This window comes from Thermostichus sp. OS-CIW-29 (genome assembly GCF_054058195.1).
Genome location: NZ_JBSSAB010000002.1, coordinates 1 through 57,671, shown reverse-complemented (window position 1 = coordinate 57,671; position 57,671 = coordinate 1). Strand labels below are relative to the sequence as shown.

Genomic DNA, 57,671 nt, shown 5'->3' with positions numbered 1-57,671 from the left:
GCATCCCCTTGGGAATGGTGGAAAGGCGCTGAGCAACAGCTCCAATGCTTTCCAGGCGAATCATCTCCTCCCAGGAGCAGATCTCCTCCTCATCTTCTGTCTCGTAGCGAACTAGGATGGTGTCCCCTTCGATATCGAGGATCTTGGCCCGTTCCAGCCAGCGTCCCTGATCCCGCAGATAGATCCACACATCCTTGCCTTCGCGGCTGAGTTGATAGATCCTACGATGAAGCACGGTCCCCTCCTGAAGTGAAAGATCCGAGTGAGTTGTGGGGGCTACCCAGCTCATCCCTCCATCTTAGCGGCTGGACACCGAGGCTGTATGCCTTTCCCGAGGCCAGACAGAGTCTCTTTAGGTTGGGTCGGTTTCGGCCAGAGAGACCCCTTCCATCGCCAAGGCTGTCTCCGCTTCTTCTGCCTGCACATCCCGCAGAAAGGATTCCAGAGAGGCATGGGCTTCCGCCTCCAGTTCTGCTCCGCCAAGGGTTATGCTCTCTTCCGGCAGCCAGCCCAAAAACGGCAGGGGCAAGAGGGTGGAAAGGTTGGTCAGGATCAGCAGCAGCCCCAGCCGGCTGAAATCGGTCTCCGTTACCCCCAGCCCATGCATCAGCAGGGATCCCAGCTCTTGGGAGAGAAACCCCGCCAAATTAAAGGCCGACATCAGCAGAGCAAAGAGGGTGGCCTCGATCCCAGGGGGGCAGAGGCGGGCGGCCAAGACCAGCACTGGCATAAAGGCAATTTGTCCTGCCACCGTCAGCACCAGGCTGTCCCCCAAGCTAAACCAATGATCGTCGATGCCCCAATCCCGGTTGAGGTGATAGACCAAGATAAGGCTGGTCAGGCCCAACCCTGCCGAGATCACGGTCATCCAGCCGAACAGGGGCCGCAGTGGGATCCGCCGCAGGTACACTTGGAAGATCCCTACCCCCAGCAAACTGGCGATGCTGGTAACCAAGCGCACCTGACCCAAAAATTCCGGCCCAAAGCCGAGATCGTTGGTGACAAAGTAAAAAAGAGCCGCATCGGCGCTGGGAGTGGCCTGCCAAACGAACACAAACAGCACCGGCAGCAAAATGCTGGGTTGCCGCAGCGCCCGCCACACCTGCCCCACCTGTTGTTGCAAGGGATCCCAGCCCTGGGACAACGCCACCGGTTGATCGGCAATAACCCAAGCTGCCAAAGCGATGAACAACGGCAACAAGGCTGTCAGGCCAAACACCACCTGCGGCGGATAATGGGCTAAGAGCGCTCCTCCCAAATAGGCGGTGAGCAGGGATCCCAAGGCCGTTGCTCCCCAAGTTAAAGATTGCAGCGTGCCCGTCCCCGCCCAGTCACTGCCGTGTACCCGCTCCACCACCAGCGAATCTACGATTACATCCCCTACCGCCACCGCCAGGGATCCCAAAACCATCCACAGGGTGGCCAGACCAGCCGTCGGTGCCCACAGGGCCATCCCCAGCCAAGCCCCACACCCCAGAAGCCCTGACAACAAGAGGTAGGGACGACGCCGATAGCCTGCCACCGGTACGGTATCCGACAGCAGGCCGTAGAGGGGCTTGAGGATCCAGGGGCTCATGGCAACGCCCATCAACGCCGCCACCTGAGACGGGCTGAGGCCCAAGCTATCCTTCAGGTAAAAGCTGGTGGCCAGCCGTGCCAGCCCCACCGCCCCCTGTACAAAGTACACCAAGAGGATTCCGAACAATTCCGGCGTCCAGTGGATATCCCGCAGCGGGGTCAGGGTGGATTGGTGCAGCCGTTGCAGCAGAGGATGAATCATGAGCGGTCGCAGTGTAGCGAGATGTTAGTTGGTGCGGTGTTGCCTTGGCAACAGCAAAACCATAAGAATCTTAACAGTCTCTTCACCTTAACCTGTCCAACTGGCTTCCGGCTCCGACCTCCTTGGACGGGTTGCGCTTCCCAGCGCTCTTTCTGCTCAACCCAGCCGAGCTACAAAATCTACAAAATGAGGTCGAAATGAGGTCGAAAGGTAAACTACCCGGCTCCGACCGCTAAGCGGTACGGAGCGGGCTTTCAGTAGCCCTGAGCCTGCTCTGCTCTACCAGAGAACAAAACAAGCCCGGACCTCTAGGCCGGTTTACGACAGCCCCCAAGAGCGCAATCACATTCGCACCATTCAAATCCGCATCCCCTTCCCATCCACAGTGCCCACACTTGAACGACTTGCCACTGCGATAGGATTGCGCAGGGTCGGGATGGATGTGCAAACACCGGTGGCAGGTCTGCGACGTGTAGGCAGGCGGCACAAGAATCAGAGAAACCCCTGCAACCCTCGCCTTGTATTCCAGAAATTGACGTAGTTGGTAGAACGCCCAACTGTTGGTCCTACGCCGCTCGGCCTTGTTGCGCGGCTGTTGATTGACCCTTTCCCGGATCCCTGTCAGGTCTTCCAGAGCGATAGCACTGTTTGTGGCTTTTGCCCTGGAGACAATAGCTTTGGAGATGCGATGATTGACCCACACTTGAAAGCGTCTCTCCTTGCCAGACAGCCGTTGCAACAGTTCTCTGCATCTGCGCCGCGAACTGCGTGTGCCCTTACTGGCTTTGCGTTGGAGTACCGCCCTCAACCGGGAGTAGTGGTCTCGGACTCTGTTCAACTGCTGTCCATTCCAGTTATCTCCTTCCGATGTATGGGCAATATCTGTCCTTCCCAAGTCCACCCCGATCACCTTGTCGGTATCTTGTTGCTTGGGTGGTTTTTTCTCTACGCAAATCTGGATGTAGTAGGAGCCATCTTTCCGCTGGACTAGGGTGGCCGATTTGGGGTTAGAGCCAGCCAGCATCCCACGCTGGTAGTTGCCAATGGCCAGTTCAAAGCGTTCTCTCCCTTCCACCGTGGTCAGCGACACTGTCCAGTCTTTCTCGCGGAACGAGAAGATACGAGCGTCGTAGGTAGCGAACCTACGCTTGAACTCTTTAACTGGACGGTTGCGCTGTCTCGCCACTTTGCGAGCGCCTGCCACCCGTCTGCAGACCTGCTGGGCCAAGTTACTGGACAAGCCGAATCGGGCTCGAATCTCGTAGTAGCAAAGGGATTGCAGTTTGACCGCGTTGACGATCTTCTCCGGCGTGTTCTGGTTGACCCAGTTCAGTGCCTGCACAAAGGCATCCATCGTCGCGTCCAATTTAGCGGCTTGCGACTGGGACACCTTGAGCTTGCAGAAGATGGTTAGGATTTGGCTCATAAGTTCATTGTACTTCATCAAAGCGCATTCCTCCCGGCAGCGACCCTACGGGCACAGTGCGGGGCTCCTGCGATTTCTAGCTGATCCCCGGGTGCTATGCCATCCAGCCAAGGGCGGGGATCCCAAGAAGTCCAGCATGCTTTTGTCCCATGTTGACCGGCCCAACCCCACCTCGGCGGCACCTGAACCCGCAACTGCAGCAGCAGGCAGGGCAGTAGAGACGGGAGACAAAGGCATTCCGAAGCTATGATGAACAGGGATGGCTCTGAGTTTCTACCTACATCTTTAACTGGGTCTGTTTTCAGGCTGTGCTGACTGCTTCTTCTGCCGGTTCTGCGGTTGATGCCATTGCTCCTTTTGCTCCCCAAGTCTGGAGCTGGCGCGGACATGCCATTCGCTATGTGGTGCAGGGATCCGGATCCCCCCTGGTTTTGGTGCATGGATTCGGGGCTTCCATCGGCCATTGGCGGCACAACATCCCCGTGCTGGCTGCGGCAGGATACCGGGTCTATGCCCTGGATTTGCTCGGGTTTGGCGGCTCGGCCAAGCCTGCCCTCCCCTACACCCTGGATCTCTGGGCGGAGTTGCTGGTGGATTTTTGGCAGCAGCACATTCAGCAGCCTGCTGTGTTTATCGGCAATTCCATTGGTGCCTTGCTCAGCTTGATGATGGCTGCCCGGCATCCCCAGTTAACAGCAGGGGCGGTGCTGCTCAACTGCGCCGGGGGACTGAACCATCGCTCCCATGAGCTCAGCCCGATTTTCCGCCTTTTCATGGGTGTTTTCACCGCTCTGGTGGCCTCTCCGGTGACGGGGCCATTTTTGTTTGATCGGGTGCGGCAGCGGCAGCGTATTCGCGCAACTCTGGAGCAGGTGTACCGCAACCCCGCCGCCATTACGGATGAGCTGGTGGAGATTCTCTATGCCCCTTCCTGTGATGTGGGCGCTCAGCAGGTGTTTGCCTCGATTCTCACCGCTCCCCCTGGCCCAACTCCTGAAGCCCTATTGCCTCAGGTGCGCTGCCCGCTGTTGGTGCTCTGGGGAGAAGGGGATCCCTGGACGCCCATTCAACGGGGTCGCGGCTTTCAAAACCACGTGAAAGGGATCGACTACCAGTTTCTCCCCATCCCCGATACAGGCCATTGCCCCCACGACGAGCGCCCAGAGGTGGTCAACCCTCTGATTTTGAGCTGGCTGCCCAGAGCCTTTGCGGCGGTCTAGCCTTTTTTAGAGGTTCCTTTGCTGGAGAGGCCCAACCAACCTCGGATTTTGGCCATCCAGACTTGAAGGGGTGAAGGCTGGGGACGGATCGCCACCTGGATCGGCTCGTCTTGGAAGTCCTTGTCCTTGAGGCGAAACCCAAACTCCAGGTCATCTTTCACCTTGCCGAGACGGGGAAACAGCCTGACGGCTGCTTTTTTGAGTTCTTCCTCGTTTTGGAAAATGGCCTGGTGAATGGCGCTGGAACGCCCCACTGCTAGGGATCCCACCGGCAGCCAAGGGTTGGGCTGGCCAGGCGCGGGCTGGCGACGGCGGGCAAAGATGTTGAACTCCGGCATCCCCTTGGCTTTCAGCTCGTCGTACCGTTTGGCGGCTTCCTTGCGCTTGGCAGTGTTGGAGCTGGCCGGTTTTTTCTCAGGCTTGGATTTGCGGAAACCCTTAGACTGACTCATACTTGGGCTGACGAGAGGGGGGATTTTTGCAGCTTAGCGCAGATCGGATCCCCTTCTCTGCCGGGGATCCCTTGTCCTCATTGTCCGTAGCCGGCGTGCTATACTTGTTGAGCTTCGGCGGGCGGTTAAAGGGGCCTGTCAGTCGGGATGTAGCGCAGCTTGGTAGCGCACTTCGTTCGGGACGAAGGGGTCGCAGGTTCGAATCCTGTCATCCCGATGGCTTTAAAGTTCACTGAGCTCTCAACTTAATCTTGGGGGTTTAATTTTGGGGGTGTAGGTGACGCAGCCAGGCATTGACGTTGACCCGAATTCGCTGCCCAACCTGTAAGAGGCGGTGCAGGTTTTCGGCAGAAATGTCTCGGCAGTCTTCTTGGGGCCAAGCTGGGCAACGCGGGCCAATTTGACGCTCCAGCGCTGTCAGATAGAGCTCTTGCAGGCGATCCAAGTTGATGGGCAGGCGCAGGTCTGCAGCCAATTGCAGCCATTCTTCCAGGTTGTAGAGCTGTTCGCCGAAGGTCTCCGGCTCAAAAGCGTGGGCAAGGTGCCACATCCCCCGCTGTAGGAGCCGATCCAGAACCCGGGCTGCCTCTTCCCGCCGCAACTGACACCCCAACTGCTCGGCCTCGCGCACAATTGCCCGCAATTCCAGCAGGTGATCCCGCTTGCCCTCTTCCATTTCCATCGCCCGCAAACTGGTCAACAGGCGTTGGTTGAGGGTGATCTGAGCGGCAGCCAACAACTCTTCCGGGATCGGCAGGCCGTCGGCCCGAAAGGCCATCAAGACCCCGTAATTGTCCAGGTAGGTTTGGCGGTAGAGCTGGGCCAGGCGGTCTAGGGTATCTTGAGTGAGCCAGCGCATCATCTGCTGCCGATCTTCGTCGTCGAGGGCGTTCAAGTCGAAGGTTTCCGGCCCAAATAGGTCTTGCAGGGTCAGGATCATCTGGATCCGACTGTGGGATCCGGCCAGCAGCCGCGCTTTTATCTGCTCGTAGATGCGCCGCCCGGCAAACGGCTTGACGCCACATTGAAAGTCCCAGCCGCCGAGATGGAGCATGGCGTAGATTAGATCGTGCTCTTCGCGGGTGGTGGGAAAAGTGAGCTTCACCCGCCCGATGGCCAGTGTCGACCCGCCTATCGTCAGGCGCTCTTGATCCACTTGATCCAGCACATATCCTTGGGAACGGGGGATCCCGTTAAACAGGGAAAACATGGCGTGCCGGGCCACCAGCCGTTGCGGGCTGATCAAGCTGGGGCGCACCAAGGCGCAATAGACCCCCTTGCCGTCTCCGTAGAGGTCGAGGTTGCTGGGGGCCTTGCTCAGGCGCTGCAAAAACTCCTCTTCTAGGTTGACATCCGCCACTGCTGCTGCCAACTGGATAGCCCGTGCCGCGTAACGCAGGATCTGCACCCCTTCAGGACGGGATAGCTCCTCGAAAAACCAGCCACAACTGGTGAACATCAACTGGCTGTAGCGCTGCATCTCCAACAGGCGCAGCACTTGCACCCGATCTTCGGCGGTGAGGCGGTGGCTTTGGTGCTCCTGCAAAAAGGCATCACAGCGCTCCCGATCCAAAATCACCTCGATGTAACGATCCCGCGCCAGCCAGGGATCCCGCAGGTAGGCTCTGGCCTCCGTCTCGTAGATCTCGGCCAGCTGATCCCGCAGCCAGTTGAGGGCCTCCCGCAGCGGTTGCCGCCAGCGTTGGTGCCATCCCCCCACCGCTCCGCAGCCACAGTCTCGCGACCACCGTCCTACCCCGTGGGCGCAGCTCCAGGCGGTGACCGGTTTCAGTTGCACCTCCCAAGTGGGGGGATGTTGGCTGAGAAAATGGCTGTAGTTGCCCACCTGCCAGCCCCGGCGGGGAAATTCCTCGCAAAAGGCATAGGCCAGCGTGCGTTCTACACCCCGCTTGTGGTGGCCAAAAGTCTCGCCATCGGTGGCACAGTTGATCAGATAGGCTTCCCCCTCTTTGTCCGGGCGCAGAGCGGAACGGATCCGCTCCGCCAGCGAATAAGTACTGTAAACGATATCCCCAAAGCCCAAGTCACGGGAAATGGGGCCATCGAAAAAGAAAATATCCAAGTACCCCTCCCGGTCGGGGGTAAAGCAGCGGTAGGGCCGGCGGGGATCGATCTGGCCTTGGCTAACGTCGATCCACTCCGTTTGTCCCAAGGGGCGAATGCGCTGCGCTTGGCTGGGGGCCAAAATGACGAAGCGGATCCCACATTCGACCAAGGCCGTGACCGTTGCTGCATCAATGGCGGTTTCGGCCAGCCACATGCCCTGGGGATGGCGCCCGAAGCGGTGTTGGAAATCGGCAATTCCCCAGCGGATCTGGGTGTACTTGTCTCGCTCGTTGGCCAGGGGCAGGATGACGTGGTTGTAGACTTGGGCAATGGCATTGCCATGACCCTCCAGCCGCTCAGCGCTGAGACGGTCGCCGGCCAAAATGCGTTGGTAAACTTCAATGTCATGCTCCTCTAGCCAAGAGAGGAGAGTAGGGCCGAAGTTAAAGCTCAAGAATTCATAGTTGTTGACAATGCGCACCACCCGTCCTTGGTCGTCCAGAACGCGGGCAAAGGCGTTGGGGCGGTAACATTCCGCCCAAATGCGCTCGTTCCAGTCGTGAAAGGGGCTGGCGCTCGGCTGTCGCTGAATGCGGTTGAGGCAGGGATCCTCTCGGGGCGGCTGATAGAAATGGCCGTGTAACACCACGTACGGCCGCGCAGAGGAAAGCTCAGCAGCACCTGCCGGAGAAGGAGCCGCTTGCATCGGCGGGTCGGAGACCAAATCGCTGTGCCCTGACTGTGCCGCTGGCCTATCGGAATTTTTGGAGCCACTCGGCATCATGAGATTACACTCCTTTTAGAGGCCTCCAACTGGGTTACAGGGGAAGGCAATGTTAACTTAAGTTCATATCCATACGTTACAGCGATCCCCGATCTGCAACGGTGAATGTAAAAGATTCAGTTGGAAATTTGACAGGGAACAAACATCGGTCAGTAATCTTTGCGTTTTCCTCACAACAGAAGGGATCCCGGGACTTAGCGGGTGGGAGCCGATCTGCCGGTGGCCATTTCCCACGCCGAACAACCCGTTTGAGGTCAGGCCCCCATTGGAATCCCGGTGGATCCCCAGCTCGAACTCACATTCCGGTCCAGTGCCACCAGGCCCAGCCCAGCCCCACCAGCAGCGCCGTTATCCCATAGAGGGATCCCACCACCTGCACCTCCGACCAGCCCCCCAGCTCCAGATGGTGGTGCAAGGGCGACATGCGCAACAGCCGTCTGCCTGTGCCGGTTTTGCGTTTGGTGTATTGGAAGTAGCCCACCTGCAGCATCACCGACAGCGCCTCTGCCACCAGCACTCCCCCCATCAGGGCCAAGGCCCAGAGCTGATCCCCCAGCAGCGCCAACCCGGCCAGAGCGCCCCCCAACCCCAGGGATCCGGTATCGCCCATGAACAGCCGCGCCCGGTGGTGGTTGTGAACCAGGAACCCCAAGCAGGCACCGCTCAGGGTGAAAGCCAACACCGATAGCTCTGGATCCCTGTGAAGGAGCCCCAGCCCAATCAGCAGGATGGCCACCACCCCTGCCGCCAAGCCGTCCATACCATCGGTGAGGTTTACGGCATTATTGGTGCCCACCAACACAAACAGGGCCAAGGGCCAGAACAGCCAGCCCAGAGAGAGGGTGCCTATCCCCGGCAAGGTCAGACTGGTCGGGATCCCCTGCCAGGCCAGGTAGCCGCAAAAGACCAGACCGATCCCCACCTGGAGCAACAGCTTGTGCTTGGGAGACAACCCCTTGTTGGATTGCTGCCGGATCACCAGCCAATCGTCCAGCCAGCCGACAAGGCTGTAGGCCAGCGTGAGCAGCGCGACGGCCAGCCAATGGGGATCCCAGCCGTTCGCGTAAGCGGGCCGTAGGCCTTTCCAGATCCCGGCCACCAGTAGCCCCACGGGCAAAAAGCTGATCCCGCCCATGGTGGGTGTGCCTGCTTTTTTCTGGTGGGATTGGGGCCCCTCCTGGCGGATCACTTGCCCCGCCTTCCAGCGCCGCAACCCGGGGATGAGCAGGGATCCCAGCAGGGCCGAACCCAACGCGCTCAATCCAAAAGGAACGACCACCTGGGGGCGGATCCCAATCACAAGGGCCGAGAGGGCTAAACCCAGCCCCAGCGAGAGCGCCATCCCGCCCCACTCTGTTTCTTCCAGCTCCAGATCAGGAAGTGTATCCGCATCCACCCTTTCCACCCTTTCTGAACCCCTCACACCCTCAACCTCCAAACCCTCAAAAACTCTATCCTGCCAGAGCTCAGAGGCGAAAGTTAGTTGAGTGGGGATCCCTTCAATAGGGCCACTTCCAGTTGCGCACCTCCGGCAGATCTTCCCCGTGTTTGCAGATGTACTGCTTGTGCTCCACCAGCTTGTCCCGGATAAGCTGCTGGACGTGATCCCGCCGGTACTTGAAGCGATCCACCCGCTCCAAGACGTCGTTGGCCAAGTTAAAGCGATCCACCTGGTTGAGAACGCACATGTCGAAGGGGGTGGTGGTGGTGCCTTCCTCCTTGTAGCCGCGCACGTGCAGGTTGTGGTGGTTGGGACGGCGGTAGGTGAGGCGGTGGATGAGCCAAGGATAGCCGTGGAAGGCAAACACGATGGGCTTGTCGGGGGTGAAGATACTGACAAACTCCTTGTCGCTAATGCCGTGGGGGTGTTCGCTGGGCGGCTGCAGCTTCATTAGGTTCACCACGTTCACCACCCGGATCTTGATCTCCGGCAGGTGCTGCCGCAAAAAGTCCACCGCCGCCAGGGTTTCCATCGTCGGCACATCGCCGCAGCAGGCCATGACCACATCCGGCTCTGAACCCTGATCGTTGCTGGCCCATTCCCAGATGCCCAAGCCCTGGGTGCAGTGCTTGATGGCCGCATCCATGTCCAGGTACTGCAGGGCCGGCTGTTTGCCCGCCACGATCACGTTCACGTAGTGGCGGCTGCGCAGGCAGTGGTCGGCCACCGAGAGCAGAGTATTGGTATCCGGGGGCAGGTAGACGCGGATGATTTCGGCCTTTTTGTTGACCACGTGATCCAAAAAGCCGGGATCCTGATGGCTAAAGCCGTTGTGATCCTGCCGCCACACGTGGGAAGTCAGCAGGTAGTTGAGGGAAGGGATGGGCCGCCGCCAAGGAATGTGACGGGTGGTTTTCAGCCACTTGGCGTGTTGGTTGAACATGGAGTCCACCAGGTGGATGAAGGCTTCGTAACAGGAAAAGAACCCGTGTCGCCCGGTCAACAGGTAGCCTTCCAGCCAGCCCTGACAGACGTGCTCGCTGAGGATCTCCATCACCCGTCCATCTGGGGAGAGGTGCTCGTCGCAATCGTAGATGGGAGCTACCCAGGTGCGGTCGCTGGCCTCAAACACAGCATCCAAGCGGTTGGAAGCCGTCTCGTCGGGGCCAAAGAGGCGGAAGTTGTGGGGGTTGAGCTTCATCACATCCCGCAGAAATTGCCCCAGCACTCGCGTGGCCTCGGCTTCGGTGGTGCCGGGGCGGGGAACAGGGACAGCGTAGCGGCGGAAATCCGGCATTTTCAGCTCCCGCGTCAGCAGGCCGCCGTTGGCGTGGGGCAAAGCGCCCATGCGTTTTTCCCCTTTGGGAGCCAGCTCTTGCAGCTCCGGCAGCAGACGGCCATTTTCATCGAAAAGTTCTTCCGGCTTGTAGCTGCGCATCCAGTCCTCCAGAGCCTTGAGGTGCTCCGGTTTTTTGGCCAGATCCGCCAGGGGCACTTGGTGGGAGCGCCAGAAATCTTCCACCTTTTTGCCGTCCACCTCTTTGGGGCCGGTCCAGCCTTTGGGGGTGCGCAGGATGATCATCGGCCATTGGGGACGAGTGGGATCCCCTTTGCTGCGGGCATGCTGCTGGATTTCTTGGATCTCGTGGATCACCGTGTCCAAAGTGGCGGCCATCAACTGGTGCATCTCTGCCGGCTCGCAGCCTTCTACGAAGTAGGGTTTGTAGCCGTAGCCCACAAACAGATTTTGCAGCTCGTCACGGCTGAGGCGGGCCAAAACGGTGGGATTGGCGATCTTGTAGCCGTTCAGGTGCAGAATCGGCAGCACCGCTCCGTCGTGGATGGGGTTGAGGAACTTGTTGGAATGCCAGGAAGCGGCCAAGGGGCCGGTTTCCGCTTCTCCATCCCCCACCACACAGGCCACCAGCAGATCGGGGTTGTCGAAGGCCGCCCCAAAGGCATGGGCTAGGGCATAGCCCAGTTCTCCCCCCTCGTGGATGGAGCCGGGGGTTTCCGGAGCCACGTGGCTGGGCACGCCGCCGGGGAAGGAGAATTGCTTGAAGAGCTTGCGCATGCCTTCGGCGTCTTGGCCGATGTTGGGATACACCTCGCTGTAGGTGCCTTCCAAGTAGGTATTGGCCACCAGAGCAGGGCCACCGTGGCCGGGGCCGGTGATGTAGAGGATGTTGAGGTTTTCCCGTTTGATGATGCGGTTGAGATGCACGTAGATGAAGTTCAACCCGGGTGTGGTGCCCCAGTGCCCCAGCAGGCGTGGCTTCACATGTTCCAGTTTTAGGGGTTCTCGCAGCAGCGGGTTGTCCATCAAATAGATTTGCCCGACCGACAGATAGTTGGCGGCCCGCCAGTAGGCATCCATTTTGCGAAGCTCGTCGGCGGTGAGCGGTTTTGTCGAGAGCTGTTCTGCCAGAACCATAGCTGTACCCCATAGGTATCTCTACTCCTATGGTGATCCGGGTTTGCCCAATTGCCGGGGGATCTTGGGATTCCTTTGGATTTGGCTCATTGGGTGAGCGGTAGGCACCTGTTACCACCACCAGGGCTTGATCGGGGTGCCGTCGGGAAAGATCAGGCCGGCAATCCGGGATCCGCTGTGCTTTAACCCTTCGATCTGAGCTCCTTCCAGGTTGGCTTGGGTTAGGTTGGCCCCGCTGACATCGGCCCGCCGCAGGTTAGCCCCCTGAAACTGGGCCTGACGCAGCTCGGCGCCGCTGAGATTGGCCCCTTCCAGGTCGGCATTGGACAGCTTGGCCCCCCGCAAGTCCGCCCGCTGTAGGTTGGCTCCCCCCAAATCTGCTCCCTCTAGGTTGGATCCGCGCAGATCCGCCCGGTTCAGATCCGCTCCCCTCAGCCGGATCTGACAGAGCACCAGTTCCCGCAGATCGGCTTTGCTCAGGTCTTGGCCGGAGAAATCCTGTCCCTGTCCCCCCCAATTCTGCAACTGCCAGATGTGGCGCACCCGTTCTTCTAGGTGGGTCTCTTCCGAAAGCTGGGATCCCCGCAGGCTGGTGCCGCTAACTTTTACCCCCCTCAGGTCGGATCCCCGCAGGTCGGCTCCTTCGAGGACGGCGCCGCTTAGCTTGGCCTCTTGCAAATTGGCCTGGCGCAGATCCGCCCGGCGCAGGTGGGCGCCGTTGAAGTTGCAAAGGCGCAGGTTGGCCTTTCTCAAATTGGCTTCGTAGAGGTTAACGCCCCCTAGCCGCGCCTCTTGCAGATCCACTCCCTCCAGGTCGGCGTAGGCAAAGTTCCGCTCCCCACGCCGATAGGCTACGATCACCCCTTGCGCTCCCCCCACCGGGCGAAAAGGGCTGTAGGTGCGACAGGCCCGTTCTGCCTCCGGCTGGCCAAGCTGAGACAACAGCCGCCAAGCTGCCAAGCGGACTGCCCAAGAGCTATTGCCGGCGAGGGCTGCAATGAGTTCGGCCAGGCCCGCCGACCCGTACTGCAGCAACTGGGATAGCGTGGCTAAGCGCACGGCTTCATCGCTATGGGCGAGTCGTCGCCGCGCCCCCTCGAGACCTCCCAGCACTAAGGCATGGGCCGGGGCGCTCCCGGTTGCCATTTGCCCCCCCAACACCAGATCCCAAGGTTGGGGCCGGGATCCCTGGCCAGTTCTGACAGCCGGCTGAGGCTTACCTACCATGGGCAGATCCCGATGAACCTGGCTTATAGCCAACGCCCCACCACCACGCGGATGGTGCCATCCTCCAGCACTTCTTCGGCCTCGATGGTATAGCCCTGCTCACGGGCTGAGCGCAGCAAACTTTTGTGGGCGTAGCGCTGCAAAATCGGCTCCAGAAAGGTCTTGGGATCGATGCCCGCCCCCCACAGATCGGCCACCAGCTCGTAGTGATCCCCGTTGCGACGAAACCCGATGTCGAAGCCATTCTTTTGCCGGATCACCAGATCGGCGCGGGTGCGGTTCCAGAGATAGCCCCGCAGGCTGGCATTCCGCTGCACAGCGTAGCCCAATTCCTTCAGAGTCTCTTCCAGGAGATCGGCGTCTTTGATTTGCACTTGCAGGGTGGTGAAGTGAGACATGGCCCTTCCAATCCTTTGACCGATGGAGACCGGATCCTCACTATAAAGCGCCCTTGGGGTGGTGGAAGAAATGTAAACCATCCTGCGGTGGGTCGAGCGAGCGGAACGCAGCTCCCCCTTTCTCCCGCAGGAGTGCAACACACCTGGGCCTGGAGGGTCGCTGGGCTGGCCTGACCTGCCTTCTTATGTAGGCGCGCGCTGCGGCATTCGCGATAGCGGTACGGAGCACCAAGGCTGAGGCATCCGCGCCTAGCGTGTTCGGTGATACAGAAATCTTAGATCTGCATCTAGTGTCCAAAGTCGAGTATTGGCGATAACTTCCACTAGGTTTAGAGGCAGAAGCAAAAACCCGTCCCACAGGGATCCGTCCTCATCTGTTTCCGGCTGAGGTTGTCGGCGATGACGTGCCAAATTCACCTCAAGGCATTCCAAAAACCTGCTGATGAACCTTTCTATTCCCTGCCGAGCAAGCCCTTCCGATAGTTCTGCAAACAGAAATATCCATTTCTAGTTCTAACAAAATGAGTGAAAAAATTTGCTTTCTTAGCTTATGAGCAATCTGATTTGGCATCAAAAACTTGTTGATTGTTTAGAACAATCTTTCGTAACTTTCCTAAGCCTTAAATCCAGGCTTATGAAATGGTTAATTTCTCGGCCACCCTTTTAGTAGAGTTTTTAATCAACAAAATGGGCAGCTAGACGCTCCTAATAGAGTCTAGTGAGCCAGACTCAATAAATTTAGTGAGTCAAGCACTCGATTCTGGCTCAAGTTTTTAGAGTTAAAGCCTTTACGAAAGGGCTTTTGTGCTGGTATGAATAAGGTGCTGTTTGCAGAAAGGTCAGCTTCACACAGGAAGACGGCTTGATGCAACAACAGGAGAAGTGGCGATTCTGACAGGACATGAATTTATGGTGTGGGGTTTGATATGTCGGAAAGTCTTGACTTGCAAGATGCGGTGGGGCGTTTCTTGAAGACGATTGGGCGCTACTCGTTGCTCACCGCTGAAGAAGAACTCCGTTTGGCTCACCAGGTGCAGCGGATGGTGGCGCTCCTAGAACAGCGGCAGCCCCACGAGTCGGTGGAAGATTGGAGCCGGCGGTTGGGGATCCCCTTGGCAGAGCTGCAGCAGATCCTGCGGCAGGGGGAAGCAGCCAAGAAACGAATGGTGGAGTGTAACCTTCGCTTGGTGGTGTCGATTGCTAAGCGCTATCGCAATCGCGGCTTGCCGTTTCTGGATTTGATTCAGGAAGGCACGATCGGCCTCACCCGCGCCGTGGAAAAGTTCGATCCCACCCGTGGTTACAAGTTCTCCACCTATGCCACTTGGTGGATCCGGCAAAGTGTGAACCGGGGCATCCAGAACAAGGGGCGGATGATCCGTCTGCCGGCCCACATGTACGAAAAGGTCTCCCAGGTGAAGCGGCGCTACCGCGAGTTATCTGCCGAAAGGGGATCCCGTCCCCAAGCGGAAGAAGTTTTTGATTCTCTGGATATTGGCGATAACTACCGGGAGCTGATCACCCGCCACATGGCAGAGATGCGTTCCTTGAATGTGGGGGTAGGGGATGAAGACGGCACCGAGCTGCAGCACTTCATCCCAGATGAAGACAACGACCCTGTTGAACACCTAACCCAGCTTGCCCGTCGAGAGGAAGTCCGCGCGCTGGTGGGCCAACTGAGTGAACGAGAACGACAGGTGATCGTGGCTCGCTATGGGCTGGATGGATCGAGGGGCCTAACGCTGCGGGAAATTGGGGAGCACATCGGCCTTTCGCGAGAGCGAGTCCGACAAATTGAGCGGCGGGCCTTGCGGAAATTGCGGCGGCTGCAACAGGAATACTCCACGCCCAAAGCTGCCAAACCCTGGGTTAACGGGAACCTGTAACCGTTTGCGTCAGCGGTGCGCAGCACTGTAGAAAGGTTTTTTCACCACTTCGGCAGGCTGGCGCTGCCCCCGAATTTCAATTTCCAGCCGGGATCCCACCTTGGCCCAAGCCGGAGCGACATAGCCCAAGCCGATGCCGTAGCCCAAACTGGGAGAATGGGTGCCGCTGCTTACCCGTCCGATCGGCTCGGGGGAGTTGGGAGCGTAGATGGCATAGCCGCTGCGGGGAATGGCCCGTCCGCGATAGGGGTGCGGAACACTTTCCAACATGCGAAACCCCACCAGGTGGCGAGGGATCCCTTGCTGCCGTTGGCTTTCGATGGCGGGCTTGCCGATGTAGTCCCCTGGGTTGTTCACCAACCAGCCCAAGCCGGCTTCTAAGGGAGTGGTGCTCTCGTCCATGTCCTGCCCGTAAAGATGGAAGGCAGCCTCCAGGCGCAGGGTATCGCGGCAGCCCAGCCCACAGGGTTGCACGCCGGCCTGGATCAGTTGCTCCCAAAGGCGGATGCCGTCTTCGGGGCTGAGCATAACTTCAAAGCCATCTTCTCCGGTGTAGCCGGTGCGGGCCACAAAGATAGTCTCTCCCGAGGTTCCCGCTGCTGTGGCAAACCGACCGTGCTGAAACCGGCGCAAAGCCTTCAGGGATCCCTCTAAAAAGGGCTGGAGAACCTCCTCGGCTGCCGGCCCCTGCACCGCCAACAAGACCCGAGTGTCGGAGTGATCCTGAAGGTTGACTCCGGGGATCCCTTGGAAGTGGTGGTTGAGCCAATCCCAATCCTTCTGCCGGGTAGCTGCATTGACGATCACGCTCCAGTGCTCCAGCTCACCCTCCGGTGGATGCCGGTAGAAGATGACATCATCCAAAATGCCCCCCAGCGGATTGAGCAGGACGGTGTAGCGACCGGATCCCACAGGAACAGCGCTCAGATCGCTGGGAACCAGACGGCTGAGGTGGGATCCCAGCTCCGGCCCCCAGAGGGTGAACTTGCCCATGTGGGAAATGTCGAATGTCCCCACCCTCTCCCGCACTGCCCGATGTTCTGCTATCACTCCCCGATACTGCAGCGGCATTTCCCAGCCGGCAAAAGAGACAAATCGCGCCCCCAAAGCTTGATGAAGGGGGAACAAGGGGGTGCGCTGCAGCGGGGTTGAACTCATCAGGGATCCCTTTGGCGTCCAGCGTAACGACCAGAATAAACTCACCGTCGCGCATTTTGGGGATCCTGTCCATCGACGACGGTGGGAGCTGGTACCCTGGGTCTTCTCCACACCCTGAGCTGCGTTGGCAACCTGTAGGGATCCCTGCGGTTTTACCGAAAAAACGCCGTAAAGCCCTGCCCTTGAGGGCAGGGATGTAAGGCGCAGACCGTTTTATCCCTTCAGGAACGCTGTTCGCGGTAGCGGTGCGTAGCACTTTAAAATAGCAATATGTTGGTCAGAGAAGCCAAGCTGCTCAACGGCACAGCAGAGCAGTACCAAGCTCTGGATGAAGCCATTCGCACTGCGCAGTTTGTGCAAAACAAGTGTCTGCGGTACTGGATGGATAACCGGGGCGCGACCAAAGCGGTTCTGTATTCCCTCTGCAAGGACTTGGCCAAAGAGTTCCCCTTCGCCCGCCAGCTCAATTCTGCCGCCCGTCAAGCTAGTGCCGAAAGAGCTTGGTCTGCCCTCTCCAACTTCTACCGCCGTTGCAAGAACAAAGAGCCAAGGAAAGGCTATCCGCAGTTCAAGAAGAACTGTCGGTCGGTCGAGTACAAGCTGTCCGGCTGGAAGCTGTCTCCTGACGGCATGTCCATCACGTTCACCGACGGCTTCAACGCAGGAACATTTGCCTTGTACTGCAATGGTGAGGCAAGACACCATATCCTAAACTCCAAAATCAATCGGGTGCGGGTGATACGCAGGGCAGATGGGTACTATGCCCAGTTCTGCTTGGATGTGGAGCGCAAGGAGCAGGGAGAATACACAGGCAATGTTATTGGCATTGACTTGGGCTGGAAGGCTTTCTACACCGACCAGAACGGCAACTCTGTAGAGTGTCCAAAGTTTCTCAGACGCAGCGAAAGGAGGTTAAAGCAGCACCAGCGCAGATTAAGTCAGTATCGGGAGGAATACACAACTTCACTTGCCTTGTGATATAACTTGTGATATAATAATACTGCGGACACCAGGAACGGTTGTTTAAGGCACTGGTAACGGTCGATTGGGGGTGTCGTAAACCATCCCAGAGGTCCGTGGTTAGTTTACTAACTGCAGGGCTACTAAAAGCCTACTCTGTACCGCGAAGCAGTCAGGGTCGGGTAGTTTACTTGGCGGATCCCCCTACAGTCAACTGGCCCAGCACGTTGATATCAAAGGTGAAATTAATTGTCACCGAGTTGCCCTCATAAGCCTCAGGCAGGGGCAGGAAGGGGGCTGCCCTCTGGATAGCCGTCAGCGCCGCATCGTCTGTTTGTTGGCTGCCGGACGTGCGCCCCAGGCGAATGCTCTGCAGATCGCCAGCTCGACCCACTGTAAAGATCACCACTGTGCGGCGCGAGGTACCGGTCTGCCCAGGGATCCAATTTTGCTCCACTTTCCGCTGCAAAGCGGCCAGCCAGGGGCCCCAATCCACATCGGCCCGCGCTGCCACACTGGGGGGATTGGGAGCGGATTGGGTGGGGTTGGCCAATCCACTGGCTCCACTGCCCTGGATCCCGGCTCCATTGCTGGGAGCAGAAGCACTGACCGGAGGTCCCAACTGGGAAGAATCAGAGGGCCGCTGGGCGGGAAGAACCTCTGTCACCGGTTGCGGAGCGGGCGGAACGGGAGCCAATTGGCTGGGATCCGAAACCCGCTCGCTTGGCTGTATGGGCAAGGGCTCCGCAGTTGGCGGGGGAGTGGGCCTTGGGGAGGGAGCAGCCGCCACAGGCGGTGGAGTTTGGGTCGGAGTAGGTCTGGGGACAGGCGTGGGAGGGGGCGGTGCCGCAGTCGGGGTCGCGGTGGGCTGAGGGGGAGCGGGGGTTGGGGTAGGCGTGGGCTTGGGTGGAGGGGTTGGAGTTGGGGTTGCCAGGGCAACTGCAGCCGGGGCAGGTGGTGGTGGAACAGGGGCAGGCGGTGGCGGTGGTTGGGGTCTTGGCGGCGGCGGCGGAGGGGCCTCCTGGGGAGGGGCGGCCTGAGATTGAGGTGGACTGCCTTGAGACGGAGGGGCTTCTACCCGCTCACCCCCATCGCGGGAATCAACTTCTGAAACCAGATCTGCTTCCTCTGGGGGCTGCAGATCTTCTGGATCCAGAAGGATAAACTCAATGGCTTCTTGTTCTGGCTCGCGAGTGAGCCAAAGCCGCCCCAAGTGGAGCAATCCCAGCAGCACCAGCACGTGCAGCAGCAGCGACAGCGCCACCATCCAAAAAAAGTTGCGAGATTCATCCTCGCGGCGGCGCTGCTCAATCCAGATGCTGGTCATAGCCAAGATTGCCCTTTCCTTTCTTCAACGCTCTCAACACACCGAGTTGTCTGTTGCAGACTGGGCCACGGGGGTAACACCCCAGCTAGTGTTATAGCATCCGAGCAGTTGGCACTCCTGCGCAAAGGCGTATAGTCTATCTCGGGCTCGGGAAGGGATCCCACCTTGCAGCAGCTCTAAGATCGCCTACCTTGAAAAGAGCGGGGATCCCATTAGCCGGGGAAAAGCCCCACAGCTCGGGGTGCTGGCTCTGATGTTGGCTGGTGGGGCACTTTTGGTGGCTTTTTAGGAGCGACGTTATGGAACCCATCCGCTTTCATCTGGCCTTTCCAGTTGCCGATATTGCCTTGGCCAAGGCCTACTACGGCGATGGCTTGGGCTGTGAGATCGGTCGAGAAACCTCTGCTGCCGTTATTTTTAACCTGTACGGCCATCAACTGGTGGCACACCTCACCCACGAAGAGCTGACGCCCCAGCGGGGCATCTACCCTCGTCATTTTGGCCTGATCTTCCCTACCCAAGGGGATTGGCAGGCGCTGGCCGACCGTGCCTTGGCGCGGGCCTTGCCCTTTTATCAAGAGCCGCGCTGGCGCTTTGTTGGCACCCCCTTGGAGCATGGCACCTTCTTTTTGCAGGATCCCTTCTACAACCTGCTGGAGTTTAAGTACTACCGCCACGCTTCCGCCATTTTTGGGGAGCGGGAGTTGGCCTTGGTCGGGGACAGTGCTTCCCACCGCTCGCGCGAACGATCCCCGGCCCGCTCAAGTGGCATGTAGTGCAAACAGGAGGAACCTTTGGCCACTCAACCCCTGCGTTCTGGCCCTGCGCGCGGCCCTATCTGGCAGATGGATTTCAACGCCGTCCCCCTGCGGGATGAGCAGAACCGAAGGGTTTGGGAGCTGTTGGTATGCGATCCCACCGGCCGGTTTCGCCAAGCGCAGTATTGCAGTAACCAAGAGGTGAATAGCACCTGGGTGGCACGACAGTTGCGGAGCTACCTCGAAGCGGCTCCCCAGCCTCCCTCGGCCATTCGTGTGTTTCGAGCCCGCATGAGTTCCATCCTGCAACGGGCCTGCGATGCGGTTGGGATCCCGATGCTGCCCAGTCGTCGCGTTTACACCCTCAAAGCTTGGATGCGAGAACGGGCAGAGCAGGTTTACCCTCAAGAGACTCAGTTTACCTACAGCCCCGAACCTCCTGTGGATCCGGATCCGCCGGATCCCATCCGTCTGCCGGACAAGTTGCAGGGAGAACGCTGGGCCTTCGTGACCTTGCGAGCTGAGGATCTGCGGGAAGCCGACGCCTGGCCGATAGAATTTGGCGAGCTTTTTCCGGTTGCCTGGGACACTTTGACGCCCGACACATTGGCACCAGTGGTGCGGAGCACCCTCATTCCCGGCTTGGTGATTACCTCGCAGCGGGCTTTGCCGATGGCAGCCTGGATGAGCGGTATGGAACCCGCCTACTTGAGTGTGGCAGACGGACGGCTACTGCTCGAGGCGGGCCTCAACGATTGTTATCTGTTTGCACAATTGAGAGATGAAACACTGCGAACAGAGGCAGAAGTCTTTGCCCAGCGCCAGCAGCAGGCCCAGGGGCTCCACTTTCTTGCCATTCAAACCGATCTCAGGGCCCAGTCTTTCGCCGGCTTCTGGCTGATGCAACATCCGCTGTAAGTAGCAGCCGTTACAGCCTGTTTGTAAATTACAGTCATTTCAAACTAGATTGAGACACTCCCCAAACGCTCCGCGCCGCTGCCGCGACCACCCCCAGCTCCTCTCCCAGAGGGAGAGGGGAGTTAGAGACCAATGCGACAGAAATGTTTCATTACCTGTTTAAAAAATGACTACACTACTTGAAATGACTGCGTTTTCGATTCAAACTAGGGCCCTGCATCCGCACCCAAAACCTTGAATGCGCAGGGCCAGAAGGCTTTTCAAGGACTCCGTCCCGCTGGCGCGATCAGTGGCCCAGGCGTCTCACCCTAACCTGAAACGACGCTATTCGCCAAAGAGAGAAGGGATCCTCACTAGGAAAACACAGCCTCCAGCGCCTGCAAGGTCTTTTTCACCTTGGCCTGGGCTGCCTCCACCTCGGGTTGGTCATAGGCTTTGGCGGCAAAGTCTAGTTGTTCTAAGCTGCGGCCCATCTCCTTAGCCAGGCGCAGCACTTCCCGCTTTTGTTTATCTGGCAGGGTAGCCGCCAGGCCGGTCAAGGTCTTACGAGTGAGTCCCATCGGCCCGTGGATGTAGGAGCGGATCTCCAACCAGTCCTCCGCCTCCACCAGGCTTTGCAGCCGCTCTACCTGTTGCTCCAGTTGTTGCAGCTCTCGGGGCAGGCCAGCAGCCGCTTGCACAGAAAGGGATCCCAGCCACAGCCCCAATGTCAGGATGGCAACCAGCAACACACTCCGCCAGCGACAGATCATCACATACCTCCCACATGCCTGCAACAGGCTTGACTTCTTGGCCATGATTGCCATCAGCTTTTTGGCAATCATTTGGTAATCAAATGAATAGTTTACCCGCTGGCTGCACCTCAGCCCCTTGGCTGCCTCTCGAAGAGCACAGCAAATCGGTTAGGCTAGGGATGTAAAAGAATGTAAATGGCACTCTCATGCAACGCATCATCCTCATGACCGGCAAGGGTGGAGTCGGCAAAACCTCGATGGCGGCGGCGACCGGCTGGCGTTGTGCCGAGATTGGCCTGAAAACTTTGGTGCTGAGCACAGATCCGGCCCACTCTTTGGCCGATAGCTTCGATCAGCCCTTGGGCCATGAGCCGGTCGAGGTCAAACCTAACCTTTGGGGAGCGGAGTTGGACGCCCTCAACGAACTGGAGCTGAATTGGGGATCCGTCAAAACCTACATTACCCAGGTGTTGCAGGCGCGAGGGCTAGATGGGGTGCAGGCACAGGAGCTGGCGATTTTGCCAGGGATGGATGAGATCTTTGCCCTAGTGCGGGTGAATCGCCATTACGACGAAGGCAAGTTCGATGTGTTGATCATCGACTCGGCCCCTACAGGCACGGCCCTGCGCCTCTTGAGCCTGCCGGATGTTTCTGGCTGGTACATGCGCAGGTTCTACAAACCCCTGCAGGGGCTGGCGCAAATGCTGCGTCCTATTGCCGAGCCGATTGTGAAGGGGCTGACCGGGATCCCGCTGCCCAATGACCAGGTGCTGGATGCCCCCTATGAGTTCTATCAGAAGATTGAGCGGCTGGAGCGCATCCTCACCGATAACCGCATCACCTCCGTGCGGCTGGTCACCAACCCGGAAAAGATGGTGATCAAAGAATCGCTGCGGGCCCACGCCTACCTCAGCCTCTACGGGGTGGCCACCGATTTGGTGATCGCCAACCGCATTTTGCCGGATGGAGTGGTGGATCCCTACTTTGCCGCCTGGAAGGCAGCCCAACAGAAATATCGCCAGGAAATCCACGAAAACTTTGCCCCCCTGCCGGTCTTCGAGATCCCGCTGTACTCCGAGGAGTTGGTGGGATGGGACGCCCTAGCCCGCCTGAAAAAAGACCTCTGGGGGGATCGCAACCCGGCGGACGTGCTCTATGCCGAGCAAACCCTGAATGTGGTAACCGACAACGGCCAGTACCGGCTGGATCTTTACTTGCCCGGGATCCCGAAAGAGCAGGTGGAATTGACCAAAACCGGGGATGAGCTGAACATCCGCATCGGCAACCACCGCCGCAACTTGGTTCTGCCCCAGACTTTAGCGGCCATGACCCCGGCCCGCGCCAAGATGGAAGAAGACTACCTGCGCATTCATTTTGCTGCTTGAGGCTGTAGCTGCTCTTGGTTGCGTCAGTGTTGAACGGCAACGGGGCAGCGTCAGCGCCAGATGGCACAATGAGGGTGTTCCCTACTTCTAAAGATGGATCGCCGAGGATCCCTTCTCAGAAGAGGATGAGATCATGCTGTTGCTTCGTATCTTCCTGGTGGCTCTGCTCATCGCTTTGACAGGTTGGTTTTCCCCTCCCGCCAGCGCCCTGCTCAACGACGACCGTTACGATGGCAACATCTTTGCCCTCTACGGGGCCAATGGCGGCATGATCCCCCCCCGCGTTTCCTTGAAGCAGGCGAAAGAGCAAGGGATCCCGGCCCTCCTCGTGTATTACATCGATGACAGTAGCGATTGCAAAAAATACGCCGCCACCATTGCCAACCTGCAGGTTCGCTACGGGCTGGGGGTCTATTTCATCCCCTATTCCGTCGATTCCCTCCTGCCCGGCGACGAGCGCGGCCAATACTACACCGGACAAGTGCCTCAAACCCTCCTCTTCGACCCAGAGGGAAATATCGTCTATCAATCCGTCGGCAACCGCCCCATCACCGAGGTGGAAAACGCTATTCGCGCCCTCTTCAAGTTGGATCCCGTTCCCCCAGGGCTGATCAAAGCCAAACCCTTCAACGAGATCCAAACCGGATTTGCCGGATCCCGTTCTCCCCAAGCCTACCCCCCCACAAAAGCCCAGCCGTGACGGCCAATCCCGATCCCTTTGATCCTCTCGAGGCTCTGCAGGAAAAACTCCAGAGTCTCCAGGCTCGTCTTGCCGACCTCAGAGAATTGGAGCGCATAGCCCAGCTTTCCCCTGAACAATGGGCCGAAATCCAAGCTGAAGCCAGTCAACTGGAGCAACGCCTGCAGGCTTATGTGCTAGAGGTGTTTAATCCTGTCCCCGCTACCTTTTGGCAGGTGGTACGCTTCGGCGGCCTTGGCCTGCTGCTGGGCATTGCCCTGCAGCGCTGGGTGCTGAGCTAGCCAGCACACCCCTTAAGATAAAAAAGCTCTTGGATCCCGGAGCCCTTGCCCATGCGCATGCGACGCCCTAGACCATTTAGTCTTGACCGCAAGACTTCGCGCTTTCTGCCTCTGCTGGGCCTGCTTTTGGCGCTGCTGACCCTCCTGCCCCGTTGTCTGCTGGTTGTCCAACCCGGCTACGAAGCCGTCATCTTCAACCGCCTCACGGGAGTGGAAATGACTCCCCGCCGCGAGGGGATCCATCTGCTGATTCCGGTGCTGCAGTTCCCCACCCTTTACGATGTGCGCACCCAAACCTACAACATGACCAGCCGAAGTGAAGAGCGCAGCGTCAAAGCCGACGATACCCTCACCGCTCTCACTGCCGATGGGCAACGGGTGGATCTGGATGTTTCGGTGCGCTATCGCCTGGATCCGGATCGGGTTCCCGAAATCCATCGCAATGTAGGCCCCGATTACCTGAACAAAATTATTCGCCCCGCCTCCCAAGCCGTGGTGCGCAATGTTATCGCCCGCTATTCGGCCATTGGCGTTTATTCTGAGCAACGAGCTGAAATCCAAGAACAAATTGCCGCTGAGCTCTCTCGCCTAATGCAGCCAGAAGGGCTGGTGCTGCAGAGCTTGCTCTTGCGCAATGTGGAATTTTCCAAAGAGTTTCAGTCGGCCATCGAAGCCAAACAAATTGCCGAGCAAGAGAAGCAAAGAGAAGTGTTTCGCGTAGAGCAGGCTCAACTCATCAAACAACGAATGATTGTCAAAGCCAGCGGTGAGGCCCAAGCCATCGCCCTCAAAGGGGAAGCGCTGCGCAGCAACCCGAACGTCATCCAGCTCGAGTATGTCCGCAACTTGCCCGACGACATCCAAGCCATCGTCAGCGAGCAAAACACCATCCTCAATCTGGGGGACTTTCTCAACAAGTAATCGATTCGAGAGTCCCAAGTTAGGATTGGATCCATCCAGTTCAGGTGCATCCACTCCAAGCCCGTTCTCAACAGACCATCAGCCCCAGCCCCTCTCCCAGAGAAGTGTTGCTGCTGTGCCCCTTAATTTCTTGATGGGCCGTAATTCTCGGCCTTTGCATTCATTTTGCATTCATAGAGAACCCAGCACTCTCCGGTACTCCGGGGGCCAAATACCGGGCCCGACACTCAACTGGCAAGCTGACGTAGGAGCCTGGGGAGTTGACTGGGGCATCCACTCTCCGGAGCATCTGTATCAGACTAAACAGAAGGAGGCTGCCAGGATATCTAGGCTTTGTACAATTGCTCACAAAGCCCTGGGTTGATGGGAGCATGACTCTAGTCAATAATAAGCTCAACTATACTGAAAATAATGTATAATATGTTCAGTACGGATTACTACCAGTTGATCTTTCTGTTTACTTTCGAGTCTGCCAACATGGTAGCCAAAGCAAAGCAGAAAATTGGTAGTAAGACGACACGGAAACTGCGCTTTGGGTATTCTACTCAAAGCTTTGCGGGATACCGCCATTCTGGTTGGAAACAAACAGAATGCTATCGCTGCATAGTTGAACAGTGATGTTCAGCAGTGTTCAGCGTAAATGTATCAGAAAACCCTTCCCTTTCCCGGAGCAGCTCAGTGTAAAGCCTGATGCTCTTTTTTCTCTGATGGGATTACCGTAGAGGTGTTGCTACTGGGATCCTGCAGTGACCAGCTTTTCCTGTGCCCAACTCGCCAAACTCGAGATGCCCAAGATGCCCGTGACAGTTGGGATCCCTGTCACACCTTCTGCGGATGAGGCGGATGAGACAGAGATCGGTCATCTTTTGATCGTCGATGATCAGCCCAACAGCCGCCTGCTGCTGGGGGATCTGCTGCAGAGCATTGGCTATCGGGTCAGCGAGGCCGAAAGCGGCAATCAAGCCCTGCAAATGTTGAAAACCTTCCAGCCGGATCTGATCTTGCTGGATGTCATGATGCCGGGGTTAGATGGGTTCGAGGTCTGTCGACGCATCAAAGCGAATGACGAGACACGCTTGATCCCGGTGGTATTGGTTACAGCGGCCAGCGATCACAAAAATCGCGTGCGCGGTATTGAAGCTGGGGCAGATGATTTCTTGAGCAAGCCCTTTGACGAGTCGGAATTGTTGGCGCGGGTGCGTTCCCTCGTTCGCCAAAAGCACCTCAATGAAGACTTGGATCATGCTGCTCAGGTTCTGTTCGCCATTGCCCGCAGTGTGGAAAGCCGGGATCCCACCACCGGGGATCACTGTGAGCGCCTGGCACAAATGGCCAAGAGCTTCGGCGAGTTTTTGCATCTGCCCCGTCCCCTGATCAAGGTGCTGATGTGGGGAGGTTACCTGCACGACATCGGCAAAGTGGGCATACCCGATGCCATTTTGGGTAAAACAGGCAAGCATACGCCGGAAGAGTGGGAGGTGATGAAATCCCATGTCTTGATCGGGGAGCAAATCTGCCGCCCACTACGCACCATGAAAGAGGTGTTGCCCCTCATCCGTCACCACCACGAGCGTTGGGATGGCAGCGGTTATCCCGACGGCCTCAAGGGGGAAGAGATCCCTCTGGTGGCCCGTATCTTCCAGATCATCGACATCTACGACGCCCTCACCTCGGAGCGACCTTACAAGCGAGCGTTCACCGTTCAAGAGGCCATAAGCATCTTGCGGGAAGAAACAGACAGGGGTTGGCGGGATCCCCAGTTGGTGGAGTATTTCTTTGAGTTTCTGCGATCGCGGGCGCTGGATTTGGAGTAGGCTAGATAGGGCTTACTTGTAGTGTACCAGCAGGATAGAGTCTCTTGCCGGGTGCCGATCCGCTGCGTCGTTGTGTAGGGTGTCGCCAGTTGTTTCCTCGCTCACAACTGTGGCGGCTGGTCAGACAATTTGATTCCCACCAAGTGCTTTTGGGCGGGGGTATGGGGCGCTCTGCCTATGTCTGTCGGCGGCTGGAATGTCTGCAAGCAGCCCGGCGCAAGCAACAGATAAACCGAGCCCTCAAGGCACCTGTGCCTGACTCGTTGTTCCAACGGCTGCTGGATTCTCTTGAGCAAGATTCCCAGGGACATCTCCTCCAAAAGCCTGAGCCTTAGAGGTATTCCCAATGTAGGTAAGATATTCAAAGCGCCTCTTCAGGTTCGCTAAGTTGCGAACCACACGGCAGCCCCTCTCAACTGTCAGAATGGGAGTTGGCTGGAAAACTGAGGCCAAGTGGGATGAACTGCAGAGAGGTTATTCTGGAGGCGCTGTTGACATTTGCTCGTTCTTCCTCGGTTGCTTTACTGGATGTCCCCTGTGGATGTTGCCAGAGCAGCTTCAGACCTGGGTTCCCTTCAGGCCGGATCCCCGGAGGATTGCCGAGCTGTTCTCGATGCGCCGGAGGAAGCCCCCGCAAGCCCGAAAGGTTCGGCTCAACCCAATAACTTGGTTCCCATTGAGTTTGGATAGTAAAACTGACGAGAAGTAAAGGAGCAGAGGCTAGCAGACGAATGACCGATAAAGTTCGAATTTATGATATTGCCCGTGAGATGGGGCGTGACAGTCGGGATGTGCTGGAGGTTTGTGAGCAACTGGGGATCCCTTTCAAAACCCACAGCAGCACCATTTCTCCGGAGCAAGCTGAGTTGGTGCGCAGCAAGCTGGGCGCCCCCCACATTGTGAAACCTCCTCGACCCCGGCCCAAACCCCCATCTGAAAGCCTGCCGCCGGAGCCTCCTGCTGAAGCCAAAGTCGGTGAGCGCCCTCAGCAGAAAGTTCCCGGCACCGCCAGCGCGATCGTCGGCATTCGTCGGCCCGCGCCTGCTCAGCAGCCAGCTCCAGTTGGCGAAGCCAAGACTGCTGAAACTCTGCCGGCTGCCAAGCCCTCGCTGTCTCGACCTGAGCGAGTCTCCCCCGAAAAGGGATCTGCTGGTGGTGCTCAGCTCATAGGCCCACCGCGGCGGCAGGTTACCCCTCTTGTCCGCTCGTCTGAGGCCACCCAAAAGCCGGAGACTGTTTCTCAACCGGCAACCCCTCCCACTCCCTCTGAGTCTGCCGCGGCCAAAGCCAGCGGCTCGGAGCCCAGTCCTGTGGCCAAGCGCCCAATCGTACTCTCGCCCCCTCAACGAGCTACCTCCGGGACAAAACCGCCGGCAGAGCGGCCTGAACCGCCGCAAAAAGCTCCCGAGCCCAGTCGCCCCAGCCCCTCAGAAGCACCATCCCCCAGCCACGCCCGCGTTCCTCAGCCTGCGGAAGAAAAAGCTCCTTCTCCTCCACCTGCGCAGCGCCCCCGTCCACAACTGGTGAGCGCACCCGTTCGCCCTGGCACGCGCTCCCCGGCAACCAAAGAAGACAGTGTCAGCAGCGGCAAAGCCGGTGAAGCCCCTCGTCCGCAGCGGCGGATGGAATTGGTGGGGCCCCCTACCCGTCCTGTGGCCAAGCCGGCTCCCCCTGAGCCAGATGCCGCCTCTCCCTTGCCAGAAAGAATCCCTGGGGAACGTCCCAGCCCGGTGTTGGTAGAGGCTCCTGTAAGACCTACCCCACCCAAGGTCAAGCGCAAAACGGAAGAAGAAGAGGACGACGAGCTACAAGCTCTCAGTCGGCGGGCTGCCCGCGTCCAAGCCAAACGCAAACGCAGTCGGAGACGGGGGGAAGGAGATGGAGATGGTTTGGATTTGGATCCCATGACCATCATTTCAGCGGTCAAGCAGGCTGAGCTGAACGCCCTCAAGCCCTTGGCTCGCCCCACCGCCAAGCCTCCTTCCTATCGCCCACCCGCGGCAACGGCTGCTCCCCCTGCCCGCCCCCGCCCTGCTGCCCGTTTGCAGCAGCAACCTACCTCCGCTGAGGCTGGTGCTGCCGATCGCGCTAGCGGGACAGAGCCCTTGCCCGAAGAGAAGGTGTTGCTCTTGGATGGCAGCCTCACCGTTCAGGAATTGGCCCATCGCCTGCGCGTGGCCGAAACTGAGATCATCAAAACCCTCTTTTTCAAGGGGGTGATGGTGACCATCAACCAGGTCTTGGATGAGTCGCTGGCCGAGTCGGTGGCCAAAGAGTTGGGCTACGAGATTCGCCGGCCCAAGGCAGAACCCGAGGCTAAAAAAACCGAAATGCTGGACGTGGAGGACATCGACCATCTGGTCTCGCGTCCGCCGGTGGTAACCATCATGGGCCACGTGGACCACGGCAAAACCACTCTCCTCGATGCCATCCGCGACACCAAAGTGGCGCAGGGAGAGGCTGGCGGGATCACCCAGCGCATCGGTGCCTACCATGTGGATGTGAACTTTGAAGGCCAGAAGCGGCGCATCGTTTTCCTGGATACTCCTGGCCACCAGGCTTTTACCGCCATGCGCGCCCGGGGAGCCCGCGTCACCGACATTGCGGTTTTGGTGGTGGCCGCCGACGATGGGGTACAACCGCAAACTCTGGAAGCGATCAGCCATGCGCGGGCGGCTCAGGTGCCGATCATCGTGGCCATTAACAAGATCGACAAGCCCGGCAGCCAGCCAGAGCGCATCAAGCAGCAGTTGGCGGAGCACGGCCTATTGCCAGAGGAGTGGGGTGGCGACACGCCCATGGTGGAGGTGAGCGCTCTCACCCGCCGTAACCTGGATGCTCTGCTGGAGATGATCCTATTGGTGGCCGATGTGGCGGAGCTGCAGGCCAACCCCAATCGTCCCGCTCGCGGCACGGTGATCGAGGCCCACTTGGACAAAGCCCGCGGGCCAGTGGCCACTTTGTTGGTGCAAAACGGCACCCTGCGGGTGGGGGATACCCTGGTGGCCGGCGCAGTGCTGGGCCGGGTCAAAGCGATGATGGACGACCGCGGCCAGCGGTTGCAGGAAGCCGGGCCCTCTTCGGCGGTACAACTGCTGGGCTTGGATGAAGTCCCGGCAGCCGGGGATGAGTTTCAGGTTTACACCGACGAAAAAGAGGCCCGTCGCATTGCCCAAGAGCGGGCGGAGGTGCTGCGGCAAACCCGTCTGCAACAGGCGCTGCTGTCTCGTCGCGTGAGCTTGGGTAGCGTTTCCGCCAAAGCCCAAGAAGGCCAGCTCAAGGAGTTGAACTTGATCATCAAGACGGATGTCCAGGGATCCGCCGAGGCCATTCAGACAGCGCTGCGGGATTTGCCCCAAGAGGAAGTCCAGTTGCGGGTTCTGCTGGCGGCCCCTGGCGAGATCACGGAAACCGATGTGGATTTGGCTGCGGCCAGCGACGCCATCATCCTCGGTTTCAACACCACCCTGGCCCCCGGCGCCCGCCAGGCTGCCGATGACAAGGGCGTGGATGTGCGGGAGTACGACATCATCTACAACCTGCTGGACGATCTGCGGGCGGCCATGGAGGGCCTGCTGGAGCCGGAAGAAGTGGAGGAGCCGCTGGGCCAAGCGGAAGTGCGCCTGGTGATCCCCATCGGGCGCGGTGCGGTTGCCGGCAGCTATGTGCTCTCGGGCAAGGTGCAGCGCAATGCTCTGGTGCGAGTTCGTCGCAAAGGGGAGGTGGTTTACGAAGGTCGTCTCGACTCTCTGAAGCGCTTCAAGGACGACGTGCGGGAGGTGGCTGCCGGCTTCGAGTGTGGGATCGGCATCGACAAGTTCCAATCCTGGCAGGAAGGCGACATCATCGAGGTGTACCAGATGGTCACCAAGCGGCGGACGCTGGCCTCTGTCTAGCTTCATCAAGGCACTTCAGGTTGGCCTGCCGGTCAGGCCTGTGTTCTCGGGCAGAGGATCCCAAACAGGGAGGGAAAATTTGAGCTGATCGCGTAAGCGGGACGGAGTCCTCAGAGGGGGGAATGGATGCAACAGAGCCAGAGACTGAGCCAGATGCTGTTTGTAACGCTGCGGGAGGATCCCGTTGAGGCCGAGCTGCCCAGCCACAAATTGCTGCTGCGGGGCTGCTTTATCCGGCGGCTCTCCCCAGGGATCTACACCTATCTGCCGCTCCTCTGGCGGGTGCTGCAAAAGATCTCGGAGATTGTCCGGGAGGAGATGAACGCCATCGGCGCTCAGGAGTGTCTTTTGCCCCAGCTGCAGCCGGCAGAGATCTGGCGGGAGTCGGGCCGCTGGGAGGTGTACACCCAGGCGGAAGGGATCATGTTTGCCCTTAAGGATCGCCAGGGACGTGAGCAGGCCCTAGGCCCCACCCATGAGGAGGTGATCACCTTGCTGGCCCGGGATCTCATCCGCTCCTATCGCCAGTTGCCGCAGACGCTCTACCAGATCCAGACCAAGTTCCGGGATGAGATTCGGCCCCGCTTTGGCCTAATGCGAGGGCGGGAATTCATCATGAAAGACGCCTATTCCTTCCACGCCAACGAGGAAAGCCTGCGCCAGACCTACCAAGATATGTACCGAGCCTATAGCCGCATCCTCAGGCGCTGTGGGCTGGAGTTTCGCGTGGTGGATGCTGATGCCGGGGCGATCGGGGGGCCATCGGCGGCCTCGCAGGAGTTTATGGTGCTGGCCTCTGCCGGAGAAGATGAGATTCTCTACACGCCCGATGGCTCCTATGCTGCCAATGTGGAGAAGGCCGTCTCCATCCCGCCGCCAGCGGCAGAGTCTCCCTACACCGCCTTCCAGGTTCTGGATACGCCGGGAACCGAAACCATCGAGAAGCTGGCCGCTTTCCTAAAAATCTCCTCTACCCTGATCGTTAAAAACGTCCTCTACCAAGCCCTTTACGACAACGGCCTGCGGGTGGCAGTGCTGCTCAGCATCCGCGGGGATCAAGAAGTCAATGAGGTCAAACTGGCCAACCACCTCAGCCGCCTGGCAGAGCGCTACCAAGCCAGCAAATTGCTCAAGCTCGCCTTGGCCGATGCCGAGATCCAAAACAGTTGGCAGGGGGATCCCATCCCGGTGGGCTACATTGCCCCCGACTTGCCGGATAGCTGTCTGGGCCGGCAAAAAAACCTTGCCCCCCAGATCCTGCGCTTGGCCGACCAGACGGCAGCCCTGCTGCAGAACTTCGTAACCGGCGGCAACCAGGTGGGGCAGCACGTGGTGGGGGCCAACTGGGGCGAGCAATATCCCCTGCCGGAAGTGGTGGATGTGCGCAAGGCACAGGCGGGGGATCGTTCTGTACTCAACCCCGACCAGATCCTGGAAACGGCCCGTGGCATCGAGATCGGCCATATCTTTCAGCTAGGCCTCAAGTTCTCGCTGCCAATGCGGGCCACCTTTACCGACGAACAGGGATCCGAGCAGCCCCTCTGGATGGGCTGTTATGGCATTGGGGTATCCCGCTTGGCCCAGGCGGCGGTGGAACAGTCCCACGATGCCAATGGCATCATCTGGCCCGTGGCCATTGCCCCCTATCACGTAGTGGTGGTGGTGCCCAACATCTCCGACGCCGAGCAGATGAGCGTGGCGGAAAAACTGGTGCAAGATCTCGCTGCTGCCGGCATCGAGACCCTCTGGGATGACCGGGACGAGCGGGCCGGCGTCAAGTTCAAGGATGCAGATCTCATCGGGATCCCCTATCGCCTCACCACGGGGCGCAGCCTCAAACAAGGCAAGGTGGAACTCACCGAGCGGGCCAGCGGCCAAGCCACGGAAATTCCCATTGAAGAAGTGGTGACCACCCTGAAAGAGCGGATTGAAGCAGCCCTAGCTGTGCCAGACTGAGCGTGGTTTCTCCTGAACTCCATGCTGAACATCTCCATTCTTAAAGAAGACGAATCCTATACTTTTCGCTCTTATTTTGAGATGCCCTACGAGCCGGATGAAATCTTGGCTCAGTTTGGCTATCGACTGGAAATTGGGGAGTGGACATGGCCTGTTGCCCCTGCGCCGCCGCAAACCCCAGTTTTGAAAGATCGGATCCGACAATTGTTACCTTTGGTTAGCCTCACCAGCGAAACAGCGCGGCGGGAATTGCTGGTGGCTCCTGTGCTGACCGAAGTGGCTCTCCATTGTCGAGTTCCTTTGCGGCTGGAGTATCCCCTGATGGTCAACAATTGGTTGAAGGGCAGCCTCGATTATCTGTTGCGAGGGAAGAACATCCTGCTGGTGGTTGAAGCCAAAAAGGACGATCTAACGCGGGCCTTTGTGCAAATGGCTGTAGAAATGATTGCCCTGGCGCAGGTGGAGCAGCAGGCTCAGATCTACGGTGCAGTGACGATGGGGTCTATCTGGCAGTTCGGACAAATTCTTGCCCATCAGCAGGTGATCAAACAAGACTTAACGCTGTATCGGGTACCTGAGGAGCTAGAAACCATTGCCGGCATTCTCACTGCCATGGTCAGCAACCCCAGCCCATCGTGAATTAAAAGCGTGAATTAAAAGTAAGTCATGGATCGAAAAACAGTCTGGTTTGCCCTAAAATTGATGCTGGCTGCTGCCGGGATCAGCACAGCCATCAAGTATGGTGGCCCTTACTTGGCCTTGCCGGAGCAAATGCCAGTGGTGGTCGGGATGATCGTTTTGCCCACCTTGATCATGGCCGGGATCCTGTGGCGCTGGCAAATGCAGTCTCCTCTATCCAAAACTCCCCTACAAGCCGGCAAGGGATCCCTGGGAATTGAAGATGATAGAGCCTTCACCCCCAGCCCTTCTCCCAGGGGAGAGAGGGAAGTCTGAACTGCTGGACATGGAAGGCTGCCCAGATCCCTTGATGGGTGGGGGGAAGTCTATCGGGATGGGCTGGGATCCCTTGAACCCCTACTGCTGGGTAAGGCGCAGGGTTACCGTTGGGCTGGTTTGGTTGCCGGAAGTGGCCGTGAGATTCACCTGATACACCGTGCCAGAGGCCGGAATGGGAGGCCGAACGGTGATGGTGAAACGGCCCTGGGCATCTGCCTGCACCGTTTGGTTGGTCACGGTCTGTTGGGCGCTGATGATGCCCCCCAGAGAGGTCGAAGCCGTTACATTCACCCGCACCGAAGCATTGGGAGCTGTAGTGCCCTGCAGCGTAAACGAAGAACCGGAAACCCGATCCCCATCCTGCAGGTTGGTGATTTGAGGCAAGAGGGGGCTGGGGGCGCTGACTGTAGCGGAAACCTCTTGGGTGGTCAGCCGCTGGATGCCCCCGGTGGCCCCTTCGATCAGGCGGGCCGGTTGTTCGGCGGTCATGAAGCGCACTTGGCCGCCATTTTCCAGGCGGGCGACGACGATCCCTTCCCGGGTGGTATCTTTCGCCTCGATTAGGGCGTTCACTACATAGGTGCCGCTGGAAACTTCCTGAGCCGGCAAGGTTTGCACTTGCCGTCCATCCTGGATGAGGTAAACCGTTACCCGGCTGGAAGGGGTACCTTTGACGGTGACCAACAGGATTTCTCCCGCTGCCAAAGGGCGACTGCCGGCATTGTGATCCACTAAGTCGATGGAAGCGCGGACAGGGCTACCCACGGTGAAGCTCCAAGTCACGCGGCGGGTCACCCCCTGGGTATTGGTGAACTCCAGCAAGACTTCCCGACGCCCCGGCGGCAGAGGTTGGGCAGGGCGATAGGTGAAGAAATCGCGGGTAATCACCGACTGGGAAGTGACGTCTTGGCCATCCAGGAAAACCCTCACCGTTTCCGGACGCACGCTGACTCCATCTTGGCTGCGAAAAGAAGCCGAGATTGGGGAGGTAGGTTCAACATTGGTGGCCGCTTGAGCTGGGCTGGGATCCGTAATTTGCTGAGCCCTTGCAGGCAAGCTCGACAACCCCACAACCGCAGCGCCAATCACCAAGGCCCGGGGAAACCAGGAATACAAGTTATCGCTCATGAGACCATCCAAGAAAAAGATAGACTACAGACAGACTACACAGGCAACAAGCCCAGAGAAAGGCTAAACAGAGTCCGGCAGAACATCGGCCTCGATATCCTGTTCGAATCCTGTCACAGGGGATGGCCCCTGTCGATACGCCTAAACCTCTGATCGGCTCTCCAATAGACTCAATCCCAGCGTCAAAACCGGGCAAAGTCAACTGCCATCTACCGTGTGGGATCCCATGTCCATCCTGGCAAAATCCAGAAGATGACTGTAGGTGAGGATGTAAGGGATCCCTTTGATCAACTAACTTGTGTCGTGACCGCCGATCGCCGATCGATTTATGTCAGTTTATTGATATCAATTCACAAAAATAGCCCCTGTCTCTTGCAGATCGAGGCAATGATCGCCGGAGACATCGTTGACCAGCCGCACCTCTACGGTGATCACATTCAAGGGATCCACGCTCACCTGGTAGCCCACAGGAGCCAACATCGGCGTGTTGATGGCCATGCAATTGGGGATCAACAGGTTGCTCAGGCGCAACGTTTCGCCGGCAGGCAGTTCCGAGACTTTCTGGCGGGGATCGGTAAAGCCGTATTCCAAAGGCAGACCGGTGCGATTGCGGATCACCAGCTCTGCCGGCAGGTCGGGGTTGAAGCGGGCCACTGGGCGATCAAAAACCAATTGATCGACACCCACCGGTAAGCGCGGCAACGGCACTGTCTGAAAGGTAGGCTGAGCGGCAACCCAGAGGGATCCCTGCAACAACCCTCCGCCAACCCAGCCGCCCAGCAGAGTCGCCAACGTCAAAACCATTCTTTTGCTCCGTTCTGCATAGCTCATGGCTTTCGCCTCAGGATGTGCTTCCAGACTGGTGGGAGTTGGATCCCTTGCCTGCTTGTATTGTTCCCAAAAACGGCTGGCCGGGCCAGATGGCTGCTGTTTTTTCCAGGGTATGCCCCAACCAGCTAAGATCCCGTGGGGGGGAAGTTAAGTTAGAGTTGGCAATGCAAAGGGAGGCATGGCCATGCCAGCAGAACCGAAAAAGTCGGAGAAAAACTTCTCGTGGAAGGGCAGTGCCGACGCGGGCCGGGCGCTGACGATTTTGGCTGCCGTGGGAGCCGCGGTGATTTTACTGGCGGGGTTCCTACAGTAGGCAAACAGTAGGCAAAGCTGTTTGTGTCTGCAGCCGGCACAAGCACCTCAGCACGGCGGCGGAAGCCAAAGTTTCTTCTTCAAGGCGATTTCAAGGCGATGGTGGCAGCCTGCTCGACTTCCAACTTGCCTTCAAGGATCATCCCCGCCATGGTTGAAGATGTCCTCAAGGCAAAGGTGTTGTCTGCGGGGCAGGAAGCCGCCCTCGACTGCGTTCTCCGCCATGGCTGCCCTACAGAAAGAAGCAGATCCGGATGCTTTGGAAGTCCTGCTGATTGGTTGATGCGAGGTTCGCTACGCCTGTCCGGGTCACGCCGCTGGGCAGCAGGCTCAACAGGGAAAAAAGCCCAGCAGAGAAGGGATCCCTGCTGAGCCCCTTGAAAGCGCCGAGGAAGGGGTAAAGTGCCCTCAGCCCAGCAGCCGGCGGGCAGTGTTGAGCACGTTCTCCACCGTGAAGCCGAACTTCTCCATGCACACCGGGCCGGGGGCGGAAGCGCCAAAGCGATCGATGCCAATGGCCACCCCCTCAAACCCCAGGTACTTGTGCCAGCCGAAGGTGCAGCCTGCCTCGACGGAGACGCGCTTGGTGACGTTGGGGGGCAGAACGGAATCGCGGTAGCTCTGGGGCTGGGCCTCAAACAGCTCCATACAGGGCATAGAGACCACCCGCACGGCCCGGCCTTCCTGCTTCAGTTGGGCGGCAGCTTTCACCGCCAGCTCCAGTTCAGAGCCGGTGGCGATCAAGATCAGCTCTGGGTTGGGGGCATCCACCACCACATAGGCCCCTTTGGCTACGCCTTCAACAGAGGTGCCCTCCACCGGGTTGACCGCCTGCCGGGTGAACACCAGCACAGAAGGGGTGGTCTTGGCTTCTAGGGCCACCTGGTAGGATCCCACCGTTTCGCGGGCATCTGCCGGGCGCAGCACATAGAGATTGGGAATGGCCCGCAGGGAGGCCAAAGTTTCCACCGGCTGGTGGGTGGGGCCATCTTCTCCCAAGGCGACGGAGTCGTGGGTCATGACGTGCAGCACCCGCACTTGCGAGAGGGCCGATAGGCGGATGGCAGGCCGCATGTAGTCTGTGAAGATCAAAAAGGTGGCGTCGTAAGGGATGAGACCTCCATGAAGCGCCATGCCGTTGGCAATGGCTCCCATGCCGTGTTCCCGCACCCCAAAGCGGAAGTTACGCCCCTCGTAAGAGCCGGCCTGAAACTCTGGGATCCCCTTTAGATAAGTCATGTTGGAGTGGGCGAGATCTGCGGATCCCCCCAGCAGTTCCGGCACCGCTTTGGCCAAGGCATTCAGACAAAACTTGGAGAGGTTGCGGGTGGATTCTCTGCCGGTTTCGGCAATGGGGGCCAGCGCTTCTTTCCAGCCCACCGGCAGCTCCCCGGCCATGATGCGCTTGAACTCGGCGGCCTCTTCGGGGTAAGCCTTCTCGTAGGCGGCGAAGCGCTCGTTCCACTCGGCCTCGGCCTTGGCCCCTTTTTCGATGGCCTGGCGGAAGTGGGCCAGCACCTCGTCGGGAATGTAAAACTCCGGCTCCAGAGGCCAACCCAGGTTTTGTTTGGTGAGCTTCACCTCTTCCGGCCCCAGGGGTGCCCCATGGACGCTCTCGCTGCCGGCCTTGTTGGGGGATCCGTAGCCGATGGTGGTCTCGACAATGATCAAAGAAGGCTTGTTGGTGACTTCCTTGGCTTTTTGGATGGCCTCGGCGATCCCCTTCAGGTCGTGGTTGCCGTCGTCTACCTTTTGCACGTGCCAGCCGTAGGCTTCATAGCGTTTGCCCACATCTTCCGTAAAGGCGATTTCTGTGCTGCCGTCGATGGAGATGTGGTTGCTGTCGTAGAGCATGATCAGCTTGCCCAGTTGCAGGTGGCCGGCCAAAGAAGCTGCTTCGGAAGCCACCCCCTCCATGTTGCAGCCATCCCCCAAGATCACGTAGGTGTAGTGATCCACAATGGTGTGGCCGGGCTTGTTGAAGCGGGCGGCCAGATGGGCCTCGGCAATCGCCAGCCCAACCGCGTTACCCACCCCTTGCCCCAGCGGGCCGGTGGTGACCTCTACCCCCGGAGTTTCAAAGTTTTCCGGGTGGCCGGGGGTTTTGGATCCCCACTGGCGGAACTGCTTAATGTCCTCCAGGCTTACATCGAAGCCGGTTAGGTGCAGCAGCGCGTACTGCAGCATGCAGCCATGCCCCGCCGAGAGCACAAAGCGATCCCGATCCACCCACTTGGGGTTGCGGGGGTTGAACTTCATGAACTGCTGCCACAACACATAGGCCATGGGTGCTGCTCCCATCGGTAGGCCGGGGTGGCCGGAGTTGGCCTTCTGAACAGCATCCACCGCCAAAAAGCGAATCGTGTTGATGGCAAGTTGTTCCAGAGAGGGAGGAGCAGCAACAACCATGTGGGATCCCTATCGCTCGACATTTGCTTTCCAGTATGCCGCGTTTTGGGTCGTGCTTCCGAGGCGGCAGGGATCAATTGGGCCGGGAAATTGGCTTTGTCCAAATTCCAACGGGGCCAAATGGCAGGCTAAGCTGAGTGATACCGTCGCTGCTGTTTTGTGCTGGAGCACTTCTTTGACCGTTGTTTCTTCTTCTCCTGGCGGCAAACCCTCCTGGCTGCGGGCCAAGGCCCCTCAACGGGTGGGATCCGTCCAGCAACTGCTGCGGGACTTGGGCCTGAACACGGTTTGCGAAGAAGCTTCCTGTCCAAACCTGGGGGAGTGTTTTGCCAACGGCACCGCCACCTTTTTGATCATGGGCCCGGCCTGTACCCGCGCCTGCCCCTACTGCGATATCGACTTCACCAAACGCCCCCTGCCCCTGGATGCCACCGAACCCCGGCGGGTGGCGGAAGCAGTGGAGCGCTTGGGGTTGCGCCATGCGGTAATTACATCAGTGAATCGGGACGACCTGCCCGATGGGGGAGCCAGCCAGTTTGTGGCCTGCATTGCGGAAATCCGCCGCCGCATGCCCCAGACCACCATCGAGGTCTTGATCCCAGACCTATGTGGTAACTGGCAGGCGCTGCAGCAGATCTTGGCCGCCCGACCGACGGTGCTCAACCACAATACCGAAACGGTGCCCCGCCTCTATCGCCGTGTACGCCCGCAAGGGAACTACGAGCGCTCCCTCAAACTGTTGGAGTTGGCACGGCAATGGGATCCCGGCCTGTACACCAAGTCGGGGGTGATGTTGGGTCTGGGAGAGACAGCCGAGGAGATCTTGCAGGTGATGCGGGATCTGCGCCGGGTGGGTTGTGACATCCTCACGCTCGGCCAATACCTGGCGCCCAGCCCCAAACACCTGCCGGTGGAGCGCTACGTTCCCCCCGAAGAGTTCGACCATTGGCGACGGGTGGGGGAAGAGCTGGGCTTTTTGCAGGTGGTGTCCTCCCCTCTCACCCGCAGCTCCTACCATGCCGAGGCTGTGCAAGAGTTGATGCAGCGCTTTCCCAGGAGGAGCTCCTGAGCGCTGGGGCCTCGCCGGCTGCCCGACCTTGTGGGTTGCGCGAGAGAAGAACCCTACTCTGAGATTGGCTCAAGGCCGGGTTTCAGGGCGGCTACAACGTCAGGGATCCCACCTTGTGCTCTATGAGCTGCGCCAGATCTTGCAGGAAGGCCGCTGCATGGGCGCCGTAGATGACACGGTGATCGCAGGTAAGGTTCACCTGCATTTGGGAACGGATGGCAATCGCTTTTTCCGGCGTCGCCACCACCGTGGGGCGAGAAGCGCCGATGGCCAAAATGGATCCCTGGTTGGGGGGCAAAATGGCGTCGAAGCGATCCACCCCAAACATGCCCAGGTTGGAGAGGGTGAAGGTGCCGCTGTTGTACTCCTCTGGCTGCAGTTGCTTACGCCGCGCCCGCTCCACCAGATCCTTCCAGCGGCGGGAGATCTCATACAGATCCAGCCGGTTGGCTTGCTTTAGGACAGGGGTGATCAGCCCGCCATCCTCCATGGCCACGGCCACGGCGATGTTGATATCCGATTTGTAATGGATGCCGTTTTCTGTGTAGCTGGCATTCAAAAGGGGATGCTTCTCCAGGGTCAGGGCCACCGCTTTGACCAAGAGGGCCGTCAGGGTGACTCCTTTGGGCTTCACCTGTTGGTAGAGGTGATCCAGGCTATCGGTGGTGATGGTGTAGCCGACGTGGAACACTGGCACGCCCAGGCTGGCGTTCATGTTGCGCACCACCGCCGCTTGTAGGGTGCTGAGGGGAACTGTCTCTCCCAAGGGGACAGCCACAGGAGTTGGAGGCGCGGGGGCTGGAGCAGAGGGGGCAGCCACTGCAGGAGCGGAAAGGGCCGCAGCTCGCTCCACGTCTTCAGCGACGATGCGACCATTGGGGCCAGAGCCGCGCACGGTGCGCAGATCGATCCCCAGGCTCTCCGCCAGTTTTTTCGCCCGTGGAGAAGCCACGATCCGCTGGGATCCCGATCCATTTTGGGGGGCAGGGGTGGGAGCAGGAGCAGGGCTGGCTGATGGAGCTGCGGGAGGGGGTGCCACAGGGGCAGCTCCGGCAGAGAGGGCCTTGGCTTTTTCCTGGGCCTGGGCCACTTCTGCCTCGCTTTCGGCAATCAGGGCGATGGGCGCGCCCACCGGGGCCGATGCTCCTGCCGGAATGAGGATGCTGGCCAGGATGCCGCTGTGGAAGGACTCCACGTCCATGTCCGCTTTGTCGGACTCCACCACCAGGATGTTTTCTCCTTTCTCCACGCGGTCGCCGGGGTTCTTAAGCCAGGTGACGATCTTGCCCGTTTCCATGGTGGAGCTGAGGGCCGGCATGGAGAGTTCGTGGATCATCGATGGGGATGGGAACACAGCAGAAGAGATTGTAACTCAGGAGACGGGATCCCCGCGCACGTCCCTGGGCCGGCTTTGGGCTCACCGGGCGCCAGCCGCTTCTGCTTCGGCCACCACCAGCAGAGTTTTCAGCAGGGAATCGGGGTTGAGGCTGATGGAATCGATCCCTGCTTGCACCAGGAAGCGGGCGAAGTCGGGGTAGTCGCTGGGGGCCTGCCCGCAGATGCCGATCTTGCGGCCATGGCTTTTCACCGTCTGGATCACCTGGGCGATCATCCGCCTGACGGCCTCGTGGCGCTCGTCAAAAAGGTGGGCCACCAGGGCTGAGTCGCGATCCAGGCCCAGGGTGAGCTGGGTGAGGTCGTTGGAGCCGATGGAGAAGCCGTCGAAGATCTGGCAAAACGCGTCGGCCAGGATAACATTGCTGGGCAATTCGCACATCACGTACACCTGCAGGCCGTTTTCTCCCCGCACCAGGCCATGGCGGGCCATCTCCTCCAGCACCTTGTGCCCCTCTTCCGGCGTGCGGCAGAAGGGGATCATCAAGATGACGTTGGTCAGGCCCATCTCATCCCGCACCCGTTTCATGGCCCGACACTCCAAGGCAAAGCCCTCACGGTAGCGGGGATCCGTGTAGCGGGAGGCCCCCCGCCAGCCGATCATCGGGTTTTCCTCGTGGGGCTCGTAGCGGGATCCCCCCAACAGGTGGGCATACTCGTTGCTCTTGAAATCCGACAGCCGCACGATCACCGGCTTGGGGTAAAAGGCGGCAGCAATGGTGGCCACCCCCTGGGCCAGCTTGTCCACAAAGTACTCCGGCTTGTCGGCATACTGGGCGGTGAGCTCTGCCAGGCGCGGCTCCTCTTTCACCGCCTGCTCGTAGTTGAGCAAAGCCAGCGGGTGGACTTGAATGTGGTTGGCAATGATGAACTCCAGCCGCGCCAGCCCCACGCCATCGCAAGGGATCCCGCTGAGGCCGAAGGCTTTTTCTGGGTTGCCCACATTCATCATCAGCTGGGTGCGGGGACGGGGCAGCTCCTCCAGCGGGATCTCCGTCACCTCATAGGGCAACAGGCCCGGGTAGACCCGCCCTTCTTCCCCTTCAGCGCAGGAGACGGTGATGGGCTCGCCGGAACGGAGCACCTGCGTGGCGTTGCCGCAGCCAACAATGGCCGGGATCCCCAGCTCGCGGGCGATGATGGCCGCATGGCAAGTTCTGCCCCCCTGGTTGGTGACGATGGCGCTGGCCTTTTTCATGATTGGCTCCCAGTCGGGATCCGTTTTTTCGGTCACCAGCACCTCGCCGGCCTGAAACTGATCCGAGCGGCGCACATCCAAAATGACGCGGGCTGTGCCCTGGCCAATGGCCTCGCCTACGGCCCGTCCCCGCACCAGAGGCTCGGGCTGCGCCCCAGGCTGGGTGAAGCGATAGGTGGTCAGCTGGTTGGCCCCTTTTTGCGACTGCACCGTTTCGGGGCGGGCCTGGACGATAAACAGCTCGCCGGTGATCCCATCTTTGGCCCACTCGATGTCCATGGGGGTGAAGCGGCCCCGCAGCGCCGAGTAGTGCTCCTCGATCAAGCAGGCCCACTGGGCCAATTTGAGGATTTCCTCATCCCTGAGGGCATATTGCCGGCGCAGGCTTTCGGGGACAGCCACGTTTTTGGTGGAACGGGATCCCCCCTCGTCGTAGACCAGCTTCAGGGCCTTGCTGCCCAGCTTGCGGGAGAGGATGGGGCGCAGTCCCTGCTTGAGGGTGGGTTTGAAGACCACGTACTCATCGGGGTTGACGATCCCTTGCACCACGTTTTCCCCCAGACCATAGGCGGCGGTGATGAGCACTGCGTCTTTAAAGCCGGTTTCTGGGTCGATGGAGAACATCACCCCCGAGCAAGCCAGATCCGAGCGCACCATCTTCTGCACCCCCACCGAGAGGGCTACTTGAAAATGGTCAAAGCCCTTGATTTGGCGGTAGGAAATGGCCCGGTCGGTAAACAGGCTGGCAAAACAGTGGTGGCAGGCATTGAGCACCGCCCGCACCCCACGCACGTTCAGGTAGGTCTCCTGCTGGCCGGCAAAGCTGGCATCCGGCAAGTCTTCTGCCGTGGCGCTGGAGCGCACTGCCACATCGGTGTCGGGGCCGTAGCGCTCGCACAGCTTTTGGTAGGCTTCGGCGATGGCCTGCTCTAGCTGAGGGGGGAAGGGAGTTTGCAAGATCAAGGTGCGGGCAGCCTTGCCCCGCTCGCGCAAATTTTGGACATTCTCAATGTCTAAGTCTTTGAAAATCTCCTGCAACTTCTCCTCTAGGCCCGCAGAGGCGATGAACTGGCGATACGCATGGGCGGTGGTGGCAAATCCTGTCGGCACCTGGATCCCCTTTGAGGTGAGCTGCTGCAGCATTTCTCCCAAGGAGGCGTTTTTCCCGCCCACCTGGGCAACGTCCCGCAGCCCCACCTCCGTCAGGGGCAAGACCAAAGGCGGCTCTGAGCCAAGCTGGGGTTGAGAGGGTTGCTGAAGCTGGGATCCCCTGGTTGCTCCATCCGACATGCCTTACCTCCTTCTTAGATCCATTGAGCGATCCATTGAGCCAACGCCAATTGCTGGGGTGTGCTGTGTTGTCGGCTTGGGATCGCTCCCGGCTCTCCTATGCCAACACTCGGCCCAACTCATTCTTGGTGGGCCATAGCCTCACTCTAGTCAGGATTTTCTGCCCCTTAAAATTGCCCAGGGATCCCCCCAAGAAGGCTTAGAAGGCGATGAGACAAGGCAGATCCCCCCACCACCTGCCTGCGGAAGTTGCTGCAAATCTTCGACCTTTTTTACTCAGTGCAAAAGTAGCCGGGCTGCCACAATGGTCAAAGAAGGCAATTTGGGCAACAACGGCATGGAGGGCCACAAGGAGGCTGCAGCAGACATTCGCCAGATCAGGGTGACGGAAAAACAGCAGGGCTTGCGGCTGGATCGAGGATTGGCAGAGCAACTGCCGGAGCTGTCGCGGTCGCGCCTGCAGCAGCTTATCCGCCAGGGCCAGGTTTGGCTCAATGGGCAGCCCTGCCGGGATAAGGATCGCCCCCTGCAAGCTGGGGATGAAGTCGAGGTGCGGATCCCGCCAGCCACCCCGACTGCCCTGCAGCCGGAGCCGATCCCCTTGGACATTCTTTACGAAGATGACGATTTGCTTGTGATCAACAAGCCCCGCGGTTTGGTGGTGCACCCCGCCCCCGGCCACGCCAGTGGCACCCTGGTGCACGCCCTGCTGGCCCACTGCCCCCATCTTTCAGGCATCAACGGCGAGCTGCGTCCAGGTATTGTCCATCGCCTTGACAAAGACACCACTGGTGCCCTGGTGATTGCCAAACACGATCAGGCCCACCAGCACCTACAAGCCCAGATCCAGGCCAAAACCGCCCGGCGCATCTACTTGGGGGTGGTGTTTGGCCGGCCGGCCCAAAGCCAAGGCACCGTCTCTGCCCCCATTGGGAGGCACCCGGTGGATCGGCAGAAAATGGCCGTCCTGACCCCTGGCCAAGGGCGAGTGGCGGTAACCCACTGGCAAGTGTTGGAGCGGCTGGGCAACTACACCCTGATGCAGTTTGAGCTGGAGACCGGGCGCACCCATCAAATTCGGGTGCATGCTGCCCACATGCGCCTACCCATTGTCGGGGATCCCCTCTACACCCAGAGCAAAACCAGCCCTGTTAAGCTGGGCGGCCAAGCTCTCCATGCCTGGAAGCTCTCCTTTGTTCACCCGCGCACAGGCCAGCCGCTGCAGTTTACCGCTCCCCTGCCGGAGGAGTTTGAGCGGCTCTTGCGGCAGTTGCGCAGCCAGGCGGGCTAGGCAGCCTCTGGGGTTTCCCCCTTGCTTTGCCTGGTCATTGCAAACGGCTGTGGAACAGCTGGTTGGTTGATCCCCAGCTCCCCTCGCCCGCAAGGGGTGAGGGTCAGCGGCGAAGGGTCTTCATCTTGTTTGAAACGAGTATGCCCAGTTGTCCCCACACCCGTGGGGGTGAACCCGGCCAGAGAAGAGAATTAAGACAATCTCATGTCTACCGGGATCCCTGAATGGGATGGGTAACACTGAAACTAGGTCGCAGAAGCGGCGCGTAGCGCAATCTCAAGGAGCCGAACATGAGCAAGAGCTTGCTGGAGCAATTGCGACAGATGACTGTCGTGGTCGCCGATACGGGGGATATCAACGCCATCGAGAGCTTTAAGCCGCAGGATGCCACCACCAATCCCTCTTTGATCACAGCGGCTGCCCAAATGCCCCAGTACCAGGGCATTGTCGATGAAACCTTGCTCAAGGCCCGCCAAGAACTGGGATCCAAAGCCGACATCAAAACCGTGGTGGCCCACGCCATCGATCAACTGGCCGTGGCCTTTGGCGTGCGCATTTTGTCCATCATTCCTGGCCGGGTCTCGACGGAGGTGGATGCCCGCCTCTCTTACGACACAGAAGCCACAGTTGCCAAAGCCCGCCATTTGATCGAGCTCTACAAGGCGGCAGGAGCGGATCCCAAGCGGGTGCTGATTAAAATTGCCTCGACTTGGGAAGGGATCCGAGCTGCCGAGATCCTGGAAAAAGAAGGGATCCATTGCAACCTCACCCTGTTGTTTGGCTTGCACCAGGCCATCGCCTGCGCCGAAGCGGGGGTGAAGCTGATCTCGCCCTTTGTGGGCCGCATCTTGGATTGGTACAAGAAACACACGGGCCGGGAGAGCTACCCTCCTGCCGAAGATCCGGGGGTGCAGTCGGTGACCCAGATTTACAACTACTTCCGCAAATACGATTTTCCGACGGAAGTGATGGGGGCCAGCTTCCGCAACATCGGGGAGATCATCGAGTTGGCCGGCTGTGATCTCCTGACCATCTCGCCCGCCTTGCTGGCGGAGCTGCAAAACACCGAGGGTTACCTGGAGCGCAAACTGGATCCGGAAAAAGCCAAGAAAATGGACATCCCGCGCCTGGTGATGGATCGAGCTACCTTCGACCAGATGCACCGGGAAAACCGCATGGCCTCAGAAAAGCTGGAAGAAGGGATCCAGGGCTTCTCCAAAGCGCTGGAGGTGCTGGAAAAACTGCTCACCGAGCGGCTGCAGAAGCTGGAGGGTGCCAAGGAAACCATTACCCACGCCGCCCAGGATGTCTTCCGCCTCTACGACCTGGATGGGGATGGCTTCATCACCCGCGAGGAGTGGATGGGGGCAGATCGCGTTTTCGATGCCCTGGATACCAACCAAGATGGCAAAATTACCCCTGAGGAAATGTTGGTCGGCCTAGGGGCGGCGGTCTATCTGAAGAATTAGCCGCTGGCAGCCGGCCTGGGAAAACCTCAAGGTCTATGGGCGAGAACTTTCGCCACATCGGAGACGGGGTGGCCGCCCTGGAGGCACAAGCCCGCCTGTGGATTGCCCAGCGGCTGCAAGGGATCCCTTACGATCCGCCGCCGGGGCCAGCAGCCAGGCAGGTGCTGTATTGGATCGAGACGGATCTGCTGCCGCGCCTGCAGCAAACCCCCCAGGAGCTGGAGAACCTGCTGCATGGGCTAGGGGGCGGCTATGTGCCCAGCGGCCCTTCCGGCGCCCCCACCCGAGGCCGAGTGGACGTGTTGCCCACGGGGCGCAACTTTTACTCGGTGGATATTCGCGCCATCCCCACCCCCACCGCCTGGCAGGTCGGCTCACTGGCCGCCGAGCGGCTGGTGGAGCGCTACGTGCAAGAGCAGGGGGAATATCCCCGTCGCCTGGGCCTATCCGTTTGGGGCACTTCAACTCTAAGAACTGGCGGCGACGATTGGGCCGAGGCCCTGGCGCTCTTGGGGGTCAAACCCCGCTGGGATGGAGGACGGGTGGTGGACATCGAGATCCTGCCTGTAGCGGTTTTGGGCCGCCCCCGTGTGGATGTAACCCTGCGCATTTCTGGCTTCTTTCGCGATGCCTTTCCCAATCTGATTGCCCTGTTTGACCGGGCCGTGCAGGCCGTGGCTGACCTGGAGGAGCCAGAAGCCGACAATCCCCTGCGGGCCCACGTGCTGGCCGATACCCAGTACTGGCAGGAGCAAGGGATCCCAACGCAAGCAGCGGCGGAGCGGGCGCGGCTGCGCATCTTCGGTTCCAAGCCAGGGGCCTACGGGGCCGGCCTACAGGGGCTGATCGAGGCGCAAAACTGGGAAACAGAAGCGGATCTGGCCCGCGCCTACCTCAACTGGAGCAGCTACGCCTACCGGGCCGATGGCGAGGGAGAGCCGGCCCCCGAAGCCCTGCGGCGGCAATTGGCCCACCTGCAAATTGTGCTCCACAACCAAGACAACCGCGAGCACGACCTGCTGGACTCCGATGACTACTACCAGTTTCAAGGGGGGATGGTGGCGGCAGTGCGAACGCTCCAGGGCCGCAACCCGCGGATTTACTTCGGGGATCACGCCCGTCCCCACAACCCTAAGATCCGCACCCTGGCCGAAGAAATTGACCGCGTCTATCGCGCCCGCGTGATCAACCCCAAGTGGATTGCCGGCGTGATGCGCCACGGCTACAAAGGCGCTTTCGAGATGGCCGCCACCCTGGACTACCTCTTTGCCTACGACGTCACCACCCATGCTGTGCCGGATTTCATGTACGCCGGCCTGGCCCGCGCCTACCTATTGGATCCCCAAGTCCAGCAGTTCCTGCGATCCCGCAACCCCTGGGCGCTGCGGGACATGAGCGAGCGGCTGCTGGAAGCCCACCAGCGGGGCTACTGGCAAGAGCAGGCCCTGGAATTGCTGCCTCAGATCGAAGCCCTGATGCTGGAGATGGAAGCCTACCTGGAATCCCGCTCTCCCGTGGCGAGAGAAGGTTAAGTTCTGCTAAGATTTTTTCATCCAAACCAGTTGTGGAGGGATCCCAGGCCATGAGCAAATCTGAGCTGTTGCGAGAGATTCTGGGGCCACTGTTGGAGGACTACCGCTACTGGTTTGAGCGTTCTCGCCGCTTTTTGCAGGAAGAGACCCTGGAATTGATCAGCCCAGAGGAGCAACAGTCCTTGCTGGAAGAGGTTTTGGCTGCCCAGGCGGAGCTACAGGTAGCCAAAGCGCTTTATCAGGCGTCCGATCAAGAGGTTGGCATCGACCCTGGGCTGATGGCAAAATGGCATCGCCTGCTGATGAAATGTGCCGAATTGGGCCGTCGATTTCGCCAGATTCACCCCTCCTCTGACCTGTGATGCTGCAGATTCTCTACCTCATCGCTTTTGTGGCCATTGCCTTTTTGGCCCTGCGCAACTTGGTTGCCAATGTCATCACGTTGGGCGTGGAAGAGCGCAAGGCCTCTCCTCGTCGTGCCCGCAAGCGGATCCCTCACCCAGAGCTGCTGGATGAAGATGGCAACCTCACCGAGGAGCCTCTACTGGTGATTCGCTCGGCCAGCTTGGAAGAAGCTCGCAGCCGTTTGGAAGATCTCTATTCCGGCTCGCCGGACGAAGATTAGGGGAGTTTCTTGGGCTTTCTCTCTTGGGCGTGGCTGCACTAGCCTGGGAAGGTACTGCGCGCCATTTGCCCGAGCGTCTGGTGGGCGAGTCAACGGAGATGGGATCCGACTTCAACGTGGAATCGGTGCTGGAGGCGGTGCTCGGCAAGCTGAAGGTTTTGGCGGAAACGGGACAAACCTTTGGTCAGCCGATCACTATTGGTGAGACGATTATTGTCCCTTACATGTCCTTGCATTTTGGCTTGGGTGGGGGAGGGGGTAACTTCGGCAAAACTGCTTCTGGCTGTCGCGGCAACGGCGGGGATCCGGCCAGTCTGTTCGGGGGAGCGGGGGGTGGGGTGCGCATCGAGCCAGTTGGCTTTCTGGTGATCCGAGGCGAGCGAGTGGAGCTGCTGACCACCGTCCAGAAGCCCGACCAGTGGAACCAACTCAGCGAGACTCTGGTGCCCCTGTTGCAGCAGTGGCTGCAAAATCGTGCCGGCAACTCCTGAAGGGACTAGCCGCGAATGGAGAGGCGGGATCCCTGGGGAGAGGGTTGTACCTCAATGCGGCGGGGGAAAGCATCCTGCAGGCTGGGGATGTGGGTAATCACCAAGATGCAGGCAAAGTCCGGGGCGATGGCGTTGATGGCAGCCAGCAGTTGGGCGCGCCCGGTGGCATCCTGGGATCCAAACCCCTCGTCGATGATTAAGGTTTGCAGGTCGGATCCCGAGCGCTGGGTGAGCAGGCGGGACAAGGCCAGGCGAATGGCGAAGTTGATGCGGAAGGCTTCTCCACCGGAGTAAGTCTCGTAGGGGCGGGTGCCGTGGGGATCGGCAATGAGAATGTCGAGGGTGTCATAGGGACTCCGTCCCGCTACGGAGGACAGCTTGGCCGGTGAGCAATAGCGTCGCCCGGAGCGCTGGGTAACCAATTGCAGGTGCAGGCGGTGTTGGGTAAGGCGGGCCAGGATCTGGTTGGCCTGGGCTTCCAGCTCGGGCAGGACATTTTCGACGATCAGGGCGGGGATGCCGTTGCGGCCGTAGGCATTGGCCAGCTCTTGGTACACCTGCTGCTGGCGGCGGGCCTGTTGCAGTTGCTGTTCCAGCTCGGCCTGTTCCGCTTGCTGTTGAACCGCCTGTTGTAGCCGTTGTTGGGCGGCCCCTATCTGAGACAGCACCTCATCCAGCCGCCGGCGGTGCTCCCGCAGGGTTTGGCGGATCCCTTCCAGCTGAGCAGGCAAAACCTCGGGATGCTCCGCCAGTTGTTGCTGAAGCCGTTCCAACTCTTGGGTGGCCTGGGCAAAGTGCTGGCGGCTTTCCTGTAGGCGTTGGGATAAGGCTTGGGTGCGGGCTGCCACCTCCGGCAGTTCCTGGCGGGCCACCTGTAGGGCTTGCAGGCGCACCGGCCAGAGTTGCGCTTGGGCCAGTTCGGCTTTCACCTGCTGGTGCAGGGATCCATCGTAGCCCAGGTGGTTTAACGCCTGTTCCACCTGAGCCAACCGCTCCGCCAGGGGAGAATCCGATCCCACTGGCGGGACGGAGTCCTTGGATCCCACCTGTTGCAGGGTTTCCAGTTGTGCCTGTAGGGAGGCGATTTGCTCCCATAGGTGAGAGCGGCGCTCCTGGGCCTTGCGGAGTTCCTGAGAGCGGCCCAGTGCCCAGCGCCAGCGCTCCAGTTCTCCTCGTTGTAAGGCGTGCTCGCGCTCGTCATAGCCCAGTTGTTGCAGGGCCTGCTGGATCTGCTGGAGCTGTTGCCGAGCTTCTTGAGCGTAAGCTTCCCGGTCAAGGATTTCCCTCAACTCTGCCGCTTCTGCTTGCCAGAGCTGGATTTGCCGGCGGCGTTCCTGCTCGGCTTCCCACTGCTGTTGCAATCGCCCTTGCAGATGCAGGCGCTCATCCCAGGTGGCCAGTTCTTGGCTGAGACGGCGGTATTCTGCTTGCAAGAGTTCAATCTCCCGGTCGGCCACCGCCAGTTGTTCGCGGATAACAAACAGTTCGCCGGCAATTTCTTCTTGACGCTCGCGGTGTTTTTTCAGCACCACATCCCGCAGGCGCAGGCTGAGGGGACGGCTACAGAGGGGGCAAGTCCAGTGGCGACGGCGCTGCGGAGCCATAAGGCTGGATCCCTGCGGCTCTGGTGTTGGCGTTGCGGGGGATGACTCGGCAGGTTGACCGGCGGAAGATAGGGCCAGGGATCCCTTCTCTTGTTCGGCTGTCTCCTCGACAAGGGCTGTCTCCTCGACAAGGGCTGTCACCCTCGCCAAAGTGGGGGTGACCTGATCTCGTTCGCTGCGCGGAGCACTTTGAGCGGAAAACACCTCTTGACCTTCCTCCCAGGTGGTCACCAACAGGCGGCAGCGTTCTTCCTCCTGTTGCCACTGTTGCTGGAGAACCCGCTGGCGTTCCTGGAGCTTTTGCACGAACAGCCGCCGTTCTTGGACTTTTTCCAACACCCGCTGCTGGTAGAGACGCCGTCGCTCCAGCTCTGCCAGGGCGGCCTCTCCTTCGGCAATTTTCTGCTCCAGGTGCTGCTGCTGCTGGGCTAGAGTTTCCTGGCTTTGCAGTTGCTGGCTGAGAAGCTGGAGGCGGGCTTGCAGACGTTCCCGCTCGCGGCGGATTTGCTCTTGCCAATGCTGTTGCTGCTGGAGAAGGATGGCGGCTTGCGCTTGGGCTTGGTTCAAGGCCTGGAGACGCTCTTGAGCTTGCTGGTAGTGGCGCAGGCCGATTTCGATGCGCTCCTGTTCTGCCAGCAATTGGGCATCGGCTTGGGCCTGGGCTTGGCAGGTGGCCAACTCCTGTTGCAGCCGTTGCATCTTGCGCAGTTGCTGCTGTTGCTGCTCTGCTTGCTGGGCTTGCAGCTTTTGGCGTTCTTGGAGCAGATGCTGCTGTTGCTCGAAGAGGTGGTGGAGATGGCGATCTTGGGCCATCAGGGCTTGGTAGCGTTCGTAACCCGCCAGGATGTCTTCACTCTGGGCGATCAGCTCTTCCAACTGGAGCAGGTGCTGTCGCTGGGCACGCCACTGTTGCTCGGTGTGCTGTAGGTTGGTGCCGAGCTTTTGCAAGTGTTGGGTAAGGTGTTGGTGGCGCTCCTGCAGGATGCAGCGATGTTCGTAGAGGCGCTCTAGGGCTTGCAATTCCTGCTGTTGCTGGGCTAGGAGCTGCTGCAGATGAGTTTGCCGTTGTTGGAGTCGCTCCAGCTCGGCTTGAATTTGGCCAAGGTGGGCCTGTTGTTGGTCAAGCTGCTGCAGGCGCTCTTGGAGCAGATCGGCTTTGAGCTTGGCGCTGCGTGCCCGTTCCCGACAGCGCTCGGCCAGCAAATCGTACTGCCCCAACTTGAGCATGTCGGCCAAGATCTGCTTGCGCTCGCCGGGACGCTTCAGAGTGAAGGCATCCGCTTGTCCTTGTCGCAGATAGGCGGAGTGAATAAAGGTCTCGTAGTCGAGGCTGAGCTGACTTTGAATGGCCTGTTGGGTGGCGCGCATGCCGCGGCGGGTCAAGCTACGCCAGCGAGGTTGGCCGTCGGTTTCTCCGGTTTGAATTTGCCACTCCAGGGATCCCTCGCCCGATAGATGACGGCTGCGCAGGACACGGTAGGTTTGTCCTCGGGAGCGGTAGATCACCTCTACCCAGGCTTCGCTGGCCCCCTTGCGGATGAGATCGCTGTCATTGCTAGCCCGGCTTTGCCCCCAAAGGCCCCAGGTGAGGGCATCGAGCAGGGCAGACTTGCCTGCCCCATTGGGGCCACAAATGCAGGCAGTATGGATCCCACGCAGATCCAAAACGGCGTGAGCGTAACAGAGAAAATTGTGCAAGGTTAGGCGAACCGGGATCACGGAAAACTCTGAGGGGCTCTGGTTGCTGGAAAAAATGAGGTTGAGCCATTTGATCCAGAGTATCGCGTCAGCGGTGGGGAGCAACAATGAGGAGTGAGAAGTGAGGAGAGAGGAGTGAGGATACTCCCTTCTCACTACTCTCCGTTCTTTTCTCTTTTCTCTCTTGTCTCTCTTGAGAGGGGATCCGATTGCATTAGCCGCTGACACAGTTGGGCAATCTGGGTGGGGCTGGCCTCGTCCAGCCAGCGGTGAAAGGCTTGGGATTCCTGAAGGCGGCCCATCAGTAGCGTGGGGATCTGCTCCGGACTGTCCAGTTCCGCCAGCCACTGCCGGGGAAAGCCAGTTACTGCAGCCAGATCCTCGGGATCCCGTCGGCCTGCTTGCCACAGCGCTTGCAGTTGGGCAATCTGCTGGGGGATCTGCTCCCAGGGGGAGGCAGAAGCGGCCAGGATCAGGGTTCGGGGCTGTACCTGTTGCAGCAGTTGGGCCAAGTCCGCCGGTAGCCAGGGCCAGCGGGCCAGCACCAGCTTTGCCCCTTTTGGTGGTGGAACAAAGTTCTCGGCCTCCTGCCCGTCGTAACAGATGGCCCCCTGCTGCGAATCCGGCAGGGGTTTCTGCCGAAAATCTTGGATCTGTAGGCGAGGGGCGGAAATGGTGGGTGCCTGCCACTCTCCCGCAGGGCGCACCGCCAGCACTTTGCCCTGCCAAGGCTGTCTGCCCCGGTCATCCGCCTCCAACTGGAGGGCGATGTCCAAAGCCTGGCATTTTTGCCAGCGCTCCAGCTCTTCTCCGGCTTGCCAAAACCACAGGGTACGGGATCCCGGCGAGCCTTGGAGTTCAAACTTGAGGTGGCGGCCATTGCGGGAGACTCCCAGGTTGGAGCTATTGGGACGGAAGTTCATCAAGGCAACGACGGGGTTGGGGTTGCCGTGCCCAAAGGGCTGCAGAAGCTGCAATTGCCGATACACCTCATCCAGCTCTGCCACCCCATCCCGATCCTGAGAGACCAGTAGCTCCCAGTCGAGGATAATCTCCACCGCCAAGGCGCGAGCCTGCTGATCCGGGCTAACCCGCGCGGCCAGCTCCCGCTGCAACGCCAGTTGCACAGCGGCCAGGCAAGCCAGATCCACTTGGATCCCGGCGGCCATGGGGTGTCCGCCTCCCCGCCGCAAGAGGGGGCGCACGGCCTCGATGGCCTCCACCAGGTTCACCCCTGGCAGGGAACGACCCGACCCATGGCCCAGCCCTGTGGCTTCGTCTTTGGCAATCAACACCGTCGGGCAGCGGTACTGCTCCACCAAGCGCGCCGCCGCGATCCCCAGAACCCCTGGGTTCCAGCCGGCTTCCGCCAGAACAATGGCTCCTTCCCGGGTCAGATCCAAGCTCTCTACCTGTTGGCTGGCCTCTTGGATCACTTGCTGGGTGAGCTGCCGGCGCTCTTCGTCAAGGGCAACAAACCGTTGCACCAGCGCCTGGGCCCGCTCTGGATCGGAGGTGGTCAGCAGCTCCACTGCTAAGCTGGCGTCTTCCAAGCGGCCAATGACGTTCAACTTGGGGGCGATGCGAAAAGCAATATCCTGGGCTGTCGGCGACCTCTGGAGCTGGCCGTTGCTAACCTGGGCCAGCAGAGCTCGCAACCCCGGGCGCTGCGTACTGGCCAGCACCGGCAGGCCCCGCTGCACCAAGTAGCGGCACTCCCGCTGCAACACCGCCACATCGGCCACAATTCCCACCGCCACCAGATCCAGGTGCTGCTCGACACCAGGGATCCCTAGGGCTTGGTAGAGCGCCTCCGCCAACTTGTAGGCCACTCCCACCCCCGGCAAGAAGCGCAGCGGATGTTCAGCCGGCAATCGCAAGGGGTTGACCACCGCATAGGCAGCGGGCAAGGGATCCGGCAGCATGTGGTGATCCGTCACGATCACGTCCACCCCCTGGGCTTGGGCCATGGCAATTTCGGCGGTATTGCCCATGCCGCAATCCACCGTCAGGATCACTTGGCAGCCCTGGGCCAGCACCTGCTGCAGCCGTTGAGGGTTGAGGCCGTGCCCTTCGGTACTGCGCAGCGGTATGGAGAACTGGACTCGGAAGCCCAAGGGTTGTAACGCCGAGAGCAGAAGACTGGTGCTGGTGACACCATCGCAGTCAAAGTCCCCCCAAATGCACAGGGTCTCTCCCCTTTCCCGTGCCTGCAGCAGCCGCGCCACCGCCCGCTCCAGATCCGGCAGGGATGCTGGTGGTGTGGGGGAATAGTGTTCGGGATCCACGAAGGCCTGCGCCTGCTCCCAGGTGTGCAGACCCCGCAGAGCCATCACCTTGGCCGCATACTTGCCATATTCCCGGCTCAGTTGCGGATTGAACTGGGGGGGAGTGGGCAGCAGCTCCCAGCGGTATTCCATGCAAGCTCGACAGGGATAAAGGTTCCTAGGAGCCTATCAAAAACGGCCCAGGGGGGAAATGGATCCCAGAGGAAAGGGCTGGGGATGATGGGCTACCTTGAACCCTACTGGCAGCAGTGAGAAGCCACACAGCAGGCGGAAGGGTGCTCGTGATTGTGGGTGGCACAGGCTTCGCTGCAGTAGAGTTGACCTTCGTAGCGATAGCCTTGGCTGCTCTCGAAGCTGCAGTTGCAGTGTTCACAGGCGCAACGGACAAGGGTGCTGGCAGACATGATTTTCTCTCCTTCTTTCTCGTTTTTTCCTAGGGATCCTCTTGTCGAAGATCCGCGTCTCTACACCCTAGCGGTTGCTCGGCAACGATGCTGAAACAAGAATCAGAATCATTTTTGGCACTTCACCGATTACAGCCTATGAATTAGGATACAAGTATCCAAGAGAAAAGAGAGATATATACCAACCTATTTGTTAGATTTATCCCAAAGAGTTGTGGCAGCTTATCAGGCAGGCAAGACCTCCACTCGCCAGGTAGCGGAACAGTTCATGGTAACCCAAAGAACACTGCACCACTGGGTGCATCAGTATCAACAAACTCAGGATTTATCCCCCAAGAAAGTCGGCACAAAGCGAGTAGGTATTCTGGAACAACACCGGCAAGAAGTTATGACGGTCATTGAAAGGCGCCTGAACTATTATCCGTGGTAGTATCAAGAACTGCTACGAGAGCAACTGGATACTGATGTGAGTGCTGTTACGATAGACAACTTTTTAAAAAAGCGAGGAATGACGCTAAAAAAGAATTACCGCAGTGTAAAAATCAGAGAAGAGGAGGTGCAAAGGCAACAATTAGCCTAGAGTTAAGAAGTCAAGAATATACCAGTGGAAGATATAGCTATTCTAGACCAGACAAGGGTGTGAGAGGCAATGGAACGGAGGGGTATCTCGGAGTTTACGCAGTCAAAGAGCTTACAGTTACCGTCAGAGATGCAAAGGGAAAAAACATAAGATTATTGAAGCTATTTCCTGGAGAGAGGTAGTAGGCTGTTGTGTTATCAAGGGTGGAATGCGGAAGAGCAATTTTCTGGAGTTTTTGCAAAGTGACTCATGTTCGGAACTGGATGCGCGGAAGGTGGTGATTAGAGTTCGGAAGTGGAGGGTTTGATTCAAGGAACAGGTGCGCGGATCATAGACCTGCCTGTGTATGCACCAGAGTTGAATCCGATTGAGAGGATGTGGTCGGTATTGAAGCCTTTTATCCGGCAGTTTTCCAGAGCCGGGAAGTATGGGATGGAGCAGATAGCAGAGACCTCTTGACTACTCATCAATCCATTCTGCTTCCGAAGTTGGTTTGCTAGGTGTTGCTACTGTGCCCCTTGATTCCTTAACAGGCTGTACTGCTCCATCCCTATGCACGAAGAGGGATGCCGCCGCCCTAATTACTGGGAAGAGACTCCCAGATACTTTGTCCCTCTAATGTCCCTCTAGTAAGAGGTACTGCACCACGAAGCACTCAGTGCCGCCGCAGGCGAACAAGCTGGCGGAGTTCGCAGTTACTGTATCAAGAAGCCGTCATAAAGGGCGGGGCTTGTAACCCAGTTTTCTGGTCAATGTGGCGTTGGCATCTCTTTGTGCTTTATCCTGAGGGGCGATAAGCTAAAGTACAGCAACAACACAGTCCTAAACTGGGAACTTTATTGATGCCTCCGCGCTCCTCTTCCTCCCAGAGTGGCTCTACCCCATTCCCCTTTCTGGAAGGGCGGGGTGCTGCTGACGGTGAGGCTGAGTCGAGCTTGCCGCTGGGACAGCGTTTGCTGCGGGCGGGTCTGATCTCCCAATCCCAGTTGGCTCAGGCCCTGCGAGAGCAACAGCAAAACCACCTCAAGTTGGGAGAAGTGTGTCTCGAGCACGGCTGGCTCACCCCAGCCGCTCTCTACCGCTTCCTGCCCAGCCAGTCTCTTTCTCTGGGAGAGATTTTGGTGGCACTGGGCCACTTGGATTTTGAGCAGTTGCGGGTTGCTCTGGCCCAACAGCGTCGCTACGGGCGGAAATTGGGGGAGATTCTCACCTGGAAAGGCTGGGTACAGCCAGCCATTTTGGATCGCGCCTTGGATGTTCAGGTGCAACTGCAACGGATGGCTTCCCCCAATGCGTGGGAAGCACTGCAGCCTTTTTTGGCTAAGGATCCCAAACCCGAGGTTCAGCTTACCCCCCGAAGATCGACAATTCCTGGCCGAGAAGACCCAGCTCAGGATTGGCCTGCACCCGAAGAGGCCAGGAGAGAGAGTACGGTTCAGCCGCCGAGTCTTGAATCTGCGGCTGGGGGAGATCCCATCCCTGGAACATTGGCTGCGGCGGCCTCGGATCCCTTTGCCGATGAGCCTCAACCGGCCACCTTGGCCGACTACCGCAAGCAAGTGGAAGCCTTGCAGCTACAAATCGAGCTCCAGGAACAGGAATGGGATCGGATCCTGGCCAACATGAACCAGCAGATTGCCGATTTTCAAAGCCAGTATCAGCAGCGCATTCAAAAACTGGAAGCCACCATCCGTCTCCAACAAGCAGAGCTCCAGCACCAGGCAACGTTGCAGCAGGATTTGCGGGTTTGGCGGGAACAACTGCAAAGGCTGGAAACGGAGCTGGCTCTTGCCCGCGCTGCTGAGCAAAGGGCGCAGCGGCAGTTGCAAACCCAGCAAGATTGCTACCAGTCGGAACTGGAGCAGTTGCAAGAGCAAATCCAGATTCTGCAGAAACGCCAGTCGGAGTTGGTGCCCAGCAGCGTTGTGGCTGACCTACGCGCCCAATTGGAGGCAGCGCTTCATCAAATCCAGCAGCTCCGATCGGAGCGGGATCAGCTGCAGGCCCAACTTGCCCAGCAAGCTGCAGAGTCAGAGGCTGCTCTATCCCGGCATCTGGATTCTTTCTGGCCAGAGCAGGTTGCCGCCTTGGAGCAACAGATTTTGGAGCTGAGGGCCGCTTTGCAGATGTGGCAAGAGCGCTACGCTCAGTTACAGCAAGAGCACGAGGCCCAAATGGCGCGGCTTTCCGGCTATGTTCCCCCAGAGCAGGTGGAAAGCTTACAGGCGCAGCTACAACAACTGCAAGCGGAAATAGCACAGCTGATGGCAGCCAACCGTGACTACGAAGCGCACATTGCCCAACTGGAGGAGCAACTGCAGCAGAGCCAAGCCCTGATCCACCAGCTCAGGGCAGAACGGGCCGAGGCCGACCAGCGCATTGTCCAACTGGAGGGATCCCTGCAAGCCCGCCAAGAAGCCTTGGAGCAAGCTCAACAACAACTGAAAACGATGGGATCCCGCCTCAGCGCCCTTCAACAGCAGCAGGCCAACTTGACGGTGGAACTGCGAGACGCGCGAGAGCTGCTAGCGGCCTACCGACAGAGCTTGGAGACTTTACAGGAGAACCTCAAGATTGAGCAGAAAAGTGCTCCGCACCGCTAACGCGATCGCAACCGTCTGCTGCAGGTGAGTTACGAACAGCAAAAGCTGATCGCCGAGGCAGCGCAGGCTCAGTTGAGAGCAGCCAACTTCTCTGGTTCAACCGCCAAAGATGAGCCAGCACGCTTGCGTGAGCGAAACGCAGTCCTTACGGGGAGACCGGAGGAACCCGAGACCGACGCCGACACTCCTGAGGATACGCCGACGGATCCCTTGTTGGCAGAACTCACCCCATGGGCCAGGCATCTGTTCCAAAACTTGCAGGCAGCGGGCTTGCTGGATCGGCCCCAGATCCAAGACATCCTCAGCCGCTGGCAACAGTCGGGGGGCAAGCTGACCGCGGTCATTGGCGAGTGTACCGGCCTGAAGGCAACCACGGTCGCGGTAGCGGTGCGGTTCCCGGTAGGGTGCCGGAGGCATAGCACTTTCAAGTTCTTTGCGGATGGGGGGTATTCTGCCCGTTTGTCGGGGTGCCGCACGGTGGGAGAGCATGACTCTAGTCAATAATAAGCTCAACTATACTGAAAATAATGTATAATATGTTCAGTACGGATTACTACCAGTTGATCTTTCTGTT

At 59.2% G+C, this 57,671-nt stretch carries 44 protein-coding genes, 1 tRNA gene and 3 pseudogenes (1 of these 48 running past the window's edge); 28 read left to right on the top strand and 20 right to left on the bottom strand.

All coding sequences use genetic code 11. From position 1 onward, the window contains the following. The 3 genes from ACVWZJ_RS01165 to ACVWZJ_RS01155 all read right to left on the bottom strand — a co-directional run. A protein-coding gene (locus ACVWZJ_RS01165; protein WP_011432782.1) for a DUF6679 family protein crosses the window boundary here: on the bottom strand, positions 1-235 show its 5' portion. Its footprint begins 221 nt before the window's first position; 235 of the gene's 456 nt are visible here — the first part of the coding sequence; its start codon is at positions 233-235; its stop codon lies off the left edge, out of view. A gap of 117 nt (positions 236-352) precedes the next feature. After that, complete coding sequence (locus ACVWZJ_RS01160) at positions 353-1,780, bottom strand: folate/biopterin family MFS transporter (protein WP_011432781.1); 1,428 nt, start codon at positions 1,778-1,780, stop codon at positions 353-355. Positions 1,781-2,012: 232 nt separating this feature from the next. Beyond that, positions 2,013-3,206, bottom strand: coding sequence for an RNA-guided endonuclease InsQ/TnpB family protein (locus ACVWZJ_RS01155; RefSeq protein ID WP_457394057.1), 1,194 nt, complete (start codon positions 3,204-3,206; stop codon positions 2,013-2,015). A gap of 308 nt (positions 3,207-3,514) precedes the next feature. Between ACVWZJ_RS01155 and ACVWZJ_RS01150 the strand changes: the two genes are divergently transcribed. Beyond that, on the top strand, positions 3,515-4,426 hold the full coding sequence (locus ACVWZJ_RS01150) for an alpha/beta fold hydrolase (protein WP_457394054.1): 912 nt from the start codon (positions 3,515-3,517) through the stop codon (positions 4,424-4,426). Here the strand turns inward: ACVWZJ_RS01150 and ACVWZJ_RS01145 are convergent. Next, positions 4,423-4,878 (bottom strand): HHL1-like protein, encoded by a 456-nt coding sequence (locus ACVWZJ_RS01145; RefSeq protein ID WP_457394051.1) that lies wholly within the window; start codon positions 4,876-4,878, stop codon positions 4,423-4,425. The two genes, ACVWZJ_RS01150 and ACVWZJ_RS01145, sit on opposite strands and share 4 nt — an antisense overlap. Positions 4,879-5,021: 143 nt before the next feature. Between ACVWZJ_RS01145 and ACVWZJ_RS01140 the strand changes: the two genes are divergently transcribed. Then, positions 5,022-5,095: transfer RNA gene (locus ACVWZJ_RS01140), tRNA-Pro, on the top strand. Positions 5,096-5,137: 42 nt separating this feature from the next. Here ACVWZJ_RS01140 and ACVWZJ_RS01135 read toward each other — a convergent pair. From ACVWZJ_RS01135 to ACVWZJ_RS01115, 5 genes are all read right to left on the bottom strand, one after another. Further along, positions 5,138-7,729, bottom strand: a complete 2,592-nt coding sequence (locus ACVWZJ_RS01135; protein WP_457394048.1) for a DUF3536 domain-containing protein — start codon at positions 7,727-7,729, stop codon at positions 5,138-5,140. A gap of 295 nt (positions 7,730-8,024) precedes the next feature. After that, the gene (gene mraY, locus ACVWZJ_RS01130) at positions 8,025-9,071 is read right to left on the bottom strand and encodes a phospho-N-acetylmuramoyl-pentapeptide-transferase (protein ID WP_457394209.1); all 1,047 of its coding nucleotides are present in this window, start codon (positions 9,069-9,071) and stop codon (positions 8,025-8,027) included. 157 nt (positions 9,072-9,228) lie between these two features. After that, positions 9,229-11,604 carry a phosphoketolase family protein gene (locus tag ACVWZJ_RS01125; protein WP_414329861.1) on the bottom strand — a complete coding sequence of 792 codons (2,376 nt, stop codon included), beginning with the start codon at positions 11,602-11,604 and terminating at the stop codon, positions 9,229-9,231. Between the two features lie 111 nt (positions 11,605-11,715). Next, positions 11,716-12,831, bottom strand: coding sequence for a pentapeptide repeat-containing protein (locus ACVWZJ_RS01120; protein ID WP_457394044.1), 1,116 nt, complete (start codon positions 12,829-12,831; stop codon positions 11,716-11,718). A gap of 23 nt (positions 12,832-12,854) precedes the next feature. Then, positions 12,855-13,229: a DUF1257 domain-containing protein gene (locus ACVWZJ_RS01115; protein WP_011432773.1), complete on the bottom strand. Its 375-nt coding sequence runs from the start codon at positions 13,227-13,229 to the stop codon at positions 12,855-12,857. Positions 13,230-14,155: 926 nt separating this feature from the next. Here ACVWZJ_RS01115 and ACVWZJ_RS01110 point away from each other — a divergent pair. Then, a complete protein-coding gene (locus tag ACVWZJ_RS01110) occupies positions 14,156-15,115 on the top strand; it encodes a sigma-70 family RNA polymerase sigma factor (RefSeq protein WP_414342710.1) in 960 nt (319 codons plus the stop codon). A gap of 9 nt (positions 15,116-15,124) precedes the next feature. Here ACVWZJ_RS01110 and gcvT read toward each other — a convergent pair whose 3' ends face one another. Next, on the bottom strand, positions 15,125-16,273 hold the full coding sequence (gene gcvT / locus ACVWZJ_RS01105) for a glycine cleavage system aminomethyltransferase GcvT (RefSeq protein ID WP_457394040.1): 1,149 nt from the start codon (positions 16,271-16,273) through the stop codon (positions 15,125-15,127). Positions 16,274-16,543: 270 nt separating this feature from the next. Here gcvT and ACVWZJ_RS01100 point away from each other — a divergent pair, with 270 nt between their 5' ends. Continuing rightward, positions 16,544-17,251: an RNA-guided endonuclease InsQ/TnpB family protein gene (locus ACVWZJ_RS01100; protein WP_011432770.1), complete on the top strand. Its 708-nt coding sequence runs from the start codon at positions 16,544-16,546 to the stop codon at positions 17,249-17,251. 169 nt (positions 17,252-17,420) lie between these two features. On the opposite strand, the gene ACVWZJ_RS01095 is transcribed toward ACVWZJ_RS01100, so the two are convergent. Beyond that, a complete protein-coding gene (locus ACVWZJ_RS01095) occupies positions 17,421-18,560 on the bottom strand; it encodes an energy transducer TonB (protein WP_011432769.1) in 1,140 nt (379 codons plus the stop codon). Positions 18,561-18,859: 299 nt separating this feature from the next. Here ACVWZJ_RS01095 and ACVWZJ_RS01090 point away from each other — a divergent pair, with 299 nt between their 5' ends. Together ACVWZJ_RS01090 and ACVWZJ_RS01085 are read left to right on the top strand one after the other, a co-directional pair. After that, positions 18,860-19,336, top strand: a complete 477-nt coding sequence (locus ACVWZJ_RS01090) for a VOC family protein (protein WP_011432768.1) — start codon at positions 18,860-18,862, stop codon at positions 19,334-19,336. A gap of 18 nt (positions 19,337-19,354) precedes the next feature. Further along, positions 19,355-20,236, top strand: a complete 882-nt coding sequence (locus tag ACVWZJ_RS01085; RefSeq protein WP_011432767.1) for a Tab2/Atab2 family RNA-binding protein — start codon at positions 19,355-19,357, stop codon at positions 20,234-20,236. A 353-nt stretch (positions 20,237-20,589) separates the two neighbouring features. Here ACVWZJ_RS01085 and psbQ read toward each other — a convergent pair whose 3' ends face one another. Next, on the bottom strand, positions 20,590-21,033 hold the full coding sequence (gene psbQ / locus ACVWZJ_RS01080; RefSeq protein WP_414349863.1) for a photosystem II protein PsbQ: 444 nt from the start codon (positions 21,031-21,033) through the stop codon (positions 20,590-20,592). A gap of 143 nt (positions 21,034-21,176) precedes the next feature. Here psbQ and ACVWZJ_RS01075 point away from each other — a divergent pair, with 143 nt between their 5' ends. The 11 genes and pseudogenes from ACVWZJ_RS01075 to ACVWZJ_RS01025 all read left to right on the top strand — a co-directional run bounded on the left by ACVWZJ_RS01075 (position 21,177) and on the right by ACVWZJ_RS01025 (position 32,877). Next, the gene (locus ACVWZJ_RS01075; RefSeq protein WP_011432765.1) at positions 21,177-22,355 is read left to right on the top strand and encodes a TRC40/GET3/ArsA family transport-energizing ATPase; all 1,179 of its coding nucleotides are present in this window, start codon (positions 21,177-21,179) and stop codon (positions 22,353-22,355) included. Positions 22,356-22,488: 133 nt separating this feature from the next. Next, the gene (locus ACVWZJ_RS01070; RefSeq protein ID WP_011432764.1) at positions 22,489-23,055 is read left to right on the top strand and encodes a thylakoid membrane photosystem I accumulation factor; all 567 of its coding nucleotides are present in this window, start codon (positions 22,489-22,491) and stop codon (positions 23,053-23,055) included. After that, positions 23,052-23,336, top strand: a complete 285-nt coding sequence (locus ACVWZJ_RS01065; protein WP_041436379.1) for a hypothetical protein — start codon at positions 23,052-23,054, stop codon at positions 23,334-23,336. The genes ACVWZJ_RS01070 and ACVWZJ_RS01065 overlap by 4 nt, the downstream gene beginning before the upstream one ends. Positions 23,337-23,387: 51 nt before the next feature. Further along, positions 23,388-24,257, top strand: a complete 870-nt coding sequence (locus ACVWZJ_RS01060) for a prohibitin family protein (protein ID WP_148202707.1) — start codon at positions 23,388-23,390, stop codon at positions 24,255-24,257. A 423-nt stretch (positions 24,258-24,680) separates the two neighbouring features. Continuing rightward, positions 24,681-24,864, top strand: a pseudogene (locus ACVWZJ_RS01055) (hypothetical protein); the annotation flags it as partial. 187 nt (positions 24,865-25,051) lie between these two features. Then, positions 25,052-26,071, top strand: a complete 1,020-nt coding sequence (locus ACVWZJ_RS01050) for an HD-GYP domain-containing protein (protein WP_011432760.1) — start codon at positions 25,052-25,054, stop codon at positions 26,069-26,071. 44 nt (positions 26,072-26,115) lie between these two features. Beyond that, a complete protein-coding gene (locus tag ACVWZJ_RS01045; protein WP_011432759.1) occupies positions 26,116-26,406 on the top strand; it encodes a YlxR family protein in 291 nt (96 codons plus the stop codon). Between the two features lie 396 nt (positions 26,407-26,802). Then, positions 26,803-29,967, top strand: coding sequence for a translation initiation factor IF-2 (gene infB, locus ACVWZJ_RS01040; RefSeq protein ID WP_457394033.1), 3,165 nt, complete (start codon positions 26,803-26,805; stop codon positions 29,965-29,967). Positions 29,968-30,093: 126 nt separating this feature from the next. After that, positions 30,094-31,923 carry a proline--tRNA ligase gene (locus tag ACVWZJ_RS01035; RefSeq protein ID WP_457394030.1) on the top strand — a complete coding sequence of 610 codons (1,830 nt, stop codon included), beginning with the start codon at positions 30,094-30,096 and terminating at the stop codon, positions 31,921-31,923. 21 nt (positions 31,924-31,944) lie between these two features. Further along, positions 31,945-32,562 carry a hypothetical protein gene (locus tag ACVWZJ_RS01030; RefSeq protein ID WP_414382213.1) on the top strand — a complete coding sequence of 206 codons (618 nt, stop codon included), beginning with the start codon at positions 31,945-31,947 and terminating at the stop codon, positions 32,560-32,562. Positions 32,563-32,589: 27 nt separating this feature from the next. Continuing rightward, entirely contained in the window at positions 32,590-32,877 is a 288-nt protein-coding gene (locus ACVWZJ_RS01025; RefSeq protein ID WP_011432754.1) for a hypothetical protein, read from the top strand. An 81-nt stretch (positions 32,878-32,958) separates the two neighbouring features. Here the strand turns inward: ACVWZJ_RS01025 and ACVWZJ_RS01020 are convergent, their stop codons facing one another. Together ACVWZJ_RS01020 and ACVWZJ_RS01015 are read right to left on the bottom strand one after the other, a co-directional pair. Further along, positions 32,959-34,008, bottom strand: coding sequence for a hypothetical protein (locus ACVWZJ_RS01020; protein WP_238376920.1), 1,050 nt, complete (start codon positions 34,006-34,008; stop codon positions 32,959-32,961). A 345-nt stretch (positions 34,009-34,353) separates the two neighbouring features. Then, positions 34,354-34,839 carry a hypothetical protein gene (locus tag ACVWZJ_RS01015; protein ID WP_148202706.1) on the bottom strand — a complete coding sequence of 162 codons (486 nt, stop codon included), beginning with the start codon at positions 34,837-34,839 and terminating at the stop codon, positions 34,354-34,356. A gap of 184 nt (positions 34,840-35,023) precedes the next feature. On the opposite strand from ACVWZJ_RS01015, the gene ACVWZJ_RS01010 reads away from it, so the two are divergent. Next, the gene (locus tag ACVWZJ_RS01010) at positions 35,024-35,152 is read left to right on the top strand and encodes a hypothetical protein (RefSeq protein ID WP_011432750.1); all 129 of its coding nucleotides are present in this window, start codon (positions 35,024-35,026) and stop codon (positions 35,150-35,152) included. A 407-nt stretch (positions 35,153-35,559) separates the two neighbouring features. Here ACVWZJ_RS01010 and tkt read toward each other — a convergent pair whose 3' ends face one another. Next, on the bottom strand, positions 35,560-37,560 hold the full coding sequence (gene tkt, locus ACVWZJ_RS01005) for a transketolase (RefSeq protein WP_414356253.1): 2,001 nt from the start codon (positions 37,558-37,560) through the stop codon (positions 35,560-35,562). A 175-nt stretch (positions 37,561-37,735) separates the two neighbouring features. Here tkt and lipA point away from each other — a divergent pair, with 175 nt between their 5' ends. Further along, positions 37,736-38,629 (top strand): lipoyl synthase, encoded by an 894-nt coding sequence (lipA, locus tag ACVWZJ_RS01000; RefSeq protein ID WP_457394025.1) that lies wholly within the window; start codon positions 37,736-37,738, stop codon positions 38,627-38,629. Between the two features lie 91 nt (positions 38,630-38,720). Here lipA and ACVWZJ_RS00995 read toward each other — a convergent pair whose 3' ends face one another. Next, positions 38,721-39,965, bottom strand: a complete 1,245-nt coding sequence (locus ACVWZJ_RS00995) for a dihydrolipoamide acetyltransferase family protein (protein ID WP_457394021.1) — start codon at positions 39,963-39,965, stop codon at positions 38,721-38,723. A gap of 81 nt (positions 39,966-40,046) precedes the next feature. Further along, positions 40,047-42,512, bottom strand: a complete 2,466-nt coding sequence (gene ppsA, locus ACVWZJ_RS00990) for a phosphoenolpyruvate synthase (protein WP_457394018.1) — start codon at positions 42,510-42,512, stop codon at positions 40,047-40,049. 337 nt (positions 42,513-42,849) lie between these two features. Between ppsA and ACVWZJ_RS00985 the strand changes: the two genes are divergently transcribed. The 6 genes and pseudogenes from ACVWZJ_RS00985 (at position 42,850) to ACVWZJ_RS00960 (ending at position 47,920) form a co-directional block, all read left to right on the top strand. Then, complete coding sequence (locus ACVWZJ_RS00985) at positions 42,850-43,803, top strand: RluA family pseudouridine synthase (RefSeq protein ID WP_414331111.1); 954 nt, start codon at positions 42,850-42,852, stop codon at positions 43,801-43,803. Between the two features lie 290 nt (positions 43,804-44,093). Then, entirely contained in the window at positions 44,094-45,272 is a 1,179-nt protein-coding gene (locus ACVWZJ_RS00980) for a transaldolase (protein WP_011432742.1), read from the top strand. Between the two features lie 47 nt (positions 45,273-45,319). After that, a pseudogene (locus ACVWZJ_RS00975) lies at positions 45,320-46,804 on the top strand (cobaltochelatase subunit CobN); the annotation flags it as partial. 50 nt (positions 46,805-46,854) lie between these two features. After that, on the top strand, positions 46,855-47,166 hold the full coding sequence (locus tag ACVWZJ_RS00970; protein ID WP_414409385.1) for a DUF2605 domain-containing protein: 312 nt from the start codon (positions 46,855-46,857) through the stop codon (positions 47,164-47,166). Continuing rightward, complete coding sequence (locus ACVWZJ_RS00965) at positions 47,166-47,429, top strand: DUF2973 domain-containing protein (protein ID WP_011432739.1); 264 nt, start codon at positions 47,166-47,168, stop codon at positions 47,427-47,429. Before ACVWZJ_RS00970 ends, ACVWZJ_RS00965 begins: the two co-directional genes overlap by 1 nt. 29 nt (positions 47,430-47,458) lie before the next feature. Then, the gene (locus ACVWZJ_RS00960; RefSeq protein WP_457394015.1) at positions 47,459-47,920 is read left to right on the top strand and encodes a GerW family sporulation protein; all 462 of its coding nucleotides are present in this window, start codon (positions 47,459-47,461) and stop codon (positions 47,918-47,920) included. 5 nt (positions 47,921-47,925) lie between these two features. On the opposite strand, the gene ACVWZJ_RS00955 is transcribed toward ACVWZJ_RS00960, so the two are convergent. From ACVWZJ_RS00955 to ACVWZJ_RS00945, 3 genes are all read right to left on the bottom strand, one after another. Continuing rightward, positions 47,926-51,243: an AAA family ATPase gene (locus tag ACVWZJ_RS00955; protein WP_457394012.1), complete on the bottom strand. Its 3,318-nt coding sequence runs from the start codon at positions 51,241-51,243 to the stop codon at positions 47,926-47,928. Positions 51,244-51,377: 134 nt separating this feature from the next. After that, positions 51,378-53,642: a single-stranded-DNA-specific exonuclease RecJ gene (gene recJ / locus ACVWZJ_RS00950; RefSeq protein WP_457394009.1), complete on the bottom strand. Its 2,265-nt coding sequence runs from the start codon at positions 53,640-53,642 to the stop codon at positions 51,378-51,380. A gap of 104 nt (positions 53,643-53,746) precedes the next feature. Then, complete coding sequence (locus ACVWZJ_RS00945) at positions 53,747-53,914, bottom strand: hypothetical protein (protein WP_083757636.1); 168 nt, start codon at positions 53,912-53,914, stop codon at positions 53,747-53,749. 178 nt (positions 53,915-54,092) lie between these two features. On the opposite strand from ACVWZJ_RS00945, the pseudogene ACVWZJ_RS00940 reads away from it, so the two are divergent. From ACVWZJ_RS00940 to ACVWZJ_RS00930, 3 genes and pseudogenes are all read left to right on the top strand, one after another. After that, positions 54,093-55,016: pseudogene (locus ACVWZJ_RS00940) on the top strand (transposase). A 320-nt stretch (positions 55,017-55,336) separates the two neighbouring features. Beyond that, positions 55,337-57,097, top strand: a complete 1,761-nt coding sequence (locus ACVWZJ_RS00935; RefSeq protein WP_457394006.1) for a hypothetical protein — start codon at positions 55,337-55,339, stop codon at positions 57,095-57,097. Between the two features lie 24 nt (positions 57,098-57,121). Next, positions 57,122-57,601, top strand: coding sequence for a hypothetical protein (locus tag ACVWZJ_RS00930; protein ID WP_011432733.1), 480 nt, complete (start codon positions 57,122-57,124; stop codon positions 57,599-57,601). Positions 57,602-57,671 lie beyond the last annotated feature (70 nt).

Excerpts from the sequence above, each read along its gene's own strand:
- ACVWZJ_RS01160 (WP_011432781.1), bottom strand. The coding sequence starts at position 1,780 with ATGATTCATCCTCTGCTGCAACGGCTGCACCAATCCACCCTGACCCCG.
- ACVWZJ_RS01155 (WP_457394057.1), bottom strand. The coding sequence starts at position 3,206 with ATGAGCCAAATCCTAACCATCTTCTGCAAGCTCAAGGTGTCCCAGTCG.
- ACVWZJ_RS01145 (WP_457394051.1), bottom strand. The coding sequence starts at position 4,878 with ATGAGTCAGTCTAAGGGTTTCCGCAAATCCAAGCCTGAGAAAAAACCG.
- ACVWZJ_RS01135 (WP_457394048.1), bottom strand. The coding sequence starts at position 7,729 with ATGATGCCGAGTGGCTCCAAAAATTCCGATAGGCCAGCGGCACAGTCA.
- mraY (WP_457394209.1), bottom strand. The coding sequence starts at position 9,071 with ATGGCGCTCTCGCTGGGGCTGGGTTTAGCCCTCTCGGCCCTTGTGATT.
- ACVWZJ_RS01125 (WP_414329861.1), bottom strand. The coding sequence starts at position 11,604 with ATGGTTCTGGCAGAACAGCTCTCGACAAAACCGCTCACCGCCGACGAG.
- ACVWZJ_RS01120 (WP_457394044.1), bottom strand. The coding sequence starts at position 12,831 with ATGGTAGGTAAGCCTCAGCCGGCTGTCAGAACTGGCCAGGGATCCCGG.
- ACVWZJ_RS01115 (WP_011432773.1), bottom strand. The coding sequence starts at position 13,229 with ATGTCTCACTTCACCACCCTGCAAGTGCAAATCAAAGACGCCGATCTC.
- ACVWZJ_RS01110 (WP_414342710.1), top strand. The coding sequence starts at position 14,156 with ATGTCGGAAAGTCTTGACTTGCAAGATGCGGTGGGGCGTTTCTTGAAG.
- gcvT (WP_457394040.1), bottom strand. The coding sequence starts at position 16,273 with ATGAGTTCAACCCCGCTGCAGCGCACCCCCTTGTTCCCCCTTCATCAA.
- ACVWZJ_RS01100 (WP_011432770.1), top strand. The coding sequence starts at position 16,544 with ATGTTGGTCAGAGAAGCCAAGCTGCTCAACGGCACAGCAGAGCAGTAC.
- ACVWZJ_RS01095 (WP_011432769.1), bottom strand. The coding sequence starts at position 18,560 with ATGACCAGCATCTGGATTGAGCAGCGCCGCCGCGAGGATGAATCTCGC.
- ACVWZJ_RS01090 (WP_011432768.1), top strand. The coding sequence starts at position 18,860 with ATGGAACCCATCCGCTTTCATCTGGCCTTTCCAGTTGCCGATATTGCC.
- psbQ (WP_414349863.1), bottom strand. The coding sequence starts at position 21,033 with ATGGCCAAGAAGTCAAGCCTGTTGCAGGCATGTGGGAGGTATGTGATG.
- ACVWZJ_RS01075 (WP_011432765.1), top strand. The coding sequence starts at position 21,177 with ATGCAACGCATCATCCTCATGACCGGCAAGGGTGGAGTCGGCAAAACC.
- ACVWZJ_RS01070 (WP_011432764.1), top strand. The coding sequence starts at position 22,489 with ATGCTGTTGCTTCGTATCTTCCTGGTGGCTCTGCTCATCGCTTTGACA.
- ACVWZJ_RS01060 (WP_148202707.1), top strand. The coding sequence starts at position 23,388 with ATGCGCATGCGACGCCCTAGACCATTTAGTCTTGACCGCAAGACTTCG.
- ACVWZJ_RS01050 (WP_011432760.1), top strand. The coding sequence starts at position 25,052 with ATGCCCGTGACAGTTGGGATCCCTGTCACACCTTCTGCGGATGAGGCG.
- infB (WP_457394033.1), top strand. The coding sequence starts at position 26,803 with ATGACCGATAAAGTTCGAATTTATGATATTGCCCGTGAGATGGGGCGT.
- ACVWZJ_RS01035 (WP_457394030.1), top strand. The coding sequence starts at position 30,094 with ATGCAACAGAGCCAGAGACTGAGCCAGATGCTGTTTGTAACGCTGCGG.
- ACVWZJ_RS01030 (WP_414382213.1), top strand. The coding sequence starts at position 31,945 with ATGCTGAACATCTCCATTCTTAAAGAAGACGAATCCTATACTTTTCGC.
- ACVWZJ_RS01025 (WP_011432754.1), top strand. The coding sequence starts at position 32,590 with ATGGATCGAAAAACAGTCTGGTTTGCCCTAAAATTGATGCTGGCTGCT.
- ACVWZJ_RS01020 (WP_238376920.1), bottom strand. The coding sequence starts at position 34,008 with ATGAGCGATAACTTGTATTCCTGGTTTCCCCGGGCCTTGGTGATTGGC.
- ACVWZJ_RS01015 (WP_148202706.1), bottom strand. The coding sequence starts at position 34,839 with ATGAGCTATGCAGAACGGAGCAAAAGAATGGTTTTGACGTTGGCGACT.
- ACVWZJ_RS01010 (WP_011432750.1), top strand. The coding sequence starts at position 35,024 with ATGCCAGCAGAACCGAAAAAGTCGGAGAAAAACTTCTCGTGGAAGGGC.
- tkt (WP_414356253.1), bottom strand. The coding sequence starts at position 37,560 with ATGGTTGTTGCTGCTCCTCCCTCTCTGGAACAACTTGCCATCAACACG.
- ACVWZJ_RS00995 (WP_457394021.1), bottom strand. The coding sequence starts at position 39,965 with ATGATCCACGAACTCTCCATGCCGGCCCTCAGCTCCACCATGGAAACG.
- ppsA (WP_457394018.1), bottom strand. The coding sequence starts at position 42,512 with ATGTCGGATGGAGCAACCAGGGGATCCCAGCTTCAGCAACCCTCTCAA.
- ACVWZJ_RS00985 (WP_414331111.1), top strand. The coding sequence starts at position 42,850 with ATGGAGGGCCACAAGGAGGCTGCAGCAGACATTCGCCAGATCAGGGTG.
- ACVWZJ_RS00980 (WP_011432742.1), top strand. The coding sequence starts at position 44,094 with ATGAGCAAGAGCTTGCTGGAGCAATTGCGACAGATGACTGTCGTGGTC.
- ACVWZJ_RS00970 (WP_414409385.1), top strand. The coding sequence starts at position 46,855 with ATGAGCAAATCTGAGCTGTTGCGAGAGATTCTGGGGCCACTGTTGGAG.
- ACVWZJ_RS00965 (WP_011432739.1), top strand. The coding sequence starts at position 47,166 with ATGCTGCAGATTCTCTACCTCATCGCTTTTGTGGCCATTGCCTTTTTG.
- recJ (WP_457394009.1), bottom strand. The coding sequence starts at position 53,642 with ATGGAATACCGCTGGGAGCTGCTGCCCACTCCCCCCCAGTTCAATCCG.
- ACVWZJ_RS00945 (WP_083757636.1), bottom strand. The coding sequence starts at position 53,914 with ATGTCTGCCAGCACCCTTGTCCGTTGCGCCTGTGAACACTGCAACTGC.
- ACVWZJ_RS00935 (WP_457394006.1), top strand. The coding sequence starts at position 55,337 with ATGCCTCCGCGCTCCTCTTCCTCCCAGAGTGGCTCTACCCCATTCCCC.